Origin of the sequence: Brucella pseudintermedia, from assembly GCF_008932435.1 — a bacterium.
Taxonomy (GTDB): Bacteria; Pseudomonadota; Alphaproteobacteria; order Rhizobiales; family Rhizobiaceae; genus Brucella; species Brucella pseudintermedia.
Genome location: NZ_WBWE01000013.1, coordinates 105505 through 160967, shown reverse-complemented (window position 1 = coordinate 160967; position 55463 = coordinate 105505). Strand labels below are relative to the sequence as shown.

Below are 55463 nucleotides of genomic sequence, written 5' to 3'. Positions count from 1 at the left end.
CGGCGTTGGCGGTTCCCAGATATACATCCTTTCCAACGGCCGCGGATTTCATACCGGTAGGCGTGGAAACGACGCAGCGCTGGCTGCGCCAGATCGGGCCGGAGGAAAGCGTTTCCCTCTACATCCATGTGCCCTATTGCCGGCAGCTCTGCCACTACTGCGGTTGCCATGCAAAAATGGCTGTCCGTAACGATGTGGTCGAGAATTTCTGTAGCGCTTTGTTGAGCGAAATCGAGACCGTCAGCAAGAGCCTGACCGCGCGACCGAACGTGGTTCATCTTCATTGGGGCGGAGGAACGCCCTCGATTTTGAACCCGCGCCAGTTTACCAGCATTCTGGCAGCGCTGCGCATTGCGTTCGACTTTTCGCCTGAAATGGAACATGCCATCGAGCTTGATCCGCGCACTGTCACGCCTCAGCTCGCACGCACGCTTTCGCTCATGGGTGTCAACCGCGCCAGCCTCGGCGTGCAGGATGTCGACGCCGAGGTTCAGAAAGCCATCGGTCGCATCCAACCGATAGAGACGGTTGCCAAGGCCGCCAGCCTTCTGCGCGAAGTCGGCATCGATCGCCTGAACTTCGATCTCATCTATGGCCTGCCGTTGCAGACAGTGGAGACATTGCGCGAGACCTGCGAGAAGGTCGCGGCTCTCAAGCCTGATCGCGTTGCCTGCTATGGCTACGCGCATCTGCCGCAGCGTCGCGCCAATCAGCGCCTCATCGATGCGAGTCTCTTGCCGGATGCCGATGAACGGTTCGCGCAGGCGCGCGTTGTTGCGGAAAGCTTTATCGGTTTCGGTTATGAACCTGTCGGGATCGATCACTATGCGTTGCCGGACGACAGTTTGGCGATCGCCGCGCGCAACGGCACGCTGCACCGCAATTTCCAGGGCTATACGGATGATCGTTGCCAGACTTTGATTGGCCTCGGCCCCTCATCGATTTCGCAGTTTCCCGGCGGCTATGCGCAGAATATCTCGGACGTGACGCAATATTCCAAGCGCGTTAACGCCGGCGAACTTGCAACGGTTCGCGGTTATGCGATGCGCGAAAGCGACCGTATCCGCGCCGGTATCATCACAGCATTGATGTGCAATTTCCGGGTCGATCTGAACATGACTGCGCCGGGCGTGGAATTTTCCGATGAACTGGCTCTTTTGCGCCCTCTGGTCGCGGATGGGCTGGTGGAAGTTCGTGACGGGGTCATCAGTGCGACGAGGGCCGGCAGGCCGCTGATCCGTCTGGTTGCGGCTGCTTTTGATGAATTTCGCAGGGAAACGATGCACGGCTTCAGTTTCGCCGTCTGAATTTGCGTTCCAACAAAGAGGTAGAGCGAACAATGCTCTATCAAGAGAATGCTGCTGCACCGGGCCGTCAAAAGGTCAGCGGCATGGGAGCACCGCCGTTGGGGGACGTGCGGTGCTCCACTATTTTGAAGCACAGCCCGAAAGTCTGGATGGCTTTCGGGCTGTGCGTTTATGGGTCAGGCTTTGCGGTTCTTTTCCAGCTTGGGCAGGAAAATCGTCAGCAGTCCAAGCAGGGGCAGATACGAGCAGATGTTGTAAACATACTCGATGCCCTTCTGGTCAGCGACGACACCAAGCACGGCGGCTGCGATACCGGCCATGCCGAACGCGAAACCGAAGAACAGGCCCGACACCATCCCGACACGTCCTGGCAGCAGTTCCTGCGCGAAGACCACGATGGCCGGGAAGGCCGAGGCGAGGATCAGGCCGATGATGACGGTCAGGACAGCCGTCATTTCGAGATTCGCATAGGGCAGGGCCAGCGTGAATGGTAGGACGCCGAGGATCGAAGCCCATATCACCTTGCGCGCGCCGATCCTGTCACCAATCGGGCCGCCGATGATCGTTCCCGCGGCAACGGCGCCGAGAAACAGGAACAGAAGCAGCTGTGACGTCTGCACCGTCACGCCGAAGTGGTTGATGGTATAAAAGGTGTAGTAGCTCGTCAGGCTGGCCATGTAGATGTATTTGGTGAAGACCAGCATCGCCAGAACGCCGACCGAAACGAGAACCTTGTTGCGCGGCAACGGAAGTGTCTTGTCGGGCTTCGCCTTGCTGGCATTGGCAATCCGGTAGCGATTGTACCAGTTGCTCACATACCAGAGCAGCATCATGCCGATCAGCGCCGCAACGGAGAACCAGGACACGCTGATCTGGCCGAACGGCAGAACGATGAATGCCGCCAGAAGAGGGCCGATGGACGAGCCGAAATTGCCGCCCACCTGGAACAGCGACTGCGCGAAACCGTGCCGTCCGCCCGAGGCAAGCCGTGCCACGCGCGCCGCTTCGGGATGGAAAACGGACGAACCGAAGCCGACAAAGGCCGCACCCAGAAGCAGGATCGAATAGTGATGCGCGGTCGCAAGAAAGACGAGGCCGACAAGCGTGCAGCCCATGCCGAACGGCAGGGAATAAGGCATCGGCTTGCGGTCGGTATAGATACCCACGAGCGGCTGCAAGATCGATGCAGTCATCTGGAAGGTGAATGTTAAAAGCCCGATCTGCCAGAATGACAGGCTGTAATTGTCCTTCAGCATCGGATAGATGGCCGGAAGGAGCGACTGCATCATGTCGTTCAGGAAATGGCCCATGCTGGTGGCCAGAATTATGGCGAGGACAGTATTGTCCGCGCCGCTGTTTGATGGCTGCTGTGCAGCACTCATGCTCATACTGCTACTCCGAAGATGAAAGCCGGTCTTCAGGCGTATTTCCTGCCGATACTATCTGACAGCTGGAAACGAGACCTCAAGGAAATTGCGGGGTTTTGATGAGAAACCGGCGAAAATTTACGAATTTGATGTCTGAACAGGCACGCGTCCTGCTCAAACGTCAAATTCATTTCGCCAGCGAATGTCGCGACCCATTCTCAGCACGCTAGTAATAGAACTATTGCCACTCGCCCGCTTTCGTGATTTGGTCCAATAGTTTCGAGAGTGGGCCAAACGAGGGGCAGAGCTGCAATGAAACCGAAGTCGCCGCCGGGACTTTTATTGCCGGGCAGCGAAGAACTGCAAAAGTTCCACGAACAGCGCATCGCCATGCTGGAAGGCATGAGCGGACCGGTGATTGCCCTGCCGACGCGCTATCCCGACGGCTATTTCGTGCCGCGCCATCATCACAGCAGGGCGCAGCTCCTTTGCGCATCCCAAGGGGTGGTGCTGGTGACGACCGACGCTGGACGCTGGATGATACCGAGCGATCACGCCATGTGGATACCGGCGGGTGTGGAGCATTCGGTCGAAATTCTCGGCGAAGTCTTCATGCGGTCGATCTATATCTGCGTCGATGCTGTGTCCGGTGTGCCGGATTATCTCCATGTGGTCGGGCTTACAGATCTCATGCGGTGCCTCATAACCGATGCAACGGCGCAGGACAGCACACCCGAACCGGACAGTCGCGATGCGCTGGTGATCGAGCTTATATTGCGGGACCTTCACACACTGCCGCAACGTTCGCTGGGCCTGCCTTTTCCGACCGATCCGCGCTTGCAGAAACTGTGCCGCGAATTCGTGAAAAAGCCTTCTTCGCGTGCCACAATTGATGACTGGGCGGACCGGATGGCGATGAGCCGACGCTCGTTCACTCGGCATTTCCAGCGGGAAACTGGCGTAAGTCTTTCGGTCTGGCGCCAGCAGGCATGCCTGTTTGCCGCGGTTCCCCGCCTTGCGGAAGGGGAGCCGGTAACGAGCGTGGCGCTGGATCTGGGTTATGACAGTGTTTCCGCTTTCACGACGATGTTTCGCAGGATGCTCGGTGTTTCGCCGCGGTTCTATTTGCCGCGGCTCGATACTGTACCATTTGAGCGCAGCGATAGCGTCGCGGCGGAATAATAACAATTGTCTCTGCGATGGGAGCGCAGTAATAGGGCCACATGCTTTTTCAACGCCGTAATCCCCCGACCAGAAAAGAGCGTCTGAGGCTTCTGGTCTGGCCGCGCCGCTCCTTCTCCCGTTCCCTCCGGTACGGTGGAAAGCGGATTCTGCGTATCACTGCCTCGCCCCATGCTGTCGCCGCCGGTCTGGCGGTCGGCGTGTTCTCCGCCTTCACGCCTTTCTTCGGTTTTCATCTCATCATCGCAATCGTGCTGGCTTATGTCCTTGCCGGAAACATCGCTGCCGCGGCTCTTGGCACAACGCTCGCCAACCCGCTGACGCTGCCGCTCATCTGGGGAAGCACGTTCGAGCTTGGCCGCTTCATCATGAACGGAAGTATCGATCAGGCACCGCCGGTTCATCTGGGAAGGGCATTGGAAACCATGCGTTTCGATGAAATCTGGACCCCGCTCCTGAAGCCGATGCTGTTTGGTTCCACCGTTCTGGGCGCTGCATTTGCCGTGGTGGTCTATTTCGTCACCCGGTTTGCGGTTTCGGCTTTCCGCCGCCGCCGTATCGAGCGTCTTGCTGAAAAGTATCGCCGGCACCGCCCGCAGGAGCCCCAGAAAGCATGATTGTCGGTATTGGCAGCGATCTCATCGATATTCGCCGTGTCGAAAGTGCTCTTGAGCGTCATGGCGACCGTTTCCGTAACCGGGTCTTTACGGAGACCGAGCAGAAAAAGTCGGATGGGCGCAAGCAGCGCGCCGCATCTTATGCAAAGCGTTTCGCGGCGAAGGAAGCCTGTGCGAAGGCGCTCGGAACCGGTATAGCCCAAGGCGTATTCTGGCGGGACATGGGCGTGGTCAACGCTCCTTCCGGAAAACCCACGATGCATCTGACCGGCGGTGCGGCGAAACAGTTGCAAAAACTCTTGCCCGCTGGAACGCGCGCCGCCATACATCTGACAATTACCGATGATTTTCCTCTCGCACAGGCCTTCGTCATCATCGAAGCCCTGCCAGAGACGGAATAATTGTGATTGTGGCAGATAAACTCCTGCTCATAATCGTGCGATAAACCGGCGTTCTGCCGGCGGCGTGATTGCGTCATGCATTCATAGTCGTTATTAGATCGCGTTATCGGAAGCGGAGATACAATGAGCGTGTCCAGCAAGAGTGAGACAAAAAAATCCGGCGGCCTTGGCGAAACCATCAGCGTTATCGTGCAGGCGCTGCTGCTGGCACTGGTCATCCGCACCCTTCTTTTCCAGCCTTTCAGCATACCGTCGGGCTCCATGCGCCCAACGCTTCTGGAAGGCGATTATCTGTTCGTGTCGAAATATGCCTATGGCTATTCGCGCTATTCGCTGCCTTTCGGACTGGATCTGTTTTCAGGCCGTATCTGGAGCGCGGAGCCGAAGCGCGGCGACGTGGTGGTGTTCAAGCTGCCAAGCGACCCGTCCGTCGATTACATCAAGCGCGTGATCGGCCTGCCGGGTGACCGCGTGCAGATGCGAGGCGGCGTGCTTTACATCAACGATCAGCCAGTCAAGCGCGAGCGGATCGGCACGATCGACAATCCCGATGTGACCGAACAGAACCGTCCGGTCGATGTATACCGGGAAACCTTGCCGGACGGCGTGACCTACGACACGCTGGACCTCGCGCCGAATTCCATCGGCGACGATACGCGGGTCTTCGAGGTTCCTGCCGGCCATTACTTCATGATGGGCGACAACCGAGACAACTCGCTCGATAGCCGCTTCAGCGTTGGCTACGTGCCATTTGAAAATCTGGTCGGGCGCGCGAACATCATCTTCTTCTCCATCGCCGACAAGGCGAGCCCGCTGGAAATCTGGAAATGGCCGACTGAAGTACGCTTCGGCCGACTGTTCAGTTCAGTTGCAGGCGCACCGCATACAGCCGTAACCGGAAATTGAAATGGCTTCGGCAAATCAGGCAGCAGCAATTCTGGAAGAGCGCACCGGACACCGTTTTCTCAACGTAAAGCGGTTGGATCGTGCGCTCACCCATTCAAGTGTGCAAGCGCCCTCGCGGGCAAATTATGAACGTCTCGAATTTCTTGGCGACCGCGTTCTAGGACTGACGGTCGCGGAAATGCTGTTCGATGAGTTTCCCGAAGCATCCGAAGGCGAATTGTCGGTTCGCCTCAATGCGCTGGTGAACGCGGAAACCTGCGCGGCGATTGCCGATGAGATCGGGCTTGCCGACCTCATCCATACAGGCTCCGATATAAAATCATTGAATGACAAGCGCCTTTTGAACGTGCGCGCCGACGTTGTGGAGGCCCTGATCGCCACCATCTATCTGGATGGCGGATTGGACGCCGTGCGTCCCTTCGTCAAGCGTTACTGGAAAAAACGGTCCTTGCAAACCGGAGCCGCCCGCCGTGACGCCAAGACGGAATTGCAGGAATGGGCGCACCAGCAGGGCAATGTCCACCCTGCCTATTCAATCATCAGCCGCACTGGCCCGGACCATGACCCGCTGTTCATGGTAGAGGTGACGGTCAAGGGATTTGCTGCGGAAACGGGCGAGGGGCGTTCGAAACGGATAGCCGAGCAGAATGCTGCGGAAGCGATGCTTTATCGTGAAGGCGTCTGGAAGCGTGATAATCCCGCTTGATGCAAGAATTGGCAATTTTTAAATCGTGATCGGTTATATTGGTCTGATGCGGATGCCGCTTTCACGAACCATTTTGTCGTATCTGGGACGTCCTGCGCAGGAGGATGGCGGCGTTCCGCAAGGAAATATCGTCTGGAAGGATAAACAATGAATAATCGGACGACGCCGGCTGACGGCGAAAATGAAGCAGGACTAACCCGTTCCGGCTTCGTGGCGTTGATAGGGGCGCCGAACGCGGGGAAATCCACACTGGTCAATCAGCTTGTGGGAACAAAGGTTTCAATCGTCACGCACAAGGTGCAGACGACACGCGCTCTCGTGCGCGGCATATTCATCGAAGGTCCGGCGCAGATCGTCCTGGTGGACACGCCGGGGATTTTCCGCCCGAAGCGCAGGCTCGACCGCGCCATGGTCACCACTGCCTGGGGCGGCGCCAAGGATGCCGACATCATTCTGGTTCTTCTCGATTCGCAAGGCGGCTTGAACGAAAATGCCGAGGCACTGCTTTCGAGCATGAAGGATGTGCGCCAGAAGAAGGTTCTGGTGCTCAACAAGGTTGATCGTGTCGATCCGCCGGTTTTGCTGGATTTGGCACGCAAGGCCAACGAGCTTGTCGCATTCGACCAGACCTTCATGGTTTCGGCGCTGAATGGCTCGGGCTGCAAGGATCTGGCGAAATATCTGGCCGACAATGTTCCCAACGGTCCATGGTATTATCCGGAAGACCAGATTTCCGACATGCCGATGCGCCAGCTCGCGGCAGAAATCACCCGCGAAAAGCTCTATCTGCGTCTGCATGAAGAACTGCCTTATGCATCGACCGTGGAAACCGAGCGCTGGGAAGAGCGCAAGGACGGCTCCGTTCGCATTGAGCAGGTCATCTATGTCGAACGCGAAAGCCAGAAGAAGATCGTGCTCGGTCATAAGGGCGAGACGATCAAGGCAATCGGGCAGTCAGCACGCAAGGAAATCTCCGAGATACTGGAACAGACGGTTCATCTCTTCCTTTTCGTGAAAGTGCGCGAGAACTGGGGCAACGACCCCGAACGCTATCGCGAAATGGGCCTTGATTTTCCAACCTAGAGCGCGTTTCGATCTGATGAAATCAGATCGGCGCTCTAACTTTGTACTGGCGCGCATCTTGTCCGAAAACCGTTTCACACTTTTCGGGATGCGCTAATTCATAAGACTGGCGGCCATGGAATGGCGCGATGAAGGCATAATTCTCGGGACACGACGCCATGGCGAGACAAGCGCCATCGTGGAAGTGATGACCCGTGAGCATGGCCGCCATATGGGTATGGTGCGCGGCGGGCGTTCCCGCCGCATGCAGCCTTTGCTTCAGCCGGGCAATCATGTGGATGTGACGTGGTGGGCGCGGCTGGATGAGCATATGGGCAGCTTTACCATCGAACCGCTGGAATTTGCCGCCGCCCGCCTCATCGAAACGCCAGTGGCGCTTTACGGTATCCAGTTGGCTGCTTCCCACCTGCGCCTTTTGCCAGAACGTGATCCGCATCGCGGTCTTTATGAAACGCTTCGGCTTATCATCGAGCATTTTGACGACCCGCTTGCCTCCGGGGAACTGTTGCTTCGTTTTGAAGTGATGATGCTTGAAGAACTGGGCTTTGGCCTCGATCTGAAGGAATGCGCGGCAACGGGCGTCAAGGAAGACCTGATCTATGTGTCGCCGAAATCCGGGCGTGCGGTCTGCCGCGATGCGGGCGCGCCCTGGGCCGACAAGCTTCTGGTTCTGCCGGGTTTCGTCAACGACACGGCTGTTCGTGCAGCGTCCTATGACGACATCGATCATGCCTTCACGATGACCGGCTATTTCCTGATGCGGCATGTCTGGGAACCACGTGCGATAACGCCGCCTGATGCGCGTGGCGGGTTTCTGAATGCCCTCGGGCGGGCAATTAGTCCATAGTTTCATTTAAGCATGATCTTTTCCGAAAACCGGTTCCCACTTTTCGGGATCATGCTTTCACAGCCAGGCTGAAAACCTCACCTTCAAACGCGTCGGCTCCGCGCCCGATTGCGCGTATGGCAGCAACCATCCGTCCCTGTCGCCCCAGAATATCGTCTGCGAGCGCTACGAGCCGAATATTTGGGGTTGCCGATGGAGACACACCACGCACAATCCCTGCAAGCACATTTTCATCGAGCGTGGGGTTCAAAGCCGAAGCGATGATATAAGCCGCGGCCGTGGAACGGGAAATACCGGCGTAACAGTGAACGAGCAAAGGCGCATCCATGGGCCAGCCCTTCGCGAAGTCCAGAAGCGCCTGCACGTGGCTTTCATCGGGAGCGACCAATCCCGCACGCGGTTCAACAATATCGTTGAATGTCAGCGACAGGCGCACGGCATCATAGCCATCCGGCAGAGCCGCAGGGATTTCGCTTCCAAGCGTCACAACATGGCTTGGCCGGTGCAATGCGAGTTGTGTTGCCAGTTGTGACAGGGGCGTCACGACGATCCGGCTCATCGGTTCTGTCGCGCTTTCTCCAATGCCGCAAATCGTGCGAGGAAATCCATCTGTACGTCTTGTGTCGGGCGCGGGGTGATATCCAGTCCTGCCGGATCGAAACCGCGCGGACGCCCGAAATATTTGACGGCCTCTGCCTCGGTGAAACCTGCAAGCCGGGTCGCCTCAAAGAATGCTGCGACCTGATCGGCGCGCTTGATGAGCGTCTTGAGTTGGGCGGGAACGGTTATGGGTAGAGAAAAACGCAGGTGAATGGCGTTTTCCAGCCGCGTTTCGATCATCTTGTAATTGCCGCCCATCACCGCCTTGAAAGGCGAGATCATGTCGCCGATCACATATTCCGGCGCGTCGTGCAAAAGCGACAATAGCTGCCATTCTATGCTGGCATCGGGCACCAGCCGGTTGAATATCTGGTCCACCAGAAGCGAATGCTGTGCGACCGAAAAAGCGTGTTCGCCCACCGTTTGCCCGTTCCACCGCGCTACACGGGCAAGGCCATGGGCAATATCCTCAATCTCGACATCAAGCGGGGATGGATCGAGCAGGTCGAGACGGCGACCCGACAACATGCGTTGCCAGGCGCGCGTCTTGCCGGAAGATCGGTCGGCGCTTGCCATCAGGCGTTTCCTGCTTCGGCTTCCGGAAATCCGAACCGCACGCGTGGCGGCAAGGTGAGGATGACTGGCGTCTCGCCCGCCAGAATGACGCTCCCGGCATCAATCGCATCCTTGACACGGTCGATGCGCACAAGCGCGATGCCGACCATATCAGCCGAGCTTCCCATCGTGCCGATCTCACGTCCATTAACGGTGAGCGGCGTGCCCATCGGCGGAAGTGGGACCCCAGAACGGGCCACAAGAACACGCCGCCGTGCCGTACCGCGATGCTGCATTCGGGACACGACTTCCTGCCCGATGAAACAGCCTTTCGGAAAGGAGACGCCGCCTGTCTGGTCGAAATTGACATCATGCGGGAAGACGTCGCTGTAAGCGAAATCGACTTCGCCTTCGGCTATGCCATATTCCGCGCGCAGCTTCGTCCATGCGCTCTGATCGGTCGCGCCATCTGCCTGACCATAAATCCGGCAGACATTCAGTTCGGCTGGAAAACGGCTGTCGCGCTTGATTGAATCACTTTGTGAAGAATGTGATTCAGTTTGCCAGGAAACGCTGACAAGCGATTCTGGCAGTTGCGTTATTTCGGCTTTCGCGCGCAGCCTGTAGAGAGTGATACGCTTGATGAAATCGGCGGCGATGCTTGCCGGGAGATCGAAGCGCAAGCCGTCATCGATGCGGGAAACGAGAAAGTCGAACAGGATTTTCCCTTGCGGAGCAAGCAATGCGCCGGGTTTCAGGTCGTCCGGTCCAAGCTTGTCGAGATCGGTGGTAATCACAGCCTGCAGAAACTTTTCAGCCTCATCGCCCGTGATGTGAACCAATGCCCTGTTGGAAAGATTTACCGTTTCAGCTGCCGTCGTCATTGCTTCGTCCTTGCCTTTCGCGCCCTCGTTACGTAAGCCGCAATGGACAGGCTCGCAAGTCCCATCAAACTGGCAGGAGACAACCATGGCCGAAACATTCGACACGATTTTGAAGGGTGCAACGATCGTCAATCACGACGGTATAGGCCAGCGCGACATCGGTATTCGCAATGGGCGCATCGCTGCCATAGGCTCTCTTTCCACCAACACGGCGGGTGAGGTGATCGATTGCACCGGCCTGCATATTCTGCCCGGTGTGGTCGACAGCCAGGTGCATTTCCGCGAGCCCGGCCTTGAACACAAGGAAGACCTCGAAACCGGCTCTCTTGCCGCCGTGTTGGGCGGGGTCACTTCCGTCTTTGAGATGCCGAACACGAAACCGCTCACGACTTCGGCGGAAACGCTGGAAGACAAGGTGAGACGTGGACGTCATCGTATGCACTGCGATTTTGCTTTCTGGGTTGGCGGCACGCGCGACAATGCGAAGGACGTTGCCGAACTGGAACGCCTGCCGGGCGCTGCGGGCATCAAGGTATTCATGGGATCATCCACAGGCGATCTGCTGGTCGAGGACGACGACGGCGTGCGCTCAATCCTCAAGAACACGCGTCGCCGCGCAGCCTTCCATTCGGAAGACGAGTTCCGGCTGGAGGAGCGCAAGGGCCTGCGGGTTGAGGGCGACCCGTCGAGCCATCCGGTCTGGCGCGATGAAATTGCAGCACTTCAGTGCACGGAACGGCTTGTGCGCATCGCGCGCGATACCGGAGCACGTATTCATGTGCTGCATATTTCCACTGCCGAGGAAATCGACTTCCTGAAAGATCACAAGGATGTCGCGACCTGCGAAGCAACGCCCCATCATCTCACCCTGTCGGCGGATGACTACAAGACGCTCGGCAATCTCATCCAGATGAACCCGCCGGTGCGCGACAAGCGCCACCGCGATGGCGTGTGGAAGGGCATCGATCAGGGTATTGTCGACGTGCTCGGTTCCGACCATGCCCCGCACACGCTGGAAGAAAAGCAGAAGCCCTATCCGGCTTCCCCGTCCGGCATGACGGGCGTGCAGACGCTCGTGCCGATCATGCTCGATCACATCAATGCGGGCAGGCTTACGCTGGAGCGCTTCGTCGACCTTTCCAGCCACGGCCCCAACCGCATTTTTGGCATGGCCCGCAAGGGGCGTATCGCGGTCGGCTATGATGCAGACCTCACCATCGTGGACATGAAGCGCCGCGAAACGATCACGCATGAGCAGGCCGGTTCGAAAGCTGGCTGGACGCCCTATCATGGCAAGACCGTCACCGGATGGCCGATTGGAACTTTCGTGCGCGGTATCAAGGTGATGTGGGAAGCGGAAATCGTGAACGCCAACAAGGGCGAGCCGGTAGAGTTCCTCGAAGCATTGCCGCATCGCTGAAGTTGGCGCGATCTGTCCGCTCTTTGTCCGTAAGGCGGCTTTCGGTCGTGGTTGCAAGGCGTATTTTCTCCCTATAGTCTTTTCATAGGGAGAACAAAAATGTCCGCTCACGATACTGCTCTGCTGGTAATCGACGCTCAGGAGTCATTCCGCCACCGGCCTTATTACCGGGACGAAGAGGTTGGCGGCTATATTGAGCGCCAGCAGGCGCTGATTGATGGCGCCAAGTGCGCCGGTATTCCGGTGGTGCAGATTTTTCACGTCGAGAATGAAGGACCGTTCTCGGAAGCATCGGGTCTGGTGAAGGCAATCTCGCCGCTATCGATTGAACCTGACGCAGTTTTCCGCAAGCGCCGCCACAGCGCGCTGGTCGGAAGCGGGCTTGACGTCTGGCTGGTCGCCAACGGCATCCGCCGCGTGCTGGTCTCCGGCATTCGTACCGAGCAGTGTTGCGAGACGACTACGCGGCAGGCATCTGATTTCGGATATCAGGTCGATTTCGTCAGCGAAGCGACATTGACCTTCCCGATGACGGACGCAACTGGCCGTGAATGGAGCGCTGCCGATATCAAGGATCGCACCGAGCTTGTTCTGGCCAATCGCTTTGCCCGTATCGTAACTGTGGAACAGGCGCTGGCTGCGCCCGGAGAACGGAAGGCGGCATGAGTGGTCAAGCGGACATTGCCCGGATAGTTCCGGTTTATGTCGTTATCCCGCCCCGTGTGCTTCTGCTCGACGTGGCGGGACCGCTTGAGGTTTTGCGCAAGGCAAATCTTGAGCAGAATAAGGTGCGGTTCGATGTTCGCTATATCGGGCCCGCGCCAACTGCGATCAGTTCCATTGGCCTCTCGGTTGCGGGTGTGGAGCCGCTGCCGGAGGCTCTGCCGGATGGCGCGCTCGTTATTGTGTCAGGCGCTGCAGACGTCCCACTCGGAAGTGCGGAGACTGATCGATCCGCCGATGCTGTGCTGGAAAAGGACATCGTTCTGTGGCTTCACCGGGCGGTGCGTCCGGGCGTACGGCTGGTGACGATCTGTTCCGGCGCGCTGCTCGCAGCGCGTGCAGGATTGCTGGACGGCTATTCCTGCACCACCCATCATCTGACAATTGATGAACTTGAACGACTGGCCCCCGCAGCGCGAGTGCATGAAAACAGGCTTTTCGTGGAAGATGGCGAGCGGCTGACAAGCGCAGGCATCACCGCAGGCATCGACCTGATGCTGCACATTGTTGCCGGGCTGACCGATCATGCCACGGCGCTGGCGGTTGCGCGCTATCTGGTCGTTTATCTGCGTCGAAGCGGCAATGATCCGCAGCTATCGCCCTGGCTTGAAGGGCGAAATCACCTGAACCCCGTCGTGCATCGAGCACAGGATGCCATCGCGCATGATCCCGCAGCCGAATGGTCGGTGGAAAGACTGGCAAATATCGGCGGGGCCAGCCCGCGCAATTTTTCGCGGCTTTTCAACGAATATGCCGGAATGACGGTGACGGATTACGTCAACCGGCTCAAGATCAGCCTCGCGCGCGAGATGCTACTGAATTCCGAACTGGATATCGAAAATGTTGCGACAAAGGCTGGCTTTGCTTCTGCGCGCCAGTTTCGTCGGGTCTGGCAGCGCATCTACAAGGAGCCGCCGAGCCGGGTTCGCATTGCGGTCTGATTACTCGCCAGCGGTAAAAAAGCGCCAGCTGCCGTCCGGCCCGATCCCGATACTATAGAAAATATAGCCGCCCGCCTTCTTCATGTCCTCGAAATCGCCAGCGGTGACGATCTCGAAAAGCTCCACAATCTGCGGCGGCGTCAGTCTGTCGAGAGGCATGGCGTAGAAATAGGGCCAGACATAGACCTCGTCCTCCTTGCCTGGATTCAGATGAACGTAGCCCGTGTCCAGAAGATCGACGATGATTGCGAGAACTTCACGGCCTGCTTCGTCGCCCGAAAGCGATTTGAGAAAATCGATAACGTCTTCCTCATGGTCTTCCAGCGAGAGCTGTGTCGCCTTGTCCTCGACGCCGAGAAGCGGACGCAATTGCTCGACGTCGCCGGAACGGGCGGCTTGCAACATGCGCTCGCGCATCAATTTCACAGGCTCCGGAAGCTTGTCGAAATCGCGGTGGATTTCCGGCATGGGCTTGGAGGCGGCCGGGAGAGGCGCCGTGTCCGGCGATATTCTCGGCACCGCGCGCGGAAGCGCACCGGGCAGGGGAATGGGGGATGGATTGCCTTCATCCGCCACAGCGCGGGCACCCGGACGCTGCAGGAAACCCGACTGATCCACCAGCGCGAGATCGAAGGAATTTGCTGCCGCAGCGGGCAAGGCAATGCCTGAGGCAAGGAATATCCCTGCCAGCAGATTTCGGGGCGAGGCGGAGTTCCTGATCGAGAATGACATTTGGCGCTGGAAGGGGGACGCCGGAAGGGAACTTCGGCGCCGGTCTGGTCCCGCGACCGGCGTTTTTTCTGCTCTTATTGAAGAATGCGCTGCGGCAGGAAAGTTCCCGCTACAATCTGTTCACGCATCTTTTCGATCAACTCCAGCGCGCAGTCGTCGCCTGCCTCACGGATCAGTTCGGTAAGCGCGGTCGTAAAGGCTGCTTCGGCAAGGATTTCCGGTTCGATACCTTCAGAGATACCGTCAGCCCAGGCCTCATTATGATATTCGATTGCGACGAGTTTCTTCTCGCGCGCAATCATTTCGTCCAGATCGACCGGTGCATGTTCCATAGATTTCATCCTGGCTTTCGCCTTTCTGTCGCACTGCCGGTGTCTCACCGTTTTGAGGGAGTTCAACCGCCTGGCAACCTGACTGCCTTCTTAAGACAGTGTTAACAGATTATCACGGATTTGAATGAACTAATCCTGTCAATCCGCACAAGAGTGAATGATTGGTTAATTTCCATAGCGTGAGATGATCTCGTTCGACAAGTCCCCGCCTTCCTTCATGTAGCGATCTATCGCCGCAAGCGCCGACGGTGTGCAGCGGGTATAATTGTCGCTGAACACGCGATAGCCGTGGTTGAAGCTTGAAACGAGCCGCACCCGTTCGGCCTCGGAAGGTTTTTCCGCCGTTACGATCGCATCCATCCGATCGCGCCATTCGCTGCCAGCCTCGCCGCACAGATTGCGCAGATAGTGAAGCGAGCCGAGAATTTCGGCGAGCCGCAACATTTTCCCTTGATAGGGCGCGTCCTGAGCGAAAGCCGGAAATGCCGCCCCGACCCATAAAGCAATCGAGAAGCAGGCAGCCGGTCGAAAAAACGGAATGCTTTTCAAACGAAAACCTCTCACTTGGAAATGAGCTATTGCTATAAATAGGGGCCTCTTCAAGGCAGATCGCTAAACAGGATTAATATCCGGGCGTTCGTCTTCACTCTCCGCCACGGACCGGGCGACCTCAAGCGTACTGTCCGTCACTTTTGCGGTCGTCATTTCTTCAATTGTCAGCCAGTGGATGGAGGCAGCGTCGTCTCCTGCCACTTCCTGACCTGAAACTTCGTTGGCCCGGAACACAGACAGGTAATAGCTCTTGGCATAAGCCTTGCCCTCAAGCGCCAGATCCACGGTGATGACGTGGGACAGGGCCTTTGCATCGAGCGCTGTTTCTTCCTTGAGTTCGCGGATCGCGGCCTGTTCCGGGGTTTCACCCGGTTCAATGCTGCCGCCCGGAAAGGCGAGCCAGCCTTTCCATGGTTCTTTCCCGCGCTCCACCAGCAGAAAGCGCCGCTCGCGCCGGCAGATCAGCGAAACACCATGAACTTTCGCAGGAATTGGAAGTACGGGAACTGTTTTCATCATGTTCGAGCTTTTCGTTTTCAAGCGCATCTCGCTCCGAAAACCGTTTCACGCTTTTCGGGATGCGCTCTGGGTCCTGACCCTAGCTATGATTGGCTGGACACTCGTTGGCAATGGAAAACCACCCTTGACCGCTTGGCAAAAAGCTTGAACATGCCCCTCATGTGTGGACGTTTTTCATTGACTGCAAGCCGGGAAGAACTGGAAGCCTTCGCGGCGGCATTGATCGCGGAGGATTTTCCTCCACGATATAATATCGCGCCGACGCAGCCCATTCTAACCATTGTCGGCGGCGAAACGCCACCGCCGGGGAGCAACAGGCCGGATCGCGTCGGATTGCTGGTGCGTTGGGGATTTGTGCCGTCATGGGTCAAGGACCCGAGCGACTGGCCGCTGATGTTCAATATCCGCTCGGAAACCGCTGCGGAGAAGAATTCGTTCCGAGCCGCCCTCAATCATCGACGCGCCCTGATCCCGGCATCGGGCTTTTACGAATGGCGTCGCGAGGGGAAGAACAAGGCTCAGGCTTACTGGGTGCGCCCGCGAAAGGGCGGCATTGTTGCTTTCGGTGGCTTGATCGAGACATGGAGCAGCGCCGACGGCTCGCAGATCGATACCGGAGGCATACTGACGACGGCCGCAAACGACCTGTTGCGCCCCATCCATGAAAGGATGCCGGTTGTTGTGCAGCCGGAAGATTTCGCCCGCTGGCTGGACTGCAAGCGCTTCCTCCCCCGCGAAGTGGCGGATATAATGCGCCCGGTTCAGGATGATTTCTTTGAAGCGATTCCCGTATCGGACAAGGTCAATAAGGTGGCCAACACGACGCCCGACTTGCAGGAGCGTGTGGAGGAACAGGTTCCCTCGGAGAATGCAAAGTCGAGGCGGAAGAGCAAGCCCGAATCCGATGACGGTGATGGCGGCCAGCTTTCGATGTTCTGATCATATCGCCAGTGTCCCGCACTGGCGCTGTTTCTATGAATCCGCTGTCTCTTCTCGTCGCGCCCGCTGAGGCTCGGCGCTGAACGATATCAGACTTTTCAGCCGGTCTTCTTGACGGAGAGAATGGAGCGACGGCGATTGTCGTTACGACCGTCGGTCGTGCGCCGCGTTGCGTTCAGCAATGCTGCAACAAGCACGGCAGGCCCGATCTCGCGATATTTATCAACCAGTCGGTCTTGGCGGGGTTGCAGTTCATTCTTAGACATTGGTCCTTCCTTTCGATAATGCCTGTTCACCATTTTGTGATCGATTGAGACCGAATGAAGGCTGTTTGGAGCCGGTTTTGGGGTTTTCCGGTTGATGCTGTGGAGGATGTATATGTGTTGCAAATCCGCAACATTTGCGGCGATCTGGCCAAACTATCAGGCTGGTCGCGAAAGTTCTTGACGGAAGCACCCCTCTTGAGGATAAGTGCTGGCATGAAAACGCTGACCACGATCATTTGTATCTGTGCGATTATTATTGGCTAGCAGCTTGCTGGCCCGGCCGTTTTCGTCTCCCTTCATAAAAATTGGATGATAACGCCCCGGCCAGTTGGCTGCAGTCAGTCGCGCACTGATTTCACAGGTCTTTTGGGGAATATTTACAATGGCTTATGCGCCGCAACTGCGTCTGTACAACACGCTGACCCGCACCAAGGAGGAGTTTTCTCCCCTCGATGCCGACAATGTGCGCATGTATGTCTGCGGTCCCACCGTTTATGATTTCGCGCATATTGGCAATGCGCGGCCGGTGATTGTTTTCGACGTGCTGTTCCGCCTGCTGCGTCATGTTTATGGCGCGGATCACGTGACCTATGCGCGCAACATTACGGACGTCGATGACAAGATCAACGCCCGCGCCGCGCGCGATTATCCTGACCTGCCGTTCAACGAAGCCATTCGCCGGGTGACGGAAAGCACCAATGCGCAGTTTCAGGTAGACGTGACGGCGCTTGGCAATCTGGCGCCGAGCGTTCAGCCGCGCGCGACCGAGCATATGGACGAAATGCGCGCCATGATCGATCGCCTGGTGAAGCTCGGCGTGGCTTATGTGGCCGAGGATCACGTCCTCTTCTCGCCGTCTGCCATGAACGAGCGGAAGGGGCCGCGCTATGGCGCGCTTGCCCGCCGCTCGCTGGACGAGATGCTGGCAGGCGCCCGCGTCGACGTTGCCTCCTACAAGCGGGACGAAATGGATTTCGTTCTGTGGAAGCCGTCGAAGGAAGGCGAGCCGGGCTGGCCATCTCCCGCAGGAATCACGGCGTTGGGCCGTCCGGGCTGGCATATCGAATGCTCGGCCATGTCGATGGCCAAGCTGCTTGAGCCGTTCGGCGGTGGCCTGAAATGCGATGATCCGCTGAAAAACCAGTTCGACATTCATGGCGGCGGCATCGATCTCGTCTTTCCGCATCATGAGAACGAAATCGCACAATCATGCTGCGCATTCGGCACCGAGCGGATGGCAAGCATCTGGATGCATAACGGCTTCTTGCAGGTCGAAGGGCAGAAGATGGCGAAATCGCTCGGCAATTTCATCACCATTCGCGATGTGCTGAATGAGGGCTTGCCGCAACTGGGCGTCTGGGATGACGTCGATGCACGTGATCGCTGGGTCGGTCTGGCCGCACGCCTGTCGATGTTGCAGACGCATTATCGCGAGCCGATCAACTGGACGGCGCAGCGTCTGGTGGAATCCGCCGAGGAGCTGCATCGCTGGTATGGCCTGCTGCGCGACAGGAATTTCGCGGTGCCGGAAACGCTGACCGCAGTCGGCGAGGTGGTGGAGGCTCTGTCCGACGATTTGAACAGCTGGACGGCGATCACGGCTTTGCGCAAGGCTTTCAAGGCGCGTGATGTTGCCGGATTGGGCGAGGGCATGGCGCTGCTGGGCCTGTTCGATCCGCATTTCGTAACGGCTGAAGATATTCCGGTCTTTGCCAAGGCAGAGGTGGATAGCGAAGCTGTCGAAGCCCGGATTGCGGAGCGTCTGCGCTTTATCAATGAGAAGAACTGGGCCGAGGCTGATCGCATTCGCGATGAACTGCTTGGCGAAGGTGTGCAACTCAAGGATGGCAAGGACCCGGAAACGGGCGAGCGCATCACGACATGGGATGTGGTAGGTTAGCCAAAGTCCGGATCAAGGGGAGGACGAGATGACGCTTGATAACAAACCGATCTATACTGGCGGCTGCCAGTGCGGTGCGGTGCGCTTTCGCGTCGATGGCGCGCTGGGGTCCGCATCGATCTGCAATTGCCGCATGTGCCAGAAGGCGTTCGGCAATTTTTATGCGCCGCTGGTGTCCGTGGGAGAAGCGAAGCTGGAATGGACACGCAACGAGCCGAAGCGCTTCCGCTCGTCCAATCACGTGCGGCGTGGCTTCTGTCCTGAATGCGGCACGCCGCTTACCTATGAAGCGCCTGATGGTATCGCGCTTGCCATCGGCGCTTTCGATGCACCGGAGGAGATAGAGCCGACCATCCAATGGGGGATCGAGAAGCAACTCCCCTATGTGCCGAAGCTCGCAAATCTTCCCGGCTATCCAACGGAACGCGATCCAGAGAGCATCGAACTTGTCAGATCGCTGATTTCCTACCAGCATCCCGATTACGACACCGAAAACTGGCCGCAACAGCAAGGTTGATCGAACCGCATACCCACCCACAGGCAGGCAAGAATGGCACGCGAGCGCATCTATATCTACGACACCACGCTAAGAGACGGGCAGCAAACGCCCGGCATCGATTTTTCCGTGGAGGACAAGAAGTCGATCGTCGCGCTGCTGGAAGAGCTTGGCGTCGATTATGTGGAAGGCGGATATCCGGGTGCCAACCCGACCGATACGGCGTTTTTCAAGCGCCGTCAGACTGCTCGCGCCAAATTTGCCGCTTTCGGCATGACGAAGCGCGCAGGCGTTTCGGCGTCCAACGATCCCGGCCTTTCCAGCCTGTTGCAGGCCTCCGCCGATGCGGTTTGCTTTGTTGCCAAGAGCTGGGACTATCATGTTCGGCTCGCGCTCGGCTGCACCAATGAGGAAAACCTCGAGTCCATCACGGCCTCGGTCACTGCTGCACGCATGGCAGGGCGGGAAGCGCTGGTCGATTGCGAGCATTTCTTCGATGGATATAAGGCCAATCCCGAATATGCGCTTGCTTGTGCCAAGGCGGCCTATTCCGCAGGTGCGCGCTGGGTCGTTCTCTGCGATACGAATGGCGGCACACAGCCGTCCGAAGTCGCCGAAATCATCGCTGCCGTTACGGCTGTGGTTCCGGGCGAAAGCCTTGGCATCCACGCCCATAACGACACGGAACAGGCGGTTGCCGTTTCGCTTGCGGCCATCGATGCCGGCGTGCGTCATGTGCAGGGGACGCTCAACGGTATCGGCGAGCGCTGCGGCAATGCTAACCTCGTTTCGCTGATCCCGACCCTTGCGCTGAAACCCTATTGGTCCGAACGCTTTGAACTGGGGATCAAGCCTGCTGCGCTGAAAGGCATCACACGCATTTCACGCGCCTTCGATGACATCCTGAATCGCGCACCGGCGGAGCAGGCACCCTATACCGGCACCTCCGCTTTCGCGACCAAGGCCGGAATTCATGCCTCCGCGCTGCTCAAGGAGCCACAGACCTACGAACATATTCCGCCGGAATCGGTCGGCAACAGCCGCCGTGTCATGGTGTCGGATCAGGGCGGAAAATCCAATTTCATTGCCGAGCTGGAGCGCCGGGGCATTCGCGTTGCGAAAGACGATGTGCGCCTTGATACGCTGATTGCGCTGGTCAAGGAGCGCGAGGCGGAAGGTTATGCCTATGAGGGCGCGGATGCGAGCTTCGAGCTTCTGGCCCGCAACATGCTGACGCCACAGCCCGAATTCTTCAAGGTCGACTCCTTTCGTTGCCTTGTCGAGCGACGTTTCGATGCCAACGGCATGTTGAAGACCGTTTCGGAAGCCGTGGTCAAGGTGGAGGTCGATGGCGAGGTTCGCATGTCGGTGGCTGAAGGACACGGCCCCGTCAACGCGCTCGATATTGCATTGCGCAAGGATCTGGGGCGCTTTCAGGCCGAGATCGAGGATCTTGAACTGGTCGATTTCAAGGTGCGTATCCTCAATGGAGGAACGGCTGCTATCACGCGCGTCCTGATCGAATCCGGCGACGCGACCGGCGCTCGCTGGCGCACGGTCGGCGTGTCGGACAATATCATCGATGCATCCTTCCAGGCGCTGATGGATTCGGTCAATTACAAGCTGATGAAAAACCGCTCGCTGGCCGGGCTGGCCGCTGCCGAGTAAACTCATCCGTTCACGAAGATTGATGTTTGGATCAGTATAATTGAATGGATTTTATGAATTGTTGAGCGCATAGCGGTTCCATATTGATCCGCCTGCCAATTGCATTGGGCGGACCGTTTTTCGCCCGAGGAGAGAGGCATGTCCGATCAGACCATCACCGATACGCGCCTTTCCGATGGGGCACGCGGATTTCTGATGGCTCTTGGAGCATATGGGCTCTGGGGTGCCTTGCCATTCTATCTCAAGGCGCTCGGTCATATCCCGGCGATGGAAGTGGTCTCACATCGCGTGATATGGTCGGTTCCGGTTGCCCTGTTGCTGCTCCTCGCACTGGGGCAGTTCGGGGATATTCTCAATGCCGTGCGCCGGCCGCGCATGCTGGCCATGGCGGCTTTGACCGCCGCACTTATCACCGCCAACTGGTCGATCTATGTCTGGGCTGTTGCGCATGATCAGGTGATGGGCGCGGCGCTTGGCTACTATATCAATCCGCTGTTCAACGTCGTTCTTGGCGGGCTATTTCTTGGCGAACGTCTGACGAAGGTCCAGTATGTTGCCGTTGGATTTGCGTTTGCCGCAGTGCTTTTGCTGACTATCAATGCCGGTGGCCTGCCATGGGTATCCCTGGCCTTGCCGATCACATTTGGTCTTTACGGGTTCTTCCGTAAATCACTGCCTATGGCGCCGTTGCAGGGCTTCACGCTCGAAGTGCTGATACTGTGCATTCCGGCGCTCGGCTATGTGTTCTGGCTGGCGGCAAATGGTCAGGACCATTTCTCGACCGGACCGGCCTTTAATGTGACGATGCTGCTTCTGGCGGGACCTTTCACGGCCATCCCGCTGATCCTCTATGCTGGCGGCGCGAAACTGCTTCGTTATACGACTATCGGTCTCATGCAATATATGACGCCGACGATGCTGTTCTTCTTCGCCATCTTCATTTTCCACGAGCCGTTTTCGGCCGCGCAGCTCGGTGCCTTCGCGCTGATATGGGCGGGGTTGGCGCTCTATACCTGGTCGATGCTGATCGAACATCGCCGGGGGCGTGCGAAGGCCTGATCTTCACAATTCGCTAAATGTGTTCTCGTCCGGTGGATATCGCCGCCGCGAGCCTTATTTTAGCCGCTCTCTCTACCGCTTATCCGCCAACAATCCAGCGGTAGAGAACTGTTAGAATGGTCTTTGGGTCAGCCCAATCAAGCGCCCCAACAAGCGAAACGCAGGCTGCTGCCACGGCGGAGCGTGAGCTTGCAGCCTTCGGCGCGATCTTGAAGGGCGAGCCGCTTTCTTCCCAAAGCCTGAAGCCATTCCGGCAGGTCCGTTTTTCCCTGCATACGCATCTGCGGTTCTGTCTGGCGCTGTTGGCCGCCGCCTCCATCGCCGGTGGAGGGCTGCTGTTTGCAACGAGGCTGCTGGTGCGCCATGGTCACGCCGCACAACCCGTCATGGTCAATCCGGCAACCCTGGTTCACAGCCACGCCGCACCGAAAGAGGCGCGCCTGACGCCCGCAGGGGGCAGCGATTCCGCCAGTTCCGTATCGCGACGTATCGATATCGCCGAAGGTGTCGAGGACGGTGATGCGCGTCTCTACACCTACCAGCATGTGGTTCTCGACTTGAAAGGCCAGAACCGGGACCGGATCGATGATACGCTGCGCGGCGGTATTTCTGTTCGGAAATCCCCGTCGAAACGGCCTGAGGAAGCACTGGAGCGCGGCGTGCCGATCAATGTCAGCCTCGCCAAACCGGCCACGGGTACCGATGCAAGGGTTCACGAGATCATCGTTGCGCCGCAGTCGCGTGAGCGGTTGGGGGCGTTGCTGCAAGCGGCTGGCATCGCAGCAGGGGATAGCAGGCGTCTTGAGGAGGCTCTGGCGCGAACGGAGCTGGTTCCGGGCGACAATCTCGAGCTGCTGGTCGACAAGTCCAGGCAACTGGCGGATGGAGAGCAGCATATCGCGCTTGCCCGCTTCGTGCATGGCGATATCGATAAGGCGATTTATGGACGAGCTGACGACGGCGTTTTTCGCGCCACGGGCGATGAACGGCTTTTTGCCCGTTTGTCACGCGATGCGATGCTGACGGCCTATCGCCCGCAAAAGGCGCCGGACAGCAGCGGCTCCATTCCGTCCCGGCTGGAGCAGGCAGGCGCGCCGGAGGGAATCGTTGGCGAGGTCGAGAAACTGGCCGCCCAGAACGGCATTTCGTTGGACGGCGCAGGAAAGCCCGAACTGATCGACTTGCTGTTCCGAGGGAGCGACGAGACGGAACCGGAACTGGTTTTTGTCGAGTTCACGATAGACGGGAAAAGCCGCCGCCTTTATCGGCATAAGGGCGACGGAGGTACGGGGTACTTTAACGAGGACGGCTCGTCCATGGCGAAATTCCTCATGCCAAAGCCTTTGCCGAATGGCCGTCTCAACGATGGTTTCGGCTGGCGCGTTCATCCCGTTCTGCATGTGCGCAAACATCACAATGGCGTCGATTATGACGCGCCGACCGGCTCGCCCATCGTTGCGGCAGGCGATGGCGTGGTGGAACTGATCTCGTATCAGAAAGGATATGGCAAATATGTCCGTATCCGCCATCAGGGCGGCTATAGCACGACCTATGCGCATCTTTCATCGGCCAGAAAGGGCTTGAGGGTCGGCGAAAAGGTCAAGCAGGGAGAGGTGATCGCCTATGTCGGTTCGACCGGCTACTCGACCGGCCCGCATCTTTATTACGAGCTCAAGGTCGGCGATCAGTATGTCGACCCGCTGAAAGCGCGTCTCAATGCAGGCGAAAAACTGACAGGTCCTTCCCTGAATAGCTTCCGCGAAGAAATCGACCGTGTAGGGCAGATCGTCAACGAAATGAAACTGCCCGTCATGCCTGCTGTGCCCGAAACCACAAAGTCAGCTTCGGGTAAAAGCAGCCGTCACCACTGATTACTTTGACGGTCGATAGGCATTCGCCAGCGCGACAAATTCCTCGACGCTGAGCGTTTCGGCGCGGCGTGTTCCGTCAATGCCTGTCTTTTCAAGGAGTTCGGCCCCGCCAACCGGTTTCAGGCTCTGACGCAGCATTTTGCGACGCTGCCCGAAAGCGGCTTGCGTAATCTGCCCAAGCGCGTTTGCATCGCAGGGCAGCGGATCTTCACGCGGGATGATATGCACGACCGACGACATGACTTTGGGCGGGGGTGTAAACGCCTGCGGCGGCACGTCGAAGCTGATTTTGGAAACGGTTCTCCATCCCGCTAGCACACCCAGACGCCCATAGTGATCGCTACCGGGCGTTGCGACGATGCGTTCGGCAACCTCGCGCTGGAACATCAACGTCATGGACGAATAGAAGGGCGGCCACGGTTCGACCAGCAGCCAGTTGAGCAGAAGCTGTGTGCCGACATTATAAGGCAAGTTGGCGACAATGCGCGGCTTGGGCCCGTCTGGAAACAGGGCTGAAAAATCCTGTTCCAGAGCGTCGCCTGAGATGATGCGCAGGCGACCCGGATAATGCGCTTCTATTTCGGCAAGTGCTTCAAGGCACCGTTCGTCGCGCTCGATTGCCGTGACATAAGCGCCCTGCGCCAGAAGCGCGCGGGTCAGACCGCCGGGGCCAGGACCGACTTCAATAACGGGCTGGTCTTGCAGATTGCCTGCCTGGCGCGCAATTTTCGAGGTCAGATTGAGATCGAAGAGAAAATTCTGGCCGAGCGATTTCTTCGGCATCAGGTCATGCCGTTCTATCACTTCACGCAACGGAGGAAGATTATCTATGCTCATAGTCAACCGTTCGCCGCGTTTTCTGCCAGTTGCCGCGCCAGGCGAACCGCAGCCACGAGGCTGTCCGGACGGGCGATGCCCTTGCCCGCAATATCGAAAGCGGTGCCGTGATCGGGTGATGTGCGAATGAAAGGGAGGCCCAGTGTTACATTCACCGTTTCGTCAAAGGCCAGCGCTTTGGCAGGAATGAGCGCCTGATCGTGATACATGCAGATTGCGGCATCATAAGTTGCGCGGGCAGGTGCATGAAACATGGTATCGGCAGGTAAGGGGCCGCATGCATCGATGCCTTCCGCACACAGTGCCTCGATTGCAGGCAGGATGATGGCGTCATCCTCCTTGCCCATGGCTCCGCCTTCGCCAGCATGCGGGTTGAGCCCGGATATGGCCAGTCGCGGGGAATGAATGCCGAAGCGCAGTTTCAGTTCGGCGGCGGTAATCCGAGAAATTTCGATGATATCCGCCGTGTTCAGTCGGACGGGAACTTCGGAAAGCGGAATATGAATGGTGACTGGAACAGCGCGAAGCTGCGGACCTGCCAGCATCATGACTGGCGTTACCGGCTTGTCCGTATGTTTGCTTGCAAGTTCCGCCAGAAATTCCGTATGGCCGGGATGCTGGAACCCCGCTTCATAAAGCGGCTTTTTGGAAATCGGGCAGGTGACGACCGCTGAAGCTTCACCTTTCAGCGTGAATTCAACCGCCCGCTCAATAGCTTCGATAATGCCCGCAGCGTTTTCCGGCAAAGGCTTGCCCACACTGTCCGTCAGCTTGTTGTTGAGCGGAAGCACCGGCAATGCATATGCAAAAACGTTGGTTGCGGCAGAAATGACGGGGATGACCTCAATCTCGACTTCGAGCCCAAGATGTCGCGCACGTGCGGCCAGTTGCAGCGGATCTGCCAGCAAGGCGAAAGGCGGCAACGAAAGCTCGTCGCGCCGCAGCCACGCCGCAAGCGCAACATCCGGACCTATGCCGGACGGGTCGCCAATGCTCATGGCGAGAGGGGGAAGAGGAGCAGCGGACATCGCGTCAATACACCAATGAATGCGGATGAAACCGTCCGGTGCGCATTCCGAAAAGCAGGAACCGGCTTTCGGAAAAAGTCGCGACCAAACCAAACAGCAAAAGCGCGGATCTGCTCAATCAGATCGAAGCGCGCCCTGATCGTTAGCGATTAATGATTTTCGCCTTCTCGCGCAGTTCCGCCAGATATTTCTCACTGAGCTGTTCGGCCTTCTTTTCCTGTCCGGAAGCGGAATCCGCCCCCTCCATGGAGAAAACCAATTGGGCAACGCGATCGTCGGAGACCTGCCGGGTTGAGCAGACAGCCAGGAATTCAACACCCTTTTCGGTTTCCTGTGGCGGCGTGGTGCCACCGACCGAAGTGGATTTGACTGCTTTCGACCATTCGTTCGGCAATTGCTGTTCGATGATGCGGCCAAGATCGCGAACGGTCACGTCAAGAATGCCTTTGGCTTGCTGACGAGTCGCATCGCAGTTCTGGAAGCGCGAGCGGAGCGCGTTTGCTTCCTGCTTGCGCTTGCCGAGAAGGGCGGGGGAGCGCTTCGATGCCGGCACCACGAAAATGACCTGCTGGAGGCGATATTCGGTCGCCACAGGCTTCTTGCCGCCATCCTTCAACATGCGCTGAACGGCTTCCTGTTCGCTGATCATGCCGGTGGCACGGAACCGGGCGCTGACAAGGCGGCCCCAGCCCATTTGCACCATGATGTACTTCTTGAAATGATCCGGCGTAACGCCCGACTGATTCATCAACTGGTTGAGTTGCGCCAGGCTCATCTTGTTGCGTGTGGCAAAACCAGCATAGGCTTCGTCAACTTGCTGATCTGAAATGTTGATGCCGCGCGATTTCATTTCGATGCGCTTCAACATTTCGTCGGTCAGCTCTTGCTTGGCGACTTGGGCGAGATTGCCGCCCTTGCGCTGCAATTTCAGAAAGGCCATGCGATGCTGAATATCGCTATTGGTAATGGCATTACCGGAAACGATGACCTTGACCTCAGACCCTGCGCCGGCTGCGAAGGCCGGAACTGCAACCGTCCCAAACGTCGTCAGACAGACTGCGGCGCCCAGCATGGAGGCGAAGAGAGGTCTTGCAATCATCATCTTTCTTTCCCGATTCCTTCCGGTGGACGAACGACAATCCTTACCGGACATATCTCATCATGGTCATTGTCGCTATCCAGCCGAGCAAAAAACCATATCAGCGGCTGATCATAAGCTGCCTGTATAGATGAGCTAGTGCGGCGAAACAATGACCCAAAAGTTATTTTGCGAAGCTTGCATCGCTCTGAATACTGCAAAAAGGAAGCCGGTTTAAGCTCGGAAGCACAAATTTCTTTGTCGAATGAAATGGAAAGACCGGAAGCATTTCCAACGCTTCCGGTCTTCCAAGTTTAGAATGTCTGGTTACCGCTGCCTATATCACCCAATGTGCGCAGCGAAATGTTGAATCCGACGCTATGCGATGGCTTGTCGTCGCCCGGATTGCGGGTTTGGACATAAGCCATGGAGTAGGTGAAGCACTCGTCGTCATAGGCAAGGCCCGACGATGCGCGGACCAGCGTTTCGGAAACCAGATCATAGGTACCGGAGCCGAAGACGCGCCAGTTCGTATTGATGCGTGCTGTGGCCGAACCCGTGACTTCCTGACGGAGATCATTATATCCGTAAGCAGGCTGAGGCGCGATATAGGCATATTGTGCCGAAACCGTCAGTTTCTGCCAGCTCTGCTGGGCTTCAAGTTCGCCGCGACGAACCGAGAAGCTGTCCTTGTCGAAGCGTCCGCGAGCAGCGAGGGCAAGACCCGTCGAGTTGGACGTGCCGATCATGGCCACGTAATCGGACCGTGCATTCTGAAGGCCGGAATCTGCACCGACATTCAGGAAATCAGTCGTGCCAAACGAGTTCACGCCGCCTAACTGGAACGACTGGCCGCCGAGGGCATAAAGGGCCCAATCGCTATTGTTGAAGTTGCCCGAATAGCGCAGGCCGAGATTGGCGCGGGTGCCGCCTTCAACACGGTCATAACCGGAGAACTTGTCGCGCGAGAACAAATTAGTCGCGTCGAAGACGAAGCTCTGGGCGTCTTCATTCGGCAACTCGCCCGCATAGCGCTCGTTATTGCGGATATAAAGCTGCGCAATCGGCTCGAGGATATGAGTAGAGCTGGTGCTCGAGAACAGGATTGGCCAGCGCAGTTCAAGTCCGGCGGTCGCCATGGCGCGCAACGCTTCCGAACGCACGACCGCATCCGTATAGCCAGCATCTGCCAGATTGAAGTTCGTGCTGTTCCCAATCGCATCGCCGCGCAGCGCCAGCAACGGTGTGATGACCAGACCGGCAGGCGTGATGAATGTGCGCTTCCATTCCGCTTCGGTGGTCAGGCGCGCATTGGTGCCGTCAAATCCCGGAACGCGGGGATATGGATTAGGTTGCTGAACCCAACGACCATTTTCCAGAACGTTAATAAACTTTCCAGCATAGTTCGCATTCTGACGATAGAGAACCTGCAGATTGGTGTTGAAATTCAACTCGCCGCCGTAGACCGGCTCCGGCAATGTGTAGGAATAATCGAGGCTTGGGAAAACCCAAGGCTGTTTCGAATGCATTTCGTTCGGATTATCCGCGAGAAGGGATTCCTGCACATTGAAGCGATAGAAGTTCAGGTCGAAATAATTACGGTTGTTAATGCCCGTAAGATATATTTTCGAAACTTGGGTCTCCGCGCCATAACCATCAAGGCTGTAGGTGCGGCTGAAGTTGCGGTCGGTCTGTGCCATCACATCCCAGCCAAAACGCCAGCGCGAATTGAGTTCGAAATCACCTTTCGAGGCGACCATGCCGCGATTGTCTTCGTAACGGTCTACAGAAGCCGCATCGAATTTTTCCGGCTTCATCTGGTGAATGCCGGCAATGCGAAGATTGTAGGTGCCGTTTTCAAGACGATGGCGCCATTCCGCTTCGGTGAGGAAGCCCTGCTTGGTATAGCCGGTCGTGGACAGCGTCAGGTCGTAATTCGGGGCGAGTGCCCAGAAATATGAATTCTTGATGCCGATGCCGAGATCGTCCTTGTAGGAGAAGCCCGGAAACAGGAAACCGCTCTTGCGCTTCACGGTGGGGTCGGCCATTTCGAATGCCGGGAACCAGGCAAGCGGCATGCCGAAGAATTCAAAGCGGCCTTGTTCGAAGCGGACTGTCTTGGTCGTGCTGTTCCAGATGATCTTGCGGGCCTTGATCTGCCAGAGAACAGGCTTGTCCGGATTTTTCGCGCAAGGTTCGCAGGCCGTATAGACGCCGTTATTGAACGTCGTGATCTCGCCATTGCTGCGTTCAGCGCTTTCAGCAGCGAAACGCGTGTTATCCGTGGTCTCGACGCGCAGGCCGTTTACGAAGCCGTCGCGGAAACTGTCGGTGACATCCATATGGTCGGAGTAGATCTTGTTGCCATCGCGCTCGACGATTTCAACATTGCCCGTCGCGGTCATGCGCCGCGTCTGCTGGTTGTAGGTTACCTTGTCGGCGACAAGATGATTGCCGTCATATTCGATGCGCACCTTGCCCTGAGCGGTGACGGTGTTCACATCGCGATCATAGACGAGCTCGTCGGCTTGCAGGAGCATGCGCGCATTTGGATCGCTTTGGTAATTGGCGCCAATAGCGTCCTGTGCCAATGCGGGTGAGGGCAGGGCTGCAACAGATACAAAAGGTAAAGCAAGGACGCACGCCAAGGCAGTCCCGTGCGCGAGGCGCGAGAGTGAATGGGGCAATACCATGCGGGCGTTACTCAAACCCACTAACCATCCTCCTTATGCAACAAAAAGGAGACACCAAAGAATGTCGCAATAATAACCGGAACCCAGGCGGCCACGAATGGCGGAACGAATCCCGCATTCCCGAATGCCTTCACCAGCACCGAAACGACATAAAGCATGAAGCCTGCGATAACGCCACCCAGAATCATAGCTCCTGACTGACCAAATCGCACAAATTTCAACGACACTGTTGCAGCAATGAGAGTCATTGCCATCAGCAATGCCGGCAAAGCCAGAAGTGACTGGTATTGCATGTCAAATGCGTTTGCGGAGTAGCCGAAGGAACGCGCGACTTCGATCTTGTGGCGCAACTGTGTGAAGGGAATCGTGTCCGGAGTCGCGAGCTTCTCTTCCACATATTCCGGACGCAGCTGCGTCTCGATCTGGAAGCTCGCCATTTTCTGAGGCTCTTCGCCGCGCGCGAATCGCGTCACGTCGGTAAGCTCCCAGTGGCCGTCCTCAAGTTGAGCTCTGCGCGCGTCGTAGCGTTCCTTGATATTCTTCTTTTCATCAAACTGAATGAATGTCGCGTCGGCGAGCGTCGCGCCCTGATTCAGAATGCTTTTTGCGCCGATAATGGTTTCGCCTGCATCGGTCTTCTGGCGCAGCCACGGATCGCGCAGCGCGGAAACATCAGTTACCTTGCCGGTCTTCCATGTCGATGCGATTTCATCGGCCTTGGCGAAGCCGTAGGCGGCGAACGGATTGAGAATGAAGATGGTCGCCAGGCCGAACAGGAAGGCGCCGAAACAGGCGGGCAGAAGAAACTGCCAGGCCGACACGCCGACGGAACGGGCGATCACCAACTCGTATTTTCTGTTGAGTGAAATGAGCGTCGCCATTGCCGAGAACAGGGCAACGAACGGGATCATCTCCTGCATGATGAAGGGTACGCGCATGGCGGAAAGGCCGAGCGCCGCCCATACCGAATATTCCGGCAGATTGGAAAGCTTGCTGGCATTCTCGGTAAAATCGAGCAGCAATGCCAATGCAAAAATGCCGAGCAGAAAATAGAGTGTGATCTGCACGTAGCGGATGAAGAAATAGCGCCCGAGCGTCCAGCCGATCATGCCTTTCCTCCGGCATTATTGCGCAAACGTCCGGTGAGGCGGGCATAGAGGGCCGAGCCCCGGCGTCTCAAACTGTCGAAACTGTCGAGTATGCGGTCGTTCCATTTGTCCGGCAGGCCGATCCGCCGCCCGGTGGCGAGCGCGAAGCCCGTCACAAGGATGACCGCAAGCGGGACGAGATACATGACGGCGATATATCCTGCATCCTTGTCGGCTCGGTCTGAGGCGAAATAGCCCGCCCAATAGACGAGAAGGGCGGTGCTGATCGCTGAAAAGGACGCGGATACACGGGCCTCGCGATGCGAGCGGGAATCGCCTGCAAAGGCCAGCGCAATCATCGCAAAGACAACAGGATAGAGCCATTGCGTCAGTCGCCGGTGCAATTCGGCCTTATAGCGCAGCGGACGCGTCTGGAGGATCGGATCGTTCGGGTCCGGGTTCAGCAAATAGGAAAGCGGGCGGTCCTTCGCATAGATGACGAAATCATCGCCCGCCGAGGCAAACTGGCTAAGGTCGAACGCATAGGAATTGAACTTGATGATCGAAACCGTGCCATCCGACACATCGCGGCGCTGCACTTCGCCATTCTGCATTAAAAGCATGTCGCCGGTCGGCGTCGAAGCGATCGCGCCATCGGCGGCATAATAGATGAGGTCAAGTGACGGATCGCGGGAATCGGCGATGAAAAGCCCGCCGATGCTGCCATCGGCGCGTCGTTCCGCGACCTGAATGTAGAGATTGTCGGCAAGCTTGCGGAAATTGCCTTCCTGAACGATGACATTCATGAGGTCGGCGCTCGCATTGGCAATCATGGCGCGCATGTTCATGCGCGCATAGGGATCGACGTAATTGGCGACCAAAAACGAGACGACGGAAATGACGGCAGCGAGAATCAGGATCGGGCGCATAACCGCGCTGCGCGGTGCGCCGGACGCATTGATGACGACCAGCTCGGAATCCTGGTTCATGGTGGACAGGGTCTGCGTGATGGCGATGATCAGCGCAAACGGCATCACGAGCGGGATGGCCGAGGGAATCAACAGCGAACTGAACTGAACGATCGTCTGGAAGGTCTGGCCGCTTGTGGTCAGAAAGTCGATGCGCTGGAGCACCTGCACGGTCCAGGTGATCCCGACCGCAGCGCCCAGCACTGCGAGGAACATGATCGCCACCCGGCGCAGGATGTACAACTCAATCAATCGCATAGGTGGAGTCTACATCCCGGTTCCGTTGAAGGAGCGCGCATCCGAAAGAGGCTGCGGCACTCGTGACAATGACTAAACTTAATGACGCTTGGCTAAGATTGACCCAATAAACGCGGTTAACAGATTACTAAAACCTTCACGAAGATGCCAGCTCCCGTGTTCCTGTTATTGGGCCCCGTTAATGAGCGATGAACCGGCTCAAGGCAACCAGTTTTTGCATGGAGCGGATAAGACTGGCTTGCAAGTGTGTCTTGCACGGCTTTCCTCAGGCTAAAACTGGAACAATCTCGGTTCCACTCTTGCTGTTTCGCCATATTCGTCTCACATGAGTGGGGAAAAGTCGCGGCACAATCGTGTCATTCCTCAATCGGCACCAAGTCTGGAGTTGTCATGTCTAAACGTCCTTCGATCTCTTTCAGCGATTTTGCAGCACCGGAAAAAGGCGTGTCCATCGTCCTCGTCGCCAAGGGCGGCGGCTTTGCCGATGAGGCGGCTGCGGCTGCGGGCGGTGCGGAAAAGATCAGGCGCATTGTCGAGATTTCAGGATTTACAGGAGCTTTGGGCAAGACGGCTGAAGCAATTGAGACGACTTCCAGCGGTGTCGACAAGATTGTGCTGGTGGGCGTCGGCGAGCCCGGCAAGCTTGGCAACGACGACTGGCTGAAGATCGGCGGCGCTGCATTTGCACGAATCGGCAAGGCGGAACGCGCAACCGTGACGCTCGCATTGCCTGAAACCACCATCGCCGGGGACGAAGCCGCCGATCTGGCATTGGGCATGATTCTGCGCTCCTACAAGTTCGAGCGCTACAAGACGCGCAAGAACGATGAGGAAAATGGTGATCCCAAACACGCGGCCAAGATCAGCATCTGCGTCGCGGATCCGCATACGGCAAAGCGGGCCTTTGAAGTTGCCGAAGCGGTGGCGGACGGCGTTATCCAGGCGCGCAATCTCGTGAATGAGCCTGCGAATATCCTCGGCCCTGTCGAGTTTGCACAGGAAGCTGAAAAGCTCGAGAAGCTCGGCGTGAAGGTCGAGGTGCTGGGCGAGAAGGAAATGAAGAAGCTCGGCATGGGCGCACTTCTAGGCGTGGCGCAGGGTTCTGTCCGCCCGCCGCGATTGGTCGTCATGGAATGGCAGGGCGCCAAGAGCAAGGAAAAGCCGGTTGCCTTCGTCGGCAAGGGCGTGGTGTTTGATACGGGCGGCATCTCCATCAAGCCTGCCGCTGGCATGGAAGACATGAAGGGCGACATGGGCGGCGCGGCAGCCGTCACCGGGCTGATGCGCGCGCTGGCCGGGCGCAAGGCAAAGGTCAATGCCATCGGCGTTATCGGCCTTGTGGAAAACATGCCGGATGGCAATGCCCAGCGTCCGGGCGACATCGTTACCTCCATGTCCGGGCAGACAATTGAAGTCATAAACACCGATGCCGAAGGCCGTCTCGTCCTCGCCGATGCGCTGCACTATACGAATGATCGTTTCAAGCCCCGCTTCATCATCAATCTGGCTACGCTTACGGGTGCGGTCATGGTCGCGCTCGGCCAGTATCACGCCGGACTGTTCTCCAATGACGATGAGCTTGCGGACCAGCTTTACGATGCGGGTCAGGCAACGGGTGAAAAGCTGTGGCGCCTGCCGCTCGGCACTGAATACGACAAGATGATCGATTCAAAATTCGCTGATATGAAGAACAGCGCTGGCCGTTATGGCGGTTCCATCACCGCGGCACAGTTCCTCAAGCGCTTTGTCGGTGAGACCCCTTGGGCGCATCTCGACGTTGCCGGAACGGCCATGGGCTCGCCCGCAAACGAATATAGCCAGACCTGGGCTTCGGGCTATGGCGTTCGCCTGCTGGACCGCCTTGTCCGGGATCATTTTGAAAGCTAAAATCTTTTCCTGAACAAAGGGATGGGTGGAGAAGCGGAATCAATTTCTCCGCCCGTCTCGCGAAACGGGTAATGCATGGCGGAAATCCTCTTCTACCATTTGACGGAATCGACGCTCGATGAGGCTTTGCCCGGCTTGGTCGAGCGCTCGCTCGGGCGCGGCTGGCGTGTGACGATCCAGACCGTCAGCGAGGAAAGACGCGACGCGCTGGACGGCCTGCTCTGGACCTTTTCCGACACTTCTTTCGTAGCGCATGGCACCGACAAGGAGCCTCATCCGGAACACCAGCCGGTCCTGCTCACCACCAGTGAAGCCAATCCGAACGGTGCGACTGTGCGTTTTCTCGTCGAAGGCGCTGGGCTGGAAAGGGCGGAAGCATATGAACGCCTCGTCGTCATGTTCGACGGGCATGATCAGGAACAGCTTGATATTGCCCGGGCACAATGGAAGAGCTTCAAGGCAGGAAGCCACGATTTGACCTATTGGCAGCAAACGCCGGATCGCCGCTGGGAGCGCAAGGCATAATGAGGGCGCTATTCATTTCGATGATCGTCGCCGGTTTTGGTCTTGCTATCGGCTATCCGTGGTATATGCGCCATTTCACGGGCAGCGAGATTGGCCGCTGGACCATGCTCGAAAACCGCCAGAGCGGCTTCAAGATACAGGAAGTCAGGCTGTCGGCGGCTGAGGGGCCGGTGCGCGTGTTCATCGATGCAACGCCTCTGCCGGGCTATGTGCCTGCCGAACGGCGTTCGGCGGTGACGCTGGCTGTCAGCCGCGACGGGATGCCTGTTCTTTCGCAGGGGCTCGATTTTGCCTCGACCACTGGCTCCATCAATACGGACCGCCCGCAAGACGGCAGCGTTCTGCGCCAGAGTGCCGGGGACATCGATCCGGTTATTCCAGGACTGTATGCATTTCGTCTGGTGCAGGGAAATACGGACGGGCTTCAGATTTCAAAAGCCGATCTGGTGTTGAGGCGCGGGGCGGAAACGCCCGATGAGGTCTATACGACCATCGGACTGATCCTCGGCGCATTCGGTCTTTATGCATTGATGCGCACGCGCCTGCGTCCCCAGAGCTGATTGATACGATGTTTGGCCGGATTTCCGATAGATTGTTGCTGTTGCTGCTTTCGGCTTTGGCCGCGCTTCTCGCACTGATACCGCTCGAAAGGCTGGGACTCTTCGGTTCCTCTTTCGAGGGGCAAAGCGGTTATGCCGCTCTTTATTTTGGATTTCCGGTTCTAACCGTCGTTTTCGCGATTCTGGCGGTGCGGTTATTGCCTCGTCCCTTGCCGGTCGCCATGCGCGTTATCGGCTGGGTTGTGCTTGCAATCGTGGCCTTGTTGATACTTGCCTGAAGCATCTCCAGACAGAATAGCTCGGGATTACGCCACTTTGGTCGACGGCGTCATCACCATGTCAACGTGGATATTGCCAAACGGGCAATAGAGCGCGCCGCGCTCATCTTTTTCTATCAGGCCCAATTCGACCAAGGCTGCCGCGTCTTCGTGGACACGCTTGACGTCGCGGCTCAATCGGCGGGCAAGTTCCCGCACGCCCACTGTGCCGCTTCCCAAAAGCTCGTTGAGCAAGAGCCAGCGCCGTTCGGTAAGGTGGGAAAAGAACGCGCCCGGCGTTTCGAAATTCAGCGTTTCGCCCTGATATTCACCAGACGTCAGGCCAGCCTTGGCCCGTTGTCCGGCCGCCCGCAATGCCGATTTCCAATTCGGATTCGTCGTGATCGTCAATGTTCTCATGACCGCCTCCGTTTTTCCACTTCGAGTAGAAAATCTTCAATAAGTTGTTCCAGCGTTGTGAACGGATACGGATATTCTTTCCCGTCCAGATGCTTATGGTCACCTTTTCCACGTTCATTATCGAAGCCGACGACACGTTCTCCGTTTTGGATGTAGACCATCCGATATTTGAATCCGTGGGGACGCGGGCGGCACCGGCGTCGGAACCTGCCACACAACGAACTGGATAATGCTTCCGTCCGTCTCGACGCTTTTGTACTCGGCGAGCTTCCGCGCTTTCATGTTGTCAAATATGCCAACAAACGATTGTGTTGTCAAGTTTGCCAACATACTGGCGGGATCGTGAACTTTTTGCGCAAGGGATGTTTGCTCCGGCACCCTTGATCGTCACTCCGCCATCGCTTCTTCATATTCGGTGGAGAGTTCCAGCCACTTGTCCTCTGCATCCGCAAGGGCGGAGCGCGCATCGCTCATGTCCTTGTTGATGCGAACGGCCTTTTGCGGTTCCTTCTCGTAAAGGGCCGGGTCTTCGAGTTGTGACGAGAAGACTTGAATCTGTTTCTGCAGCTTCTGGATCAAGGCTTCGGTTTCCTTGATCTTTTTTTGCAGCGGCGCCATGGCCTCGCGTTTCTGGGCTGCGAGTTTTCGCTGCTCGGCCTTGTTGACCTTGGCACTGTCATCACGGTCGGTAGCCGGTTCTCCCTTGGCATCGGCCAGAACGATCTGACGGTATTCATCGAGATCGCCTTCAAATGCCTTCACGCCACCTTCGCGCACGAGCCAGAGGCGTTCCATCGTGGCTTCAATCAGGTGGCGGTCGTGGGCGATCAGGATTACTGCACCGTTGAAAGCGTTGAGCGCATGCACGAGCTCTTCGCGGCTGTCTATATCGAGGTGATTGGTCGGTTCGTCGAGGATCAGCAGGTTGGGACCGTGGAAGGTCGCAAGCCCCATCAGGAGGCGTGCTTTCTCGCCGCCGGATAGGTCCTTGGCCGGTGTCAGCATTTTCTCGGTCGAAAGGCCCATCTGCGCAACGCGGGCGCGGACTTTCGCCTCCGGTTCGGTCGGCATCAGCTTGCGCACATGCTCGATGGCATTGTCGTCCGGTATGAGGTCATCCAACTGGTGCTGCGCGAAAAAGGCGACCTTCAGGTTGGGCGAAACCGTGAGCGTGCCCTTTTCGGGCGTCAGGCGACCGGCAATCAGCTTGGCAAGCGTCGACTTGCCGTTGCCGTTGGAGCCGAGGAGGGCAATGCGGTCATCATTGTCGATGCGCAGCGTCACATTGCGCAGCACCGGCTTGCCCGGCACGTAGCCGACATCGGCGTTGTCCAGCGCGATGATCGGGGAGGCTGCTTTCTTCTCCGCATCCGGGAAACGGAAGGGCTGCACGTGGCTTTCGACATAAAGCTCGATGGGTTTGAGCTTTTGCAGTGCCTTCAGGCGCGACTGGGCCTGCCGCGCCTTGGTGGCCTTGGCGCGGAACCGCTCCACGAAGGATTCCATATGCTTGCGGTGGGCTTCCTGCTTTGCATGGGCCTTTTGCTGCAATTCCAGCATTTCGTGACGCTGGCGCTCGAACTGGTCGTAATTGCCGCGCCAGAAGCTGATCTTCTTCTGGTCGAGATGCATGATCGACGACGTGGCCGAATTCAGAAGATCGCGATCGTGGCTGATGATGATGACCGTGTGCGGATAGCGCTTCACATAGTCGACCAACCACAGCACGCCTTCAAGGTCGAGATAGTTGGTCGGTTCGTCGAGCAGCAGCAGGTCCGGTTCGGCAAAGAGAACGGCGGCGAGCGCGACGCGCATGCGCCAGCCGCCAGAGAAAGCTGACGCTGGCTGGCGTTGCGCTTCCGCGCTGAAACCGAGGCCAGAGAGGATGGCGCCAGCGCGCGCTTCCGCGGAATGGGCGTCGATATCGGCAAGGCGCGTGTGAATTTCGGCGATGCGATGCGGGTCGGTCGCTGTCGCCGCTTCTTCCAGAAGGGCCGCGCGTTCCTTGTCCGCCTTCATGACGATTTCGATCAGCGCTTCGTCGGTGCCGGGCGCTTCCTGTGCGACCTGACCGATACGCGTGTTTTTCGGCAATGAGATGCTGCCCGTTTCCGGCGCAAGATCGCCCGTAATCACGCGAAACAGCGTTGATTTGCCGGTGCCGTTGCGTCCGACGAAACCCGTCTTCGATCCCGCTGGCAGCGTTATGCTGGCATGGTCGATCAGGAGGCGTCCGGCGATGCGTACGGAAATGTCGTCAAGGATAAGCATGATGAAAGCGCTTTTGCACGGCTTGAAGCGTTTCCGCAAGTATCAACATCAGTCAGGCGAAGCGCCGTCCGCCTTCCGTTCGCAGGAAAAGCATGAGATCAAGCGAGGGCGCTTCCGTTCCCAGTCTTGTGAAAGCGGTATGGATCTGTCCGCGATGATGCGTCTGGTGGTTGAACATATGGGCAAGCGACGGGGCAAGCCGCTGGCTTATCGTGCGCATTTCATTAAGCGCAGTATAGCTGTAGCGGCCGCTCAGTTTCTGGCTGTCGAGCCCATCCGCAAAGCGGCATATGCGCTCGTCTTCCGCCTGCCGCAAATCGCGCAGCATGATGAAATTGTCGGAAATGATTGCATCGAGCGTCTTCGGGTGATCGCCTTCGTTGGTGAAGCGTTTCATCCAGATGCGATCAGCAACCAGTATGTGATTGAGCGTGCGGTGGATGGAACCGAAGAACAGGCTGAGGTCGAGCCTGTATTCCTCGTCGCTCAACTGGGCGGCAGCGGCATAGACCAGTTCATTTGCCCATCGGTTGTAATAGGCGAACATTTGAAAATGCTGTTCCACGAGCCCCCCTGACACCCATCTGCGCCGCTTCCACGAAGCTGAATCGGCAGGGCATCATCTATGCAATCAATTTTCTGTCGTCTCAAGGTGCTAATCGGTTCGCCTCTTGGCAATCGGGCCTATCGACGGTATAGAGCCTCACTTTTCTGAAAATTCCAGCGAACAAGGTGTCATAATGGCAATCGAACGTACCTTCTCCATGATCAAGCCCGATGCGACCCGCCGCAACCTGACCGGCGCAATCACCGCCAAGCTCGAAGCAGCTGGCCTGCGCGTCGTCGCTTCGAAGCGCGTCTGGATGAGCCTGCGTGAAGCTGAAGGCTTCTATGCTGTTCACAAGGATCGCCCGTTCTTCGGCGAACTGACCGAATTCATGTCGTCGGGCCCGACGGTCGTTCAGGTCCTGGAAGGCGAAAACGCCATCGCCAAGAACCGCGAAATCATGGGCGCAACCAACCCGGCCAACGCTGAGGAAGGCACCATCCGCAAGGAATTCGCCCTGTCGATCGGCGAAAATTCCGTACACGGTTCGGACGCTCCGGAAACCGCTGCGGAAGAAATCGCATACTGGTTCTCGGGCACCGAAATCGTCGGCTGATCCCAACGAAAAATAAAGAAAAAGCCCGGTTCGACCGGGCTTTTTTGTTAGGCGGAAACAGATTTCAAAGACTTTGCGCGAGCCTCGCCACTTCCTTCCCTTCGTCGTCGAAGAGAACGAGTTTGCCCATGTCGATCTTGTATGACTTGGTCTTGCCGAGCACGTCGAGGAACTTGCGTTCCTGGTTCATGAGGGCGGGCGGGCACTGGACATAGGTCGAGCCGATCTCGGCAAAGGAGATGTTTTCGCCGGTGACGGTCGCCTTGCTGAAATAGCGGTTGCAGCCGCCGGAGCCGCTGACGGCGCCATCGGTCGAGACGGTGAGGGTCGTCTGGGCATTGTCGATCACGCCGCCGCCCTGAATGTCTTCTGCGAGCCAGTCCTTGCCTTCGATGCCGATGGCGGCACCCACATCGCCGCTCTTGCGGACCATGACAACCTTGATTTCTGCCGGTTCGCCGGGGTTCTTCGGATCAATGGCATAGTGTTCGTCATTGACGAACCACAGCGTGTCGCCCGCTGAAATGCGCGCCTGCAGGGCATAGTTATGGCCGGGCTGAATCTGGTCCGTATCGAAATTGATGGCGAACGGGATCGGCGAACCCTGAACGGATTCGATCCGCGTTTCACCAATGACCTTGGAGGGCGCATCGGCCAGCGAGACGTCGGAAAGCTGAACCGTCAGGCTCGCTTCCGGCGGCAGCGCGATGCGCTCGCGATACATGACCTTGCCGCTGATGGTTTTTTCCGCCGCCAGGCTGCTTGTCGGCATCGAGGTGGTCAGGAACAAGGCAGCGCCGCCGAGCGCGCCAATGCCGACCGCGAGTGCCGCAGCAATTGAAAGGGTTTTCGCCAATCCATTTCGCATCGTTAAAGCCCGAAACTTCCGTTCCCGCATGCGCTGCTTGTTAAGACAGATGGCGCTGATGCGGATCCCAACCTGTCTGTCGTCATTGCCTGTCGGTGTCTGATTCATACCGCCGACATTAGCGAAATCTTCATGTGAAAATTATGGCGGCGCAAGAACACGTCGCCCAAATTACCCAATATTCTAGGGGGTTAAATAGTTAATTCGCGATTAAAATGAAAAATCGGGATTAATTGTGAAACCTGTAATCGAAAGATCAGTCCAGTTTCCAGCGTTCGCGTATCTGCTCATCTTCCTCCTTGGACGACACCCATCCGCCGACCGAACCGTCCGCCAGATGCTCCCGTTTCCAGAACGGAGCGTCGGTTTTCATGTAATCCATCAGGAATGAGGCGGCCTCAAAAGCCGCGTGACGATGCGACGACGCCGCAGCCACTAGAACGATGTTTTCGCCCGGTTTTATAAGCCCGTAACGGTGAATGATCGTCAGCGCGGTTATCGGCCAGCGCACGATGGCCTGTTGGGCGATGCGGGTGATTTCCGCCTCGGCCATGCCCGGATAATGCTCCAGTTCCAGTGCAGAAAGCGTGCCGCTTTCATCACGGCAAAGCCCGGTGAAGGTGACGATGGCGCCGATATCCGTGCGCCCCTGTTGAAGCTTGCCCAGTTCCGCCGCCGTGTCGAAATCTTCGCTTCTTATGCCGACGAAAAGTGGGCACGGAGTTTGCCCGCTCATCTCATCCTCCCGTCATGGGCGGAAAGAGCGCAACCTCGTCGCCGTCTTTCACCAGTTCCGTGTGTTCGGCATGTTCCTGATTGATCGCAGCGCGAATGACATGCTCATGCTCGAAGGCGGCTTCATATTCGTCACCGCGCGACTTCAGATGGCCGATCAGGTCACCGACAGTCGTTTGGGGTGAGGGGAGTTCGATAATCTCCTCACCCTTGCCGATTTTCTCGCGCACCCAGGCGAAATAGACGAGTTTTACCGTCACCGGATCAATCCATCACGTGTTTAAGGCCCGCCTTGAAATAATCCCAGCCCGTATAAAGCGTCAGAAGGGCCGATACCCAAAGCAGGACAATGCCTGTTTCCGTTACATAGGGCATGATTTTGTCACCGGCAGGGCCTGCGAGCAGGAATGCAAGCGCGATCATCTGCGCGGTTGTCTTCCATTTGGCGAGACGCGAAACGGGAACGCTGACCTTGAGCTCGGCAAGATATTCGCGCAGGCCGGAAACCAGGATTTCGCGGCAAAGGATGATGATCGCCGCCCACAGCGTCCATCCGGCGATCGTGCCGTCAGCGGCAAGCAGCAGCAGGATTGCAGACACGAGAAGCTTGTCGGCAATCGGATCAAGCATACGGCCAATGGTCGAGGTCTGCTTCCAGATGCGGGCGAGATAGCCGTCGAAAAAGTCGGTTATGCTGGCGACTGCAAACAATCCGAGGGCTGTCCAGCGGGCGAAATCGCTCGATTCCAGCCGTCCCTCTATAAAGAAACACAACACCACAAGAGGCACGGCGATGATGCGGCCATAAGTGAGGATATTGGGAAGGGAGAGGGTATGATTCTTCTGCATTCGTTCCGCCGCATGTTTGTCAGCCGCACATCAACAGGGATATGACATAAAATCAACTCCCGCTAACATGTTCGGCCGGGACTTAGAGCGCGTTTCGATCTGATTGGATCAGATCGACGCTCTAATTCTTTGTTTTGACGCGCATCTTATCTGAAAACCGTTTCGCACTTTTCAGGATGCGCTCTAATGACGCTTGTAGATGATTCCCGGACAAGTTTGTGTCATCGATCCCGGAAATGGTCATGAATCGTCCGCGCCATGGCTTCCGAAATGCCGTCAATCTGCATAAGGTCCTCGACGGCGGCGCGTGACACGGCCTTCGCGGTCCCGAAATGGTGCAGAAGCGCACGCTTGCGCGATGGTCCGATTCCCGCGATTTCATCGAGCGGATTCTTGACCATTTCCTTCTTGCGCCGGGCGCGATGCGTGCCGATGGCGAAGCGGTGCGCCTCATCGCGCAGACGCTGGATGAAATAGAGCACGGGATCGCGCGGCGGCAGCGTGAAGGGCTGCTTGCCTTCCACGAAGAAGCGCTCGCGTCCCGCCTCGCGGTCGACGCCCTTCGCAATGCCGATGGCATTGACAAGATGGCTGATGCCAAGCTCGCCAAGAATCTGCCGCACAGCGCCCACCTGACCTTGCCCGCCGTCGATCAAGATGACATCGGGCCATGCGGGAAACGCATCGGTCGCCTCAGCGTTGGTCTGTTCTTCCGGCGCGCCATGTTCTTTCACCAGCCGCGAGAAGCGCCGCTCAATCACCTCGCGCATCATGCCGAAATCGTCGCCCGGCGTAATGTCCGTCGAGCGGATGTTGAACTTGCGGTACTGGTTTTTGACAAAACCTTCCGGCCCGGCGACGATCATGCCGCCGACAGCATTCGTGCCCATGATATGCGAGTTATCATAGACCTCGATCCGGCGCGGCGGCTGCGACAGGCCGAAGGTCTCGGCCATGCCTTGCAACAGGCGTGCCTGCGACGATGTTTCGGCAAGCCGTCGTCCAAGCGCCTCGCGCGCGTTGGTGAGGGCGTGATCGACAAGATCCTTCTTCTCGCCGCGTTGCGGCACGTTGACCTGCACTTTATGTCCTGCGCGCGTCGACAGCGCTTCGGCGATCAGCGATTGTTCCTCCACAGTCTCGGACAAGAGAACAAGACGCGGGCATGGCTTGTCGTCGTAGAATTGGGACAGGAAGGCCCCGAGAACCTCCGCGGGTCCGAGCGAACTGTCGGCTTTCGGAAAATAGGCACGGTTGCCCCAGTTCTGGCCGGTACGGAAGAAGAAGACCTGAATGCAGGTCATGCCGCCTTCCTGATGGATGGCGAAAACGTCTGCTTCTTCAACTGTCTGCGGATTGATGCCCTGATGCGACTGAACATGGGAAAGTGCGGCCAGACGGTCGCGGTAGACCGCCGCATGTTCAAAGTCGAGATCGGCGGATGCGGCCTGCATTGCGGCTGCCAGATGGTCTTTCACCGACTGGCTTTTGCCTGAAAGGAAGGCTTTGGCCTCGCTGACAAGTTCGGCATAGTCCGCGTCGCTGATCTCATGCGTGCACGGGCCGGAACAGCGCTTGATCTGATAGAGAAGACAAGGGCGGGTGCGTGTTTCAAAAACCGAATCCGTGCAGGTTCGCAGCAGGAACGCGCGCTGAAGCGCATTGATCGTGCGGCCCACGGCGCCAGCCGAGGCGAAGGGGCCGAAATAGTCTCCCTTGCGGGACCGGGCGCCGCGATGCTTGAAGATGCCGGGCGCCCGATGGTCGCCGGTCAAAAGAATATAGGGAAACGACTTGTCGTCGCGCATCAGCACGTTGAAGCGCGGGCGCAATCGCTTGATGAGATTAGCTTCCAGCAGCAGGGCTTCGGTTTCCGTACGGGTGACGACGAATTCCATCGTCACCGTTTCGCGGATCATTCGCGTTATACGATTGGAATGGCCGATCCCGCGCGCATAGTTGGACACGCGCTTCTTGAGATTGCGCGCCTTGCCGACATAGAGCACGTCACCATCGCTGTTGAACATGCGATAGACGCCCGGATTATTGGGCAGGCGTTTCACGAAAGCATTGATGATGTCCTGCCCGCTGAGGCCCTCGATATCCGGCAGGCCATCGGAGGAATCCCACTGGATCGAATCGGCAGCGGAGGGCGGTGCAGAGGCTTCGACTACGTCGTCGCTCTCGTCTTCCTCTTCGGTTTCCGCATCGCCAATGATGAAACCTGCCACATCCTGCTCGTCATCCGGCGGCAGGTTGGCAACGGCGTCCTCATTGTTCTTGCGGTTTCCGGTCATTCGGTGATTCCTGCAATATCCGGGGTTTCCCATGCCAGATGCTGGCCGCCATCAAGCGCGATCATCTGGCCGGTGACGGAGCGGCTTTCCCAGAAATAGCGAACAGTACGCCCAAATTCCGACAATTCCGGCGCGCGCTGCAAAAGAAGTTTCTCGACCTGCTGTTCGAAATCACCCGGCTTCTGCCTTTCGCTCGGCAATGTGGGGCCGGGGGCGATTGCATTGACCCGGATTCGCGGCGCAAGCGCCTGCGCCATGGTGCGGGTGGCATTCCAAAGCGCCGTTTTCGAGAGCGTATAGGAAAAGAAGTTCGGATTGAGCTTCCACACGCGCTGGTCGATCACATTGACCACAAGCCCATCCTCACCCTCGGGCAAGGCATTCGCCATTTCTTCGGCCAGCAGGACGGGAGCTTTCAGGTGAATGGCAAAATGCTTGTCCCACAGCGCCATGTCCAGTTGCCCGATCTGGTCATCTTCAAAAAGCGAGGCATTGTTGATCAAAAGTCGGATCGGCCCGATCTGGCTCGAGGCATCTTTGACGAGATTGCGCACATCGGCTTCGGACGAAAGATCGGCACGTACCACGCGGGCGATGCCGCCTCGCTCGTTTATGGCGCTCGCAAGGGCTGCGCCTTCATCGACGGAGTGATTGCAGTGTATGGCGACCGGGAAGCCATGGGCGGCAAGGTCTTCGACGATTGCCTTTCCAATGCGCCGCGCGCCGCCGGTTACCAGAACCGGGCATTTGGCAAGCAGGCGGGGCTCGTGATCATTCAACACGGTAAACACTTCCTTATCGAGATTCTTCAATCGATTTCATGCCACTTCGGTCGGAAAATTACAGCTAAAAACAGCGTCGGCAACCTCCATAGCTGACAAATTTGTAGAGATTTCAGCGACTTCGTTTCATCTGGCCGGTGAAGAGCAGCAACGCAGCCACCATCCTTCTCCCATATAGTTGCCCGTAGTCGGCGTTGCGATAATGCAACATCGCAATTTTGCCACGTTCTCGACAGGTTCTCTCCACAGAAGCGGGCATTTCGTGCCGCAATTACCGCCGATATGTCGGTCCTGTCAGCGCGGCATGGACGATTACTCCCAATGTCGCCCGCCCGATAAGGGACCGCGCAAAAGGTAATTTGTGTAAGGAGAATGCTATGCGCACTCTTAAGTCTCTCGTAATCGCCTCGGCTGCGCTGCTGCCGTTCTCTGCGACTGCTTTCGCTGCTGACGCCATCCAGGAACAGCCTCCTGTTCCGGCTCCGGTTGAAATGGCTCCGCAGTACAGCTGGGCTGGCGGTTACACTGGTCTGTACCTCGGCTACGGCTGGAACAAGGCCAAGACCAACACCGATGGCAGCATCAAGCCTGACGATATGAAGGCTGGCGCCTACGCTGGCTGGAACTTCCAGCAGGACCAGTTCGTATACGGCCTCGAAGGTGACGCCGGTTACTCCTGGGCCAAGAAGTCCAAGAACGGCCTGGAAGTCAAGGAAGGCTTCGAAGGCTCGCTGCGTGGCCGTCTCGGCTACGACCTGAACCCGGTCATGCCGTACATCACCGCTGGTGTTGCTGGTAAGCAGGTCAAGCTCGACAACGGCTTCGACGACGAAAGCAAGTTCCGCGTTGGTTGGACTGCTGGTGCCGGTCTGGAAGCCAAGCTCACGGACAACATTCTGGGCCGCGTTGAATATCGTTACACCCAGTTCGGCAACAAGACTTATGATCTTGGCACCGAGTCGGTCCGTAACAAGCTCGACACCCACGACATCCGCGTCGGCGTTGGCTACAAGTTCTAATTATCTGATAATTGAACACGGAAAACCGGGCAGGCGACTGTCCGGTTTTTTGTTGCGTTGTTTTTGGATTCAGCTGTTTGCTGTTTCCATCAGCCAGCCGCGAAAGGCCGACATCGCCTCGGTTTCCGTCCGCGATTGCAGCCTCGTCAGCCAATAGCCGCCCATCGTCACCGTCGTTTCGAATGGCTGGATGATGGTTTCCGACAACAATTGCCGGGAAAACATCAGTGGCGGCGCAAGCGCAATGCCTGCTCCCTGCATGGCAGCTTCCATCATGGCAAGCGACGAATCGAACATGATGCTTCGGGGCAGGGGCATGTCTCCCGTAACGCCCGCCGCCAGAAACCATTGCGCCCATTCATCGGCACGATAGGAGCGTAGCAGCGTATGGCGCGCAAGATCGGCCGGTGTTCGCAATTCACGCGCCAGTTCCGGAATGCATAGTGGCGACAAGGGCGCTTCCAGCAACCGGGTTGCGTCGATGCCGTGCCATGCACCGCTGCCGAATCGGATGGCGTAATCCAGTCCTTCCGCCGCGATATCCACCCGGTTATTGTTGGTCGAAAGGCGCAAGTCGATGAACGGATAGCGACTCTGGAAATCGTGCAGACGCGGCAGAAGCCAGCCGACCGCAAGCGTCCCCACCGCGCCCACCCGCAATATCTCCCGGTAGTGCCCGGCCTCGAAAAGCTCAAGCGTACCCGCGATGCGGTCGAATGCGTCTTTCAACGTGGGAAGCAGCGCTTCTCCTTCTTTGGTCAGCATCAATCCGCGCGGCAGGCGCTCGAACAACGTCACATTGAGGCGGGTCTCGAGGCTTTTGACCTGATGGCTGACAGCGGCCTGCGTGACGCAAAGCTCAATCGCGGCCTTGGTGAAACTGAGGTGACGCGCCGACGCTTCAAAGGCGCGGAGCGAATTGAGCGGGAGATGCGGACGAACCATGAAAACCCAAATTTTTCTAATGCCAAATGCTAGATAACGTCGTTTGTCGTTGCTGCGCAAGCAGCGTACATCAGCAGGGCCTGAAAGGCTTGCATCCCCTGGAAAACGGGTTTCAGTATAATGGATCGCGCAGTGCGGCTAATGTCTTGGTTAAGACGCAGCCGAACGCATAATCATGAGGTTTATTCATCTATCATGAGAAAATCTACGACACTTTTGATCGGTCTCCTCGCTACGGCTGCGATTGTCCCGAACAGTCGCGCGCTTGCTGCAGGCGATAGCGACCTGCGCCGCATTGTCGATGAAACCGTACGCCCGCTCATGGCCGAGCAAAAAATCCTCGGCATGGGCGTTGCCATCACCATCGACGGCAAAATTCATTTCTTCGGTTATGGAGTGGCGTCGAAGGACGGCGGGCAGAAAGTCGATGAGAATACGCTTTTCGAGATAGGCTCGATCAGCAAGACCTTTACCGCGACGCTTGGCGGCTATGGATTGGCGACCGGCACCTTCTCCCTGTCCGATCCCGCAACCAGATGGGCTCCTGAGCTCACAGGCAGCAGTTTCGACAGGATCACCATGCTCGATCTTGGAACCTATACGCCGGGAGGATTGCCATTGCAGTTTCCCGATGCAGTCACCGACGACAGTTCCATGCTGGCCTATTTCAAGAAGTGGAAGCCGGATTATCCGGCGGGCACGCAGCGCCGTTATTCGAACCCCAGCATCGGGCTGTTTGGCTATCTCGCGGCGCGCAGCATGGGCCAGCCGTTCGACGTGTTGATGGAGCAGAAGCTTCTGCCCGCATTCGGCCTGAAAAACACGTTTGTCCATGTGCCAGAAAGCCGGATGAAGAACTATGCCTACGGCTATACCAAGGCCGACAAGCCGATCCGGGTATCGGCAGGCACGCTGGATGCGGAGGCCTACGGCATCAAGACCACGGCGCCGGATCTCCTTCGCTTCGTCGCGCTGAATATCGACAGCTCGCCGCTTGCGCCCGATTTTCAGAAAGCCGTCGCCGCAACCCATACGGGTTACTACCGTGTCGGCGCGAACAATCAGGGGCTCGGCTGGGAAATCTATGCTTATCCGGTCCCGCTCAAGACGCTTCTGGCGGGCAATTCGTCCGACATGGCGCGGAAATCCCATAAGATCGAGAAATTCGATTCCCCGCACGCGCCGTCGCCGAACATGCTTGTCAACAAGACCGGCTCCACCAATGGTTTCGGTGCCTATGCGGCCTTCATTCCCGCGACAAAGACCGGAATCGTTCTGCTCGCCAACCGAAACTATCCGAATGATCAGCGCATAAAAGCCGCTTACCGGATTTTGCAGGCGATCAACGGGAAACAGTAAACCGCAATGAAAACCCCGGAAAATCCGGGGTTTTCATTCGTTTCGGCCATCAGCTGTGCGGCAAAAGTTCCGTCAGTTCCGGATGCAGTTCCTGAAAACGCTTCATCCAGCGCTTGAGCTTGGAGCGGTTGCGCTCCCATTTGCCTTCAAAACGCAGCGCCAGATAGCCGAGCGCGGCTGCAACGGCGATATGCCCCACATGCAGCTTGCCTGCCAGACGCGGCGGCGCTTCATTCAGAAGGTCGAGCGCGCGTTCGGCCTTGCGCCATTGCAGGTCGAGCCAAGGCTGGTGGACCTTCTCTTCCGGACGCATGCGCCGTTCATAGACATGCGCCAGAAGCACGTCGCAAAGACCGTCGGCAATGGCTTCATAACGCTCCGCATCGGTGCGTTTTTCGGCATTGCGCGGAAAAAGCTTTTTGCCCGAAACCCGGTCCAGATACTGGGTGATTGCCCGGCTGTCGAAAATGCCTTTGCCGTCATCCGTCACCAGCGTTGGAATCTTTCCAAGCGGATTGGCATGGATGAGATTTTCCGGTTCCGCCGAGGTGTTGACGATGACGCTTTCAAACGGAATGCCCGCGTGATGGGCAGCCATGCGAACCTTCGCGCTATAGGGTGAAGCGGGTGAATAGAGTATCTGTGTCATCGTAACTTCCTGAACAGGGTAGGTAGGGTCTATCGCGTAGGGGGCACCATCACGGAGCGGCTTCGGCAGGCATTGGCGTCCACCTCGCTGCAGGAACGGAATTGCAGGTCCTTTGTCATGCAGATGCGGACTTCCTGCAGGTAATTCCGCTTGCAACTGATCGAAATACCGTCCGGCTTCATGCCGGGATTGGCAGCGACGAAGGCTTTTTCAACAAGCATGGGATCGACGCGCCGCCCGCTGGCAAGACTGCGCAGGCTTGGCGGAATCTTGACCTGATCGAAAGCGTTGCGCAGCGTGTCGAAATAATCATTCTGGGAAAGGCCGGAACAACTGCCATGCTTGCGCCATTGATAGGCGACGAGACCGGCAGCGGGCATGATGTCCGAGAGGTTGGAAATAATCCGTCGCGGCACATAGCTGCCGCCGCTTCGGTTATTGTCGACCCGGCAGTTCGCCGGATAACCCCGTTCGTTCTGCGGCCACAGACCATGCACCACGAAACCGAAAGGCCGGTTGGTGCCGCATTGCTGCTTGTTGGCGCGTGGGCCTTCCGATGCGCAATAGCTTGGCGACCAGGTGAGGGCGAGGACATAAAAGTCGAACTCGCCCGGAATGTCATCGGCGCGTACAGGCAGGACATTCGCCATCGCCGCTGCAAGCAACGTGATCGCAGCAGCGCCAAACTTCCGCAGCATATGCCCTCCACTCAATGGTTGCCCTGCGGCTTCAGTGTCTGAATCAAAAAGCGGCAGGCCGGCAGGGCGACTTTGAGTAGTCACTAGCGAAGAACGCGGCACCGGGCGTCATACACATACCAGCGGTCGAAACCGTCTACGCAGAACTCGACGTTGCGGCCCATGGATGCAAAGCCCTGACCTTCCTCAACCATATACCAGACCGAACGATACTGGCCATCGCTCAGAACGGCGGTTGCCTTGCAATAAGTGCGCTCGATCTGGGCCGGATTGGTCTTTGGTTCATAGCGCGTCAGTTGAACGTCGCTCATGGCAGTGATGCCGACCTGCGGCAGGTTCGGGACGTGGCGCACCTGATAGCCGAAATCGGAAACCACCGAGCGGAGCACGCTTTGCTGGCTGCACGCGCCCGCACCGGCAACGCCTGCGGGAGCCGGAGCAAGATAATCTGCGGCGCTCGCGGGCAGGGAAGCCAGCGTCAGGGGAAGGACGGCTGCGGCGAAAGCGGCTGCGCGTGAAAACTGTCCGATGCGATCCAGGGTTCGTTGCATATCTCTATCCTGTCCGAAATTGCGAGCCAACTCGCTGAATTCTGTGATGGCCGAAGCCTCGTCGGGTTGCAGTTTCTGTCACCGTTTCACGCGGGTCAAGTGCGATCCGTCTCGCTACGCACCCACTTGATGCTGAAATTGCTCCCCTTTTCCTCGGCCAGAAGCTTGGTAAGGCAGGGAAGCAGGGTTTGCATCTCACTTTCGAGTGTAAAAGGCGGATTGACGACAATCATGCCAGTGCCGTCGAGACGCGGTTCGGCGGAAGGCGCGCGAATCGCAAGCTCGATCTGCATGATCTTGGGAATGCCGGTTTCACGCAGGCGTCGGGTGAACCGTTCCGTCTCCCTGCGGTCCTTTATCGGATACCAAAGCGCGTAGATCCCGCCGCTGAAACGCTTGTGCGCCTTGACAAGACCGTCGACCAGACGGTCGAATTCGCCTTCCTTTTCAAAAGGCGGATCGACCAGCACCATGCCGCGTTTTTCCTTCGGCGGCAGGTGGGCGCCAAGCGCAAGCCAGCCGTCGAGCTCGGTCACGCGCACCTGATAGTCACCCTCGAAGAGTTTCGCCAGCCTGGCCGAATCCTGCGGGTGCAGTTCCAGCGCGGACAAGCGGTCCTGCTTGCGCAGCAAATGCCGCACGAGAAGCGGCGAACCCGGATAATGGCGGAGCGTTTCGCCCTCGTTGACGGCGCTGACGGCGGCAAGATAAGGCTCCAGCAATTCCAGCGCGGGCTGCTCGATCTGGCCTTTCTGGACGGCTTCCACGATGCGGTCGATGCCACCCGTCCATTCGCCGGTCTTGCCGGCTTCCACGCCTTTCAGATCGTAAAGCCCGATGCCGGCATGGGTGTCGATGACGCGAAAGGCCTGATCCTTGCGCTTCAGATATTCAACGAGACGGGCGAGAATGACGTGCTTGACGACATCCGCAAAATTTCCGGCGTGATAGGCGTGACGATAATTCATGGCTGCGCTTGTTTCATGTCGGCATGTTTTCGGCAAGAGGCGGGAAACGGCAAAAACGCCCCGCGCTGCGTCGTTGCTGCAATATCTCTCCTGTCACAAATGTGACATACAAGTTTCAGCATCCGCTCCTTATCCTTTGAATCGAGTCCCGAAATGTCTGGTGGCGTCCTTCTGATCGTCCTCTTTGGCGCGTTCCTTCATGCGAGCTGGAACGCAATCGTCAAGGGAAGCGGAGACAAGTTTTTCGGCGCTGCCAGTGTTACCGGCGCTGCCGGGCTGATCGCTCTTTTCATTCTGCCTTTTCTGCCGCTGCCGAACCCGGCAAGCTGGGTTTATATGCTTCTGTCGACGGTGACGCAGACCTTCTACATGTCGCTGGTGGCCGCGGCCTATAAATCCGGCGATATGAGCGAAGCCTATCCGATCATGCGCGGCACGCCGCCCTTGCTGGTGGCGCTGGTGAGCGCGCCTCTGGTGGGCGAGGTCATGGGCTGGCAAAGCTGGCTTGGCATCGTCCTGATCTGTTCCGGCGTTCTGGCGATGGCGCTTGACGCTAGGCGCAGAAATCGCGGTGCTTCCAGCCGCACCGCCTTGCTGGCCCTTACCAATGCCGGTTTCATTGCCAGCTATACGATCATCGATGGCCTTGGCGTCCGCGTTTCGGGAGAGCCATTATCCTATACGCTTTGGCTGTTCCTGATGAACGCGATACCGCTTGCCGGTTGGGCATTCTATCGCGAGCCCGACCGGTTCATCCATTACCTGCGCAATCACTGGCGACCGGCCATGATCGGCGGGGTGGGCACATTGGGGTCGTATGGTCTGGCGCTCTGGGCGATGACCATGGCTCCAATTGCCGTCGTCGCGGCACTGCGGGAGACGGCGATCCTCTTCGGCGTGCTCATTTCCTTCCTGGTGCTGAAAGAAAAAGTCGGCCTGTCGCGCTTTGTAGCTGCGGGGCTCATTGTCTTCGGTGCGATTTCACTGCGCCTGTCGTGAAAATTTATTTCGTCACAATGATAGTCTTCCGGCAGAATTTCGTTTCTGCGGGAAGTGGCTTGATATATTAAGGTAACATGAACCAGCACGCCCCCATTTCCAATATCAAGATCGGTCATTCGGCCTGTCCGCATGACTGCCCGTCAACCTGCGCACTCGACGTGGAAATCCTCGACGAGCGCACCATCGGGCGCGTGCGCGGCGCGAAGGACAACAGCTACACGGCTGGCGTCATCTGCGCCAAGGTCGCGCGCTATGCAGAGCGTGTGCATCATCCAGACCGCCTGAAGCATCCGCTGGTTCGCGCTGGCGCGAAAGGCGAGGGGCAGTGGAAACAGGCCTCATGGGAGGCAGCCCTTGATCTTGTTGCCGAGCGCTTTCTGAAAGCCGAGCAGGATCATGGCAGCGAGAGCGTCTGGCCATATTACTATGCAGGCACGATGGGGCTGGTGCAGCGCGACTCGATCAATCGTCTGCGCTTTGCCAAGCGCTATTCCAATCAGTTCGACAGCTTCTGCACCAACATGGCATGGACCGGCTATTTTGCCGGAACCGGAAGCCTGACCGGTCCCGATCCGCGTGAAATGGCCAAAGCCGATGTGGTGGTCATCTGGGGCACCAATGCTGCCGCCACGCAGGTCAATGTGATGACCCACGCGGTCCGCGCGCGCAAGGAACGCGGCGCGAAAATCGTCGTCATCGACGTTTACGCCAATGCGACCGTCCGGCAGGCAGATATGGGCATCGTGCTCAAGCCCGGAACCGATGGCGCATTTGCCTGTGCGGTCATGCATGTGCTGTTCCGCGACGGTCTGGCCGACTGGGATTATCTGGAGCGCTATACCGACGATCCCAAGGGGCTTGAAAAGCATCTTCAGACCCGCACGCCGGAATGGGCAGCGGCGATCACCGGCCTGTCCGTTGAAGAGATCGAGGCCTTCGCTCATCTCGTTGGCAAGACCAAGCGCACTTATTTCCGGCTGGGCTATGGTTTCACCCGCCAGCGCAATGGCGCGGTGAACATGCATGCCGCTGCTTCGATCGCCTGCGTCACGGGCGCGTTCCTCCATGAAGGCGGCGGGGCGTTTCATTCCAATTCCGGCATCTTCAAGATGGACAAGCGCGAGATCGAAGGTCGCGCCATGCAGGATGTCGGCATTCGCTTTCTCGACCAGTCGAAGATCGGTCGCATTCTCACCGGCGACCGGCAGGCGCTTTATGATGGCCCGCCCGTCATGGCGATGCTGATCCAGAACACCAATCCGATGAATGTGACGCCGGAGCAGCGGCTGGTGCGCAAGGGCTTCGCGCGCGAGGATTTGTTCGTTGCCGTGCACGAGCAGTTCATGACCGATACGGCGAAGATGGCCGATGTCGTCCTGCCTGCGACGACCTTTCTTGAGCATGACGATATCTATCGCGGCGGCGGGCAGCAGCATGTGGTTCTGGGGCCGAAGCTGATCGAGCCTCTCGCCGATGCGCGCCCGAACATCTTCGTCATCAACGAACTGGCCAAACGGCTTGGCGTCGGGCATCTGCCCGGCTTCGATCTGGATGAGCGCACGCTGATCGACAATATGAATGCCAATAGCGATCTGCCGCATTTCGACGAATTGAAGGAAAAGCGGTTCGTGGATCTGCAGCCGCCTTTCGAAGAAGCGCATTACATCAATGGTTTCAAGTGGCCGGACGGCAAGTTCCGCTTCCGCCCCGACTGGACTGGAAGCCCTTCGCCCAACAAGCCGCCGGAAGTCATGGGGCTTCAGGGGCCTCATCAGTCGATACCGGAATTTCCGGACCATTGGGAAGTGATCGAAACGGCGGATGCCGAGCATCCGTTCCGCATGACGACCTCACCGGCCCATAATTTCCTGAACTCGACCTTTGCTGAAACGCCGACCTCGCTTGCCAAGGAAATCCGGCCCGAACTTCTCATCCATCCCGACGATGCGGCAGAGCTTGGCATTGAGGATGGCGAGCGGATTGAAATCGGCAATCATCGCGGCGAGCTGGTGCTTCATGCCGTGCTGCGCGCCGGACAAAAACGCGGGGTCGTCGTGTCTGAGGGCATTTTCCCGAACTCGGCATTCGAGCGCGGTGAGGGGATCAACATCCTGGTTGGCGCCGAACCTGCCGCCCCTTATGGCGGGCTGGCGGTGCATGATACCAAAATCTGGATACGCAAAATAAATCCATAAATATTAATCCAACAACGCCCGGCGCATATATAAACTATATATGCGCCGGGCGTTGTTGATTTTGGGCTCGTCAGCCAGCGTAACGCAGCTTTAGCTTGGAAACACCAACAGCAGCATTAAGGCCGCGCTGGCCCTGAAGCGAAATCGGCTGAAGTGAAATCGTCTTCCACGAACCGCCCGTCAGGATATTGGTGCCGAAGCCGACGCCGATGGCTGCATTGGCGGAAGCGCCAACGTAACGGCCCTGAAGTGCGCCTTCCGGACGAACGCTTGGGGCCCATACAGCCCAGGCGACACGGCCGCCATTGATGAAACCGACATCGACGCCGAGCTTGGTTATGGTGCCGGTGTAATGTTCAATCGGGCCGCGACCGCGGGCAGGCCGGAATACGCAATCCACATCCTGCTGGCTGCCGATGATCACGCCGATCGCCGGGGAGATGTCGCAGGACAGCATACCGACTTCCGAACGCGGCTGGGTGCGACCCGAAGCGGGAGGAGCTACGAAGTCGGCTGCGATCGCTGGAGCCGTAACCGCAATGCCGGAAACCACGGCCATTGCGGAAAGGAAGGAAGTCGAAAAACGGAGAGACATGTCCTTGTCCTCTTCTAAAAACATATTGAAAGAGACGTTTATCACGACTCTTAACGGGGTTTGCCGAAGCAAGTTCCGTTACGAGGGGGAATTAGAGCTTTTTGCGGGAGATTAAAGTTTTATTAACAAAAAACTTCGTGTGTGATGAATTTGCCGCGGTCAGGCGCTAACAATCACGCAGTCTGCCGGGTCATCTGACTGAATCCCAGCCTGTCCGGTGGCAAATTTGCGCAGGGCGGTAGCATAGAGCTGGTGTTCGGCCTTGAGGACACGCGCTGCAAGTGTTTCCGCAGTATCTCCGGCGCGCACCGGCACCGCCGCCTGCGCCAGGATTGGACCTTCATCCATGCCTTCGGTCACCAGATGAACGGTGCAGCCAGCGACCTTCATCCCCGCATCGAGGGCCCGCTGATGAGTGTGCAGTCCGGGGAACAGCGGCAGCAGGGAAGGGTGAATATTGAGAATGCGGCCTTCATAGGGAGCAATGAAGCGGCCCGACAGAAGGCGCATGTATCCGGCAAGGCAGATGATATCCGGCTTCAAGGCGGCAAGCGCCTCCAGAATGGCATCTTCATGCGCATCCTTTGAGGCATAATCCTTGCGCTTGAAAACCTGCGTGGCAATGCCTGCGCCTTGCGCCTTGGCAAGGCCCCCAGCTTCCGCCTTGTCGGAGAATACAGCCACTATTTCGGCTGGAAAATCCGCAGTTTCAGCGGCGCGGATCAGCGCCTCCATATTGGAGCCGCCGCCCGAAATGAAGATGACGACCCGCTTGCGGCTCATAGCGCGAGCTGGCCCTTGTAAACGACGCCATCCTTCTCGCGCTTGACCATCCGGCCAAGCGTGACGACCTTTTCGCCTTCGGCGGCAAGGGCGGCTACGACTTCCTCGGCCTTTTCAGGCTTCACGACGGCAATCATGCCGATGCCGCAATTGAAGGTGCGCAGCATTTCGTTAGGCTCGACGCCGCCCGTTTTGGCAAGCCAGGAGAAGACCGGCGGAACGGAAATGGAGGCAAGGTCGATTTCGGCGGCAAGACCTTCCG

General features: G+C 57.7%; 59 protein-coding genes (2 of these 59 only partly in view). 26 read left to right on the top strand and 33 right to left on the bottom strand.

What is annotated here, in order from left to right:
- Positions 1-1307 carry the 3' portion of an oxygen-independent coproporphyrinogen III oxidase gene (gene hemN / locus F9K78_RS17565; protein WP_151682516.1) on the top strand. Its footprint begins 28 nt before the window's first position, so 1307 of the gene's 1335 nt are visible here — the last part of the coding sequence; its start codon lies beyond the left edge, outside the window; the stop codon is at positions 1305-1307.
- A 176-nt stretch (positions 1308-1483) separates the two neighbouring features.
- Here the strand turns inward: hemN and F9K78_RS17560 are convergent, their stop codons facing one another.
- Positions 1484-2695 carry an MFS transporter gene (locus tag F9K78_RS17560; protein WP_151682515.1) on the bottom strand — a complete coding sequence of 404 codons (1212 nt, stop codon included), beginning with the start codon at positions 2693-2695 and terminating at the stop codon, positions 1484-1486.
- A 321-nt stretch (positions 2696-3016) separates the two neighbouring features.
- On the opposite strand from F9K78_RS17560, the gene F9K78_RS17555 reads away from it, so the two are divergent.
- The 7 genes from F9K78_RS17555 (at position 3017) to recO (ending at position 8416) form a co-directional block, all read left to right on the top strand.
- Positions 3017-3856, top strand: a complete 840-nt coding sequence (locus F9K78_RS17555) for an AraC family transcriptional regulator (protein ID WP_208851932.1) — start codon at positions 3017-3019, stop codon at positions 3854-3856.
- A 41-nt stretch (positions 3857-3897) separates the two neighbouring features.
- Positions 3898-4473 (top strand): type IV secretion system effector BspA, encoded by a 576-nt coding sequence (gene bspA / locus F9K78_RS17550; protein ID WP_151682513.1) that lies wholly within the window; start codon positions 3898-3900, stop codon positions 4471-4473.
- Positions 4470-4874 (top strand): holo-ACP synthase, encoded by a 405-nt coding sequence (gene acpS, locus F9K78_RS17545; RefSeq protein WP_151682512.1) that lies wholly within the window; start codon positions 4470-4472, stop codon positions 4872-4874. Before bspA ends, acpS begins: the two co-directional genes overlap by 4 nt.
- A 123-nt stretch (positions 4875-4997) precedes the next feature.
- A complete protein-coding gene (gene lepB, locus F9K78_RS17540) occupies positions 4998-5780 on the top strand; it encodes a signal peptidase I (protein ID WP_151682511.1) in 783 nt (260 codons plus the stop codon).
- Position 5781: 1 nt separating this feature from the next.
- Positions 5782-6486 (top strand): ribonuclease III, encoded by a 705-nt coding sequence (rnc, locus tag F9K78_RS17535; RefSeq protein ID WP_151682510.1) that lies wholly within the window; start codon positions 5782-5784, stop codon positions 6484-6486.
- A 147-nt stretch (positions 6487-6633) separates the two neighbouring features.
- Positions 6634-7569 (top strand): GTPase Era, encoded by a 936-nt coding sequence (gene era, locus F9K78_RS17530; protein WP_151682509.1) that lies wholly within the window; start codon positions 6634-6636, stop codon positions 7567-7569.
- A 115-nt stretch (positions 7570-7684) separates the two neighbouring features.
- Positions 7685-8416: a DNA repair protein RecO gene (gene recO, locus F9K78_RS17525; RefSeq protein WP_151682508.1), complete on the top strand. Its 732-nt coding sequence runs from the start codon at positions 7685-7687 to the stop codon at positions 8414-8416.
- Between the two features lie 49 nt (positions 8417-8465).
- On the opposite strand, the gene F9K78_RS17520 is transcribed toward recO, so the two are convergent.
- Genes F9K78_RS17520 through ygfZ form a run of 3 tightly spaced genes read right to left on the bottom strand, consistent with a single transcriptional unit; the run spans position 8466 to position 10455 of the window.
- Complete coding sequence (locus F9K78_RS17520; RefSeq protein ID WP_151682507.1) at positions 8466-8975, bottom strand: tyrosine phosphatase family protein; 510 nt, start codon at positions 8973-8975, stop codon at positions 8466-8468.
- The gene (locus F9K78_RS17515) at positions 8972-9592 is read right to left on the bottom strand and encodes a YfbR-like 5'-deoxynucleotidase (RefSeq protein WP_151682506.1); all 621 of its coding nucleotides are present in this window, start codon (positions 9590-9592) and stop codon (positions 8972-8974) included. Before F9K78_RS17515 ends, F9K78_RS17520 begins: the two co-directional genes overlap by 4 nt.
- On the bottom strand, positions 9592-10455 hold the full coding sequence (ygfZ, locus tag F9K78_RS17510) for a CAF17-like 4Fe-4S cluster assembly/insertion protein YgfZ (RefSeq protein WP_235925469.1): 864 nt from the start codon (positions 10453-10455) through the stop codon (positions 9592-9594). The genes F9K78_RS17515 and ygfZ overlap by 1 nt, the downstream gene beginning before the upstream one ends.
- 85 nt (positions 10456-10540) lie before the next feature.
- Between ygfZ and F9K78_RS17505 the strand changes: the two genes are divergently transcribed.
- The 3 genes from F9K78_RS17505 (at position 10541) to F9K78_RS17495 (ending at position 13539) form a co-directional block, all read left to right on the top strand.
- The gene (locus F9K78_RS17505; RefSeq protein ID WP_151682504.1) at positions 10541-11875 is read left to right on the top strand and encodes a dihydroorotase; all 1335 of its coding nucleotides are present in this window, start codon (positions 10541-10543) and stop codon (positions 11873-11875) included.
- 99 nt (positions 11876-11974) lie between these two features.
- Positions 11975-12541 (top strand): isochorismatase family protein, encoded by a 567-nt coding sequence (locus F9K78_RS17500; protein WP_151682503.1) that lies wholly within the window; start codon positions 11975-11977, stop codon positions 12539-12541.
- Positions 12538-13539, top strand: coding sequence for a GlxA family transcriptional regulator (locus F9K78_RS17495; protein ID WP_151682502.1), 1002 nt, complete (start codon positions 12538-12540; stop codon positions 13537-13539). The genes F9K78_RS17500 and F9K78_RS17495 overlap by 4 nt, the downstream gene beginning before the upstream one ends.
- Here the strand turns inward: F9K78_RS17495 and F9K78_RS17490 are convergent, their stop codons facing one another.
- The 4 genes from F9K78_RS17490 to F9K78_RS17475 form a co-directional block, all read right to left on the bottom strand.
- The gene (locus F9K78_RS17490; protein WP_151682501.1) at positions 13540-14271 is read right to left on the bottom strand and encodes a hypothetical protein; all 732 of its coding nucleotides are present in this window, start codon (positions 14269-14271) and stop codon (positions 13540-13542) included.
- 74 nt (positions 14272-14345) lie between these two features.
- Positions 14346-14612 carry a hypothetical protein gene (locus F9K78_RS17485; RefSeq protein WP_122000031.1) on the bottom strand — a complete coding sequence of 89 codons (267 nt, stop codon included), beginning with the start codon at positions 14610-14612 and terminating at the stop codon, positions 14346-14348.
- A 156-nt stretch (positions 14613-14768) separates the two neighbouring features.
- Positions 14769-15143 carry a TIGR02301 family protein gene (locus F9K78_RS17480; RefSeq protein WP_412842098.1) on the bottom strand — a complete coding sequence of 125 codons (375 nt, stop codon included), beginning with the start codon at positions 15141-15143 and terminating at the stop codon, positions 14769-14771.
- A 72-nt stretch (positions 15144-15215) separates the two neighbouring features.
- Positions 15216-15671 carry an NUDIX hydrolase gene (locus tag F9K78_RS17475; RefSeq protein WP_176024247.1) on the bottom strand — a complete coding sequence of 152 codons (456 nt, stop codon included), beginning with the start codon at positions 15669-15671 and terminating at the stop codon, positions 15216-15218.
- Between the two features lie 162 nt (positions 15672-15833).
- Here F9K78_RS17475 and F9K78_RS17470 point away from each other — a divergent pair, with 162 nt between their 5' ends.
- Positions 15834-16613 carry an SOS response-associated peptidase gene (locus tag F9K78_RS17470; RefSeq protein ID WP_151682527.1) on the top strand — a complete coding sequence of 260 codons (780 nt, stop codon included), beginning with the start codon at positions 15834-15836 and terminating at the stop codon, positions 16611-16613.
- A gap of 98 nt (positions 16614-16711) precedes the next feature.
- Here the strand turns inward: F9K78_RS17470 and F9K78_RS17465 are convergent, their stop codons facing one another.
- Positions 16712-16879, bottom strand: a complete 168-nt coding sequence (locus tag F9K78_RS17465; RefSeq protein WP_151682498.1) for a hydrolase — start codon at positions 16877-16879, stop codon at positions 16712-16714.
- A gap of 382 nt (positions 16880-17261) precedes the next feature.
- Between F9K78_RS17465 and cysS the strand changes: the two genes are divergently transcribed.
- The 5 genes from cysS (at position 17262) to F9K78_RS17435 (ending at position 23873) form a co-directional block, all read left to right on the top strand.
- Entirely contained in the window at positions 17262-18779 is a 1518-nt protein-coding gene (gene cysS, locus F9K78_RS17455) for a cysteine--tRNA ligase (protein WP_151682496.1), read from the top strand.
- Between the two features lie 28 nt (positions 18780-18807).
- A complete protein-coding gene (locus F9K78_RS17450) occupies positions 18808-19296 on the top strand; it encodes a GFA family protein (RefSeq protein ID WP_151682495.1) in 489 nt (162 codons plus the stop codon).
- Between the two features lie 33 nt (positions 19297-19329).
- A complete protein-coding gene (gene cimA / locus F9K78_RS17445; protein WP_151682494.1) occupies positions 19330-20943 on the top strand; it encodes a citramalate synthase in 1614 nt (537 codons plus the stop codon).
- 138 nt (positions 20944-21081) lie between these two features.
- Complete coding sequence (gene rarD, locus F9K78_RS17440) at positions 21082-22002, top strand: EamA family transporter RarD (protein ID WP_151682493.1); 921 nt, start codon at positions 21082-21084, stop codon at positions 22000-22002.
- A 116-nt stretch (positions 22003-22118) separates the two neighbouring features.
- Positions 22119-23873, top strand: coding sequence for a M23 family metallopeptidase (locus F9K78_RS17435; protein ID WP_151682492.1), 1755 nt, complete (start codon positions 22119-22121; stop codon positions 23871-23873).
- Here F9K78_RS17435 and rsmA read toward each other — a convergent pair whose 3' ends face one another.
- From rsmA to lptF, 6 genes are all read right to left on the bottom strand, one after another.
- Positions 23874-24710 (bottom strand): 16S rRNA (adenine(1518)-N(6)/adenine(1519)-N(6))-dimethyltransferase RsmA, encoded by an 837-nt coding sequence (rsmA, locus tag F9K78_RS17430; protein WP_151682491.1) that lies wholly within the window; start codon positions 24708-24710, stop codon positions 23874-23876.
- Between the two features lie 2 nt (positions 24711-24712).
- Positions 24713-25738, bottom strand: a complete 1026-nt coding sequence (gene pdxA / locus F9K78_RS17425; RefSeq protein WP_151682490.1) for a 4-hydroxythreonine-4-phosphate dehydrogenase PdxA — start codon at positions 25736-25738, stop codon at positions 24713-24715.
- Between the two features lie 142 nt (positions 25739-25880).
- Positions 25881-26840, bottom strand: coding sequence for a peptidylprolyl isomerase (locus tag F9K78_RS17420; RefSeq protein WP_151682489.1), 960 nt, complete (start codon positions 26838-26840; stop codon positions 25881-25883).
- A gap of 290 nt (positions 26841-27130) precedes the next feature.
- On the bottom strand, positions 27131-29509 hold the full coding sequence (locus tag F9K78_RS17415) for an LPS-assembly protein LptD (protein ID WP_151682526.1): 2379 nt from the start codon (positions 29507-29509) through the stop codon (positions 27131-27133).
- Between the two features lie 20 nt (positions 29510-29529).
- Positions 29530-30618, bottom strand: a complete 1089-nt coding sequence (gene lptG / locus F9K78_RS17410) for an LPS export ABC transporter permease LptG (protein ID WP_151682488.1) — start codon at positions 30616-30618, stop codon at positions 29530-29532.
- Positions 30615-31823, bottom strand: coding sequence for an LPS export ABC transporter permease LptF (gene lptF, locus F9K78_RS17405; RefSeq protein ID WP_151682487.1), 1209 nt, complete (start codon positions 31821-31823; stop codon positions 30615-30617). The genes lptG and lptF overlap by 4 nt, the downstream gene beginning before the upstream one ends.
- Positions 31824-32213: 390 nt before the next feature.
- Between lptF and F9K78_RS17400 the strand changes: the two genes are divergently transcribed.
- The 4 genes from F9K78_RS17400 to F9K78_RS17385 all read left to right on the top strand — a co-directional run bounded on the left by F9K78_RS17400 (position 32214) and on the right by F9K78_RS17385 (position 35073).
- Positions 32214-33710, top strand: a complete 1497-nt coding sequence (locus F9K78_RS17400; RefSeq protein WP_151682486.1) for a leucyl aminopeptidase — start codon at positions 32214-32216, stop codon at positions 33708-33710.
- A 75-nt stretch (positions 33711-33785) separates the two neighbouring features.
- Entirely contained in the window at positions 33786-34235 is a 450-nt protein-coding gene (locus F9K78_RS17395; RefSeq protein ID WP_121982750.1) for a DNA polymerase III subunit chi, read from the top strand.
- Positions 34235-34795, top strand: coding sequence for a type IV secretion system effector BspB (bspB, locus tag F9K78_RS17390; protein WP_151682485.1), 561 nt, complete (start codon positions 34235-34237; stop codon positions 34793-34795). The genes F9K78_RS17395 and bspB overlap by 1 nt, the downstream gene beginning before the upstream one ends.
- 32 nt (positions 34796-34827) lie before the next feature.
- Positions 34828-35073, top strand: a complete 246-nt coding sequence (locus tag F9K78_RS17385; RefSeq protein ID WP_235925468.1) for a hypothetical protein — start codon at positions 34828-34830, stop codon at positions 35071-35073.
- A 27-nt stretch (positions 35074-35100) separates the two neighbouring features.
- Here the strand turns inward: F9K78_RS17385 and F9K78_RS17380 are convergent, their stop codons facing one another.
- From F9K78_RS17380 to F9K78_RS17365, 4 genes are all read right to left on the bottom strand, one after another.
- Entirely contained in the window at positions 35101-35472 is a 372-nt protein-coding gene (locus F9K78_RS17380) for an HVO_A0114 family putative DNA-binding protein (RefSeq protein ID WP_151682483.1), read from the bottom strand.
- Positions 35469-35633 (bottom strand): toxin-antitoxin system TumE family protein, encoded by a 165-nt coding sequence (locus F9K78_RS22140; protein WP_235925467.1) that lies wholly within the window; start codon positions 35631-35633, stop codon positions 35469-35471. Before F9K78_RS22140 ends, F9K78_RS17380 begins: the two co-directional genes overlap by 4 nt.
- A 226-nt stretch (positions 35634-35859) precedes the next feature.
- A complete protein-coding gene (locus F9K78_RS17370) occupies positions 35860-37743 on the bottom strand; it encodes an ABC-F family ATP-binding cassette domain-containing protein (RefSeq protein WP_151682482.1) in 1884 nt (627 codons plus the stop codon).
- 52 nt (positions 37744-37795) lie between these two features.
- Positions 37796-38308 (bottom strand): DinB family protein, encoded by a 513-nt coding sequence (locus F9K78_RS17365; protein WP_121982747.1) that lies wholly within the window; start codon positions 38306-38308, stop codon positions 37796-37798.
- 175 nt (positions 38309-38483) lie between these two features.
- On the opposite strand from F9K78_RS17365, the gene ndk reads away from it, so the two are divergent.
- The gene (ndk, locus tag F9K78_RS17360) at positions 38484-38906 is read left to right on the top strand and encodes a nucleoside-diphosphate kinase (protein ID WP_121982746.1); all 423 of its coding nucleotides are present in this window, start codon (positions 38484-38486) and stop codon (positions 38904-38906) included.
- A 64-nt stretch (positions 38907-38970) separates the two neighbouring features.
- Here ndk and F9K78_RS17355 read toward each other — a convergent pair whose 3' ends face one another.
- From F9K78_RS17355 to F9K78_RS17330, 6 genes are all read right to left on the bottom strand, one after another.
- The gene (locus tag F9K78_RS17355) at positions 38971-39774 is read right to left on the bottom strand and encodes a YbaY family lipoprotein (protein ID WP_121982774.1); all 804 of its coding nucleotides are present in this window, start codon (positions 39772-39774) and stop codon (positions 38971-38973) included.
- A 256-nt stretch (positions 39775-40030) separates the two neighbouring features.
- Positions 40031-40510: a molybdenum cofactor biosynthesis protein MoaE gene (locus tag F9K78_RS17350; RefSeq protein ID WP_121982745.1), complete on the bottom strand. Its 480-nt coding sequence runs from the start codon at positions 40508-40510 to the stop codon at positions 40031-40033.
- Between the two features lies 1 nt (position 40511).
- Complete coding sequence (gene moaD / locus F9K78_RS17345) at positions 40512-40769, bottom strand: molybdopterin converting factor subunit 1 (protein WP_121982744.1); 258 nt, start codon at positions 40767-40769, stop codon at positions 40512-40514.
- A 4-nt stretch (positions 40770-40773) separates the two neighbouring features.
- The gene (gene pgsA, locus F9K78_RS17340; RefSeq protein WP_006466426.1) at positions 40774-41358 is read right to left on the bottom strand and encodes a CDP-diacylglycerol--glycerol-3-phosphate 3-phosphatidyltransferase; all 585 of its coding nucleotides are present in this window, start codon (positions 41356-41358) and stop codon (positions 40774-40776) included.
- Positions 41359-41579: 221 nt separating this feature from the next.
- Positions 41580-43655, bottom strand: a complete 2076-nt coding sequence (gene uvrC, locus F9K78_RS17335) for an excinuclease ABC subunit UvrC (RefSeq protein ID WP_151682481.1) — start codon at positions 43653-43655, stop codon at positions 41580-41582.
- On the bottom strand, positions 43652-44467 hold the full coding sequence (locus F9K78_RS17330; protein WP_121982742.1) for an SDR family oxidoreductase: 816 nt from the start codon (positions 44465-44467) through the stop codon (positions 43652-43654). Before F9K78_RS17330 ends, uvrC begins: the two co-directional genes overlap by 4 nt.
- A gap of 347 nt (positions 44468-44814) precedes the next feature.
- Between F9K78_RS17330 and omp25 the strand changes: the two genes are divergently transcribed.
- Entirely contained in the window at positions 44815-45456 is a 642-nt protein-coding gene (omp25, locus tag F9K78_RS17325) for an outer membrane protein Omp25 (RefSeq protein ID WP_121982741.1), read from the top strand.
- Between the two features lie 69 nt (positions 45457-45525).
- On the opposite strand, the gene F9K78_RS17320 is transcribed toward omp25, so the two are convergent.
- On the bottom strand, positions 45526-46401 hold the full coding sequence (locus F9K78_RS17320; protein ID WP_122066843.1) for a LysR family transcriptional regulator: 876 nt from the start codon (positions 46399-46401) through the stop codon (positions 45526-45528).
- Positions 46402-46596: 195 nt separating this feature from the next.
- On the opposite strand from F9K78_RS17320, the gene blaOCH reads away from it, so the two are divergent.
- Positions 46597-47760 carry an OCH family extended-spectrum class C beta-lactamase gene (blaOCH, locus tag F9K78_RS17315; protein ID WP_151682480.1) on the top strand — a complete coding sequence of 388 codons (1164 nt, stop codon included), beginning with the start codon at positions 46597-46599 and terminating at the stop codon, positions 47758-47760.
- 49 nt (positions 47761-47809) lie between these two features.
- Here blaOCH and F9K78_RS17310 read toward each other — a convergent pair whose 3' ends face one another.
- The 4 genes from F9K78_RS17310 to F9K78_RS17295 all read right to left on the bottom strand — a co-directional run bounded on the left by F9K78_RS17310 (position 47810) and on the right by F9K78_RS17295 (position 50626).
- A complete protein-coding gene (locus tag F9K78_RS17310; RefSeq protein ID WP_121982738.1) occupies positions 47810-48409 on the bottom strand; it encodes a glutathione S-transferase in 600 nt (199 codons plus the stop codon).
- A 29-nt stretch (positions 48410-48438) separates the two neighbouring features.
- Entirely contained in the window at positions 48439-49107 is a 669-nt protein-coding gene (locus F9K78_RS17305; protein WP_121982737.1) for a ribonuclease T2 family protein, read from the bottom strand.
- Positions 49108-49190: 83 nt separating this feature from the next.
- Positions 49191-49658 carry a phage portal protein gene (locus tag F9K78_RS17300; protein ID WP_121982736.1) on the bottom strand — a complete coding sequence of 156 codons (468 nt, stop codon included), beginning with the start codon at positions 49656-49658 and terminating at the stop codon, positions 49191-49193.
- A 95-nt stretch (positions 49659-49753) separates the two neighbouring features.
- Entirely contained in the window at positions 49754-50626 is an 873-nt protein-coding gene (locus tag F9K78_RS17295) for a 23S rRNA (adenine(2030)-N(6))-methyltransferase RlmJ (protein ID WP_121982735.1), read from the bottom strand.
- 153 nt (positions 50627-50779) lie between these two features.
- Here F9K78_RS17295 and F9K78_RS17290 point away from each other — a divergent pair, with 153 nt between their 5' ends.
- Positions 50780-51625, top strand: a complete 846-nt coding sequence (locus tag F9K78_RS17290) for a DMT family transporter (RefSeq protein WP_121982734.1) — start codon at positions 50780-50782, stop codon at positions 51623-51625.
- Between the two features lie 77 nt (positions 51626-51702).
- Positions 51703-53823 carry a molybdopterin oxidoreductase family protein gene (locus F9K78_RS17285; RefSeq protein WP_121982733.1) on the top strand — a complete coding sequence of 707 codons (2121 nt, stop codon included), beginning with the start codon at positions 51703-51705 and terminating at the stop codon, positions 53821-53823.
- A gap of 70 nt (positions 53824-53893) precedes the next feature.
- Here the strand turns inward: F9K78_RS17285 and F9K78_RS17280 are convergent, their stop codons facing one another.
- The 3 genes from F9K78_RS17280 to purM all read right to left on the bottom strand — a co-directional run.
- Entirely contained in the window at positions 53894-54418 is a 525-nt protein-coding gene (locus tag F9K78_RS17280) for a DUF992 domain-containing protein (RefSeq protein ID WP_121982732.1), read from the bottom strand.
- A gap of 159 nt (positions 54419-54577) precedes the next feature.
- Positions 54578-55201, bottom strand: a complete 624-nt coding sequence (gene purN, locus F9K78_RS17275) for a phosphoribosylglycinamide formyltransferase (RefSeq protein ID WP_121982731.1) — start codon at positions 55199-55201, stop codon at positions 54578-54580.
- On the bottom strand, positions 55198-55463 hold the 3' end of the coding sequence (gene purM / locus F9K78_RS17270; protein WP_121982730.1) for a phosphoribosylformylglycinamidine cyclo-ligase. The gene runs 814 nt beyond the window's last position; only the last 266 of its 1080 coding nucleotides appear in the window; the start codon falls outside the window, past its right edge — the gene reads right to left on this strand; its stop codon occupies positions 55198-55200. The genes purN and purM overlap by 4 nt, the downstream gene beginning before the upstream one ends.

Coding starts and splice junctions, on each gene's coding strand:
- lptG (WP_151682488.1), bottom strand. CDS start 30,618: ATGATCGGCTGGACGCTCGGGCGCTATTTCTTCATCCGCTACGTGCAG.
- F9K78_RS17395 (WP_121982750.1), top strand. CDS start 33,786: ATGGCGGAAATCCTCTTCTACCATTTGACGGAATCGACGCTCGATGAG.
- F9K78_RS17520 (WP_151682507.1), bottom strand. CDS start 8,975: ATGAGCCGGATCGTCGTGACGCCCCTGTCACAACTGGCAACACAACTC.
- F9K78_RS17420 (WP_151682489.1), bottom strand. CDS start 26,840: ATGATGATTGCAAGACCTCTCTTCGCCTCCATGCTGGGCGCCGCAGTC.
- F9K78_RS17355 (WP_121982774.1), bottom strand. CDS start 39,774: ATGCGAAATGGATTGGCGAAAACCCTTTCAATTGCTGCGGCACTCGCG.
- F9K78_RS17290 (WP_121982734.1), top strand. CDS start 50,780: ATGTCTGGTGGCGTCCTTCTGATCGTCCTCTTTGGCGCGTTCCTTCAT.
- rarD (WP_151682493.1), top strand. CDS start 21,082: ATGTCCGATCAGACCATCACCGATACGCGCCTTTCCGATGGGGCACGC.
- pdxA (WP_151682490.1), bottom strand. CDS start 25,738: ATGTCCGCTGCTCCTCTTCCCCCTCTCGCCATGAGCATTGGCGACCCG.
- F9K78_RS17310 (WP_121982738.1), bottom strand. CDS start 48,409: ATGACACAGATACTCTATTCACCCGCTTCACCCTATAGCGCGAAGGTT.
- recO (WP_151682508.1), top strand. CDS start 7,685: ATGGAATGGCGCGATGAAGGCATAATTCTCGGGACACGACGCCATGGC.
- bspB (WP_151682485.1), top strand. CDS start 34,235: ATGAGGGCGCTATTCATTTCGATGATCGTCGCCGGTTTTGGTCTTGCT.
- F9K78_RS17300 (WP_121982736.1), bottom strand. CDS start 49,658: ATGCAACGAACCCTGGATCGCATCGGACAGTTTTCACGCGCAGCCGCT.
- F9K78_RS17280 (WP_121982732.1), bottom strand. CDS start 54,418: ATGTCTCTCCGTTTTTCGACTTCCTTCCTTTCCGCAATGGCCGTGGTT.
- era (WP_151682509.1), top strand. CDS start 6,634: ATGAATAATCGGACGACGCCGGCTGACGGCGAAAATGAAGCAGGACTA.
- F9K78_RS17470 (WP_151682527.1), top strand. CDS start 15,834: ATGTGTGGACGTTTTTCATTGACTGCAAGCCGGGAAGAACTGGAAGCC.
- F9K78_RS17505 (WP_151682504.1), top strand. CDS start 10,541: ATGGCCGAAACATTCGACACGATTTTGAAGGGTGCAACGATCGTCAAT.
- F9K78_RS17500 (WP_151682503.1), top strand. CDS start 11,975: ATGTCCGCTCACGATACTGCTCTGCTGGTAATCGACGCTCAGGAGTCA.
- lepB (WP_151682511.1), top strand. CDS start 4,998: ATGAGCGTGTCCAGCAAGAGTGAGACAAAAAAATCCGGCGGCCTTGGC.
- pgsA (WP_006466426.1), bottom strand. CDS start 41,358: ATGCAGAAGAATCATACCCTCTCCCTTCCCAATATCCTCACTTATGGC.
- F9K78_RS17475 (WP_176024247.1), bottom strand. CDS start 15,671: ATGAAAACAGTTCCCGTACTTCCAATTCCTGCGAAAGTTCATGGTGTT.
- cimA (WP_151682494.1), top strand. CDS start 19,330: ATGGCACGCGAGCGCATCTATATCTACGACACCACGCTAAGAGACGGG.
- F9K78_RS17380 (WP_151682483.1), bottom strand. CDS start 35,472: ATGAGAACATTGACGATCACGACGAATCCGAATTGGAAATCGGCATTG.
- F9K78_RS17495 (WP_151682502.1), top strand. CDS start 12,538: ATGAGTGGTCAAGCGGACATTGCCCGGATAGTTCCGGTTTATGTCGTT.
- lptF (WP_151682487.1), bottom strand. CDS start 31,823: ATGCGATTGATTGAGTTGTACATCCTGCGCCGGGTGGCGATCATGTTC.
- rnc (WP_151682510.1), top strand. CDS start 5,782: ATGGCTTCGGCAAATCAGGCAGCAGCAATTCTGGAAGAGCGCACCGGA.
- F9K78_RS17320 (WP_122066843.1), bottom strand. CDS start 46,401: ATGGTTCGTCCGCATCTCCCGCTCAATTCGCTCCGCGCCTTTGAAGCG.
- F9K78_RS17350 (WP_121982745.1), bottom strand. CDS start 40,510: ATGAGCGGGCAAACTCCGTGCCCACTTTTCGTCGGCATAAGAAGCGAA.
- purN (WP_121982731.1), bottom strand. CDS start 55,201: ATGAGCCGCAAGCGGGTCGTCATCTTCATTTCGGGCGGCGGCTCCAAT.
- F9K78_RS17435 (WP_151682492.1), top strand. CDS start 22,119: ATGGTCTTTGGGTCAGCCCAATCAAGCGCCCCAACAAGCGAAACGCAG.
- F9K78_RS17305 (WP_121982737.1), bottom strand. CDS start 49,107: ATGCTGCGGAAGTTTGGCGCTGCTGCGATCACGTTGCTTGCAGCGGCG.
- F9K78_RS17285 (WP_121982733.1), top strand. CDS start 51,703: ATGAACCAGCACGCCCCCATTTCCAATATCAAGATCGGTCATTCGGCC.
- bspA (WP_151682513.1), top strand. CDS start 3,898: ATGCTTTTTCAACGCCGTAATCCCCCGACCAGAAAAGAGCGTCTGAGG.
- ygfZ (WP_235925469.1), bottom strand. CDS start 10,455: ATGACGACGGCAGCTGAAACGGTAAATCTTTCCAACAGGGCATTGGTT.
- F9K78_RS17415 (WP_151682526.1), bottom strand. CDS start 29,509: ATGGTATTGCCCCATTCACTCTCGCGCCTCGCGCACGGGACTGCCTTG.
- F9K78_RS17560 (WP_151682515.1), bottom strand. CDS start 2,695: ATGAGCATGAGTGCTGCACAGCAGCCATCAAACAGCGGCGCGGACAAT.
- F9K78_RS17370 (WP_151682482.1), bottom strand. CDS start 37,743: ATGCTTATCCTTGACGACATTTCCGTACGCATCGCCGGACGCCTCCTG.
- F9K78_RS17450 (WP_151682495.1), top strand. CDS start 18,808: ATGACGCTTGATAACAAACCGATCTATACTGGCGGCTGCCAGTGCGGT.
- rsmA (WP_151682491.1), bottom strand. CDS start 24,710: ATGAGCATAGATAATCTTCCTCCGTTGCGTGAAGTGATAGAACGGCAT.
- acpS (WP_151682512.1), top strand. CDS start 4,470: ATGATTGTCGGTATTGGCAGCGATCTCATCGATATTCGCCGTGTCGAA.
- F9K78_RS22140 (WP_235925467.1), bottom strand. CDS start 35,633: ATGGTCTACATCCAAAACGGAGAACGTGTCGTCGGCTTCGATAATGAA.
- F9K78_RS17465 (WP_151682498.1), bottom strand. CDS start 16,879: ATGTCTAAGAATGAACTGCAACCCCGCCAAGACCGACTGGTTGATAAA.
- F9K78_RS17490 (WP_151682501.1), bottom strand. CDS start 14,271: ATGTCATTCTCGATCAGGAACTCCGCCTCGCCCCGAAATCTGCTGGCA.
- cysS (WP_151682496.1), top strand. CDS start 17,262: ATGGCTTATGCGCCGCAACTGCGTCTGTACAACACGCTGACCCGCACC.
- F9K78_RS17295 (WP_121982735.1), bottom strand. CDS start 50,626: ATGAATTATCGTCACGCCTATCACGCCGGAAATTTTGCGGATGTCGTC.
- F9K78_RS17485 (WP_122000031.1), bottom strand. CDS start 14,612: ATGAAATCTATGGAACATGCACCGGTCGATCTGGACGAAATGATTGCG.
- blaOCH (WP_151682480.1), top strand. CDS start 46,597: ATGAGAAAATCTACGACACTTTTGATCGGTCTCCTCGCTACGGCTGCG.
- F9K78_RS17515 (WP_151682506.1), bottom strand. CDS start 9,592: ATGGCAAGCGCCGACCGATCTTCCGGCAAGACGCGCGCCTGGCAACGC.
- omp25 (WP_121982741.1), top strand. CDS start 44,815: ATGCGCACTCTTAAGTCTCTCGTAATCGCCTCGGCTGCGCTGCTGCCG.
- ndk (WP_121982746.1), top strand. CDS start 38,484: ATGGCAATCGAACGTACCTTCTCCATGATCAAGCCCGATGCGACCCGC.
- F9K78_RS17400 (WP_151682486.1), top strand. CDS start 32,214: ATGTCTAAACGTCCTTCGATCTCTTTCAGCGATTTTGCAGCACCGGAA.
- uvrC (WP_151682481.1), bottom strand. CDS start 43,655: ATGACCGGAAACCGCAAGAACAATGAGGACGCCGTTGCCAACCTGCCG.